Origin of the sequence: Streptomyces sp. NPDC053431 (assembly GCF_044544925.1) — a bacterium.
Classification (GTDB): domain Bacteria; phylum Actinomycetota; class Actinomycetes; order Streptomycetales; family Streptomycetaceae; genus Streptomyces.
On sequence record NZ_JBITXX010000011.1, the window covers coordinates 54,066 to 110,288 of the forward strand.

Annotated in this window: 53 protein-coding genes (2 of these 53 running past the window's edge); 30 read left to right on the forward strand and 23 right to left on the reverse strand. The window is 73.8% G+C overall.

The annotated features are described in order from the left end of the window. On the forward strand, positions 1-32 hold the final stretch of the coding sequence (locus ACIGXE_RS24100; protein ID WP_399750671.1) for an HAD family hydrolase. 589 nt of this gene lie to the left of the window's left edge; only the last 32 of its 621 coding nucleotides appear in the window; its start codon lies beyond the left edge, outside the window; it ends in the stop codon at positions 30-32. Here ACIGXE_RS24100 and ACIGXE_RS24105 read toward each other — a convergent pair. Continuing rightward, a complete protein-coding gene (locus tag ACIGXE_RS24105) occupies positions 20-298 on the reverse strand; it encodes a hypothetical protein (RefSeq protein WP_399750673.1) in 279 nt (92 codons plus the stop codon). The genes ACIGXE_RS24100 and ACIGXE_RS24105 overlap by 13 nt on opposite strands. Before the next feature lie 169 nt (positions 299-467). On the opposite strand from ACIGXE_RS24105, the gene ACIGXE_RS24110 reads away from it, so the two are divergent. Continuing rightward, positions 468-851, forward strand: a complete 384-nt coding sequence (locus ACIGXE_RS24110; protein ID WP_031073201.1) for a cold-shock protein — start codon at positions 468-470, stop codon at positions 849-851. Between the two features lie 32 nt (positions 852-883). Here the strand turns inward: ACIGXE_RS24110 and ACIGXE_RS24115 are convergent, their stop codons facing one another. From ACIGXE_RS24115 to ACIGXE_RS24130, 4 genes are all read right to left on the reverse strand, one after another. Continuing rightward, entirely contained in the window at positions 884-1,732 is an 849-nt protein-coding gene (locus ACIGXE_RS24115) for a 1,4-dihydroxy-6-naphthoate synthase (RefSeq protein WP_399750675.1), read from the reverse strand. After that, entirely contained in the window at positions 1,729-2,472 is a 744-nt protein-coding gene (locus ACIGXE_RS24120; protein WP_399750677.1) for a futalosine hydrolase, read from the reverse strand. The genes ACIGXE_RS24115 and ACIGXE_RS24120 overlap by 4 nt, the downstream gene beginning before the upstream one ends. Before the next feature lie 23 nt (positions 2,473-2,495). Then, a complete protein-coding gene (locus tag ACIGXE_RS24125; RefSeq protein WP_399750679.1) occupies positions 2,496-2,975 on the reverse strand; it encodes a DUF2771 domain-containing protein in 480 nt (159 codons plus the stop codon). Positions 2,976-3,615: 640 nt separating this feature from the next. Beyond that, on the reverse strand, positions 3,616-4,995 hold the full coding sequence (locus ACIGXE_RS24130) for an MFS transporter (protein ID WP_399750681.1): 1,380 nt from the start codon (positions 4,993-4,995) through the stop codon (positions 3,616-3,618). 354 nt (positions 4,996-5,349) lie between these two features. On the opposite strand from ACIGXE_RS24130, the gene ACIGXE_RS24135 reads away from it, so the two are divergent. Beyond that, on the forward strand, positions 5,350-6,279 hold the full coding sequence (locus tag ACIGXE_RS24135) for a DUF3027 domain-containing protein (protein WP_399750683.1): 930 nt from the start codon (positions 5,350-5,352) through the stop codon (positions 6,277-6,279). A 1,276-nt stretch (positions 6,280-7,555) separates the two neighbouring features. Next, positions 7,556-10,813, forward strand: a complete 3,258-nt coding sequence (locus ACIGXE_RS24140; protein ID WP_399750685.1) for a sacsin N-terminal ATP-binding-like domain-containing protein — start codon at positions 7,556-7,558, stop codon at positions 10,811-10,813. A 144-nt stretch (positions 10,814-10,957) separates the two neighbouring features. Here the strand turns inward: ACIGXE_RS24140 and ACIGXE_RS24145 are convergent, their stop codons facing one another. After that, positions 10,958-13,369, reverse strand: coding sequence for an HAD-IC family P-type ATPase (locus tag ACIGXE_RS24145; protein WP_399750687.1), 2,412 nt, complete (start codon positions 13,367-13,369; stop codon positions 10,958-10,960). Positions 13,370-13,578: 209 nt separating this feature from the next. After that, on the reverse strand, positions 13,579-13,860 hold the full coding sequence (locus ACIGXE_RS24150) for a DUF2530 domain-containing protein (RefSeq protein WP_399750689.1): 282 nt from the start codon (positions 13,858-13,860) through the stop codon (positions 13,579-13,581). Positions 13,861-14,008: 148 nt separating this feature from the next. Here ACIGXE_RS24150 and ACIGXE_RS24155 point away from each other — a divergent pair, with 148 nt between their 5' ends. Next, positions 14,009-15,460: an NCS2 family permease gene (locus ACIGXE_RS24155; protein WP_399750691.1), complete on the forward strand. Its 1,452-nt coding sequence runs from the start codon at positions 14,009-14,011 to the stop codon at positions 15,458-15,460. On the opposite strand, the gene ACIGXE_RS24160 is transcribed toward ACIGXE_RS24155, so the two are convergent. Continuing rightward, positions 15,430-15,654 carry a ribbon-helix-helix protein, CopG family gene (locus tag ACIGXE_RS24160; RefSeq protein ID WP_399750693.1) on the reverse strand — a complete coding sequence of 75 codons (225 nt, stop codon included), beginning with the start codon at positions 15,652-15,654 and terminating at the stop codon, positions 15,430-15,432. The two genes, ACIGXE_RS24155 and ACIGXE_RS24160, sit on opposite strands and share 31 nt — an antisense overlap. A gap of 219 nt (positions 15,655-15,873) precedes the next feature. Here ACIGXE_RS24160 and ACIGXE_RS24165 point away from each other — a divergent pair, with 219 nt between their 5' ends. Together ACIGXE_RS24165 and ACIGXE_RS24170 are read left to right on the forward strand one after the other, a co-directional pair. Continuing rightward, on the forward strand, positions 15,874-16,317 hold the full coding sequence (locus ACIGXE_RS24165) for a MarR family transcriptional regulator (RefSeq protein ID WP_365337128.1): 444 nt from the start codon (positions 15,874-15,876) through the stop codon (positions 16,315-16,317). 27 nt (positions 16,318-16,344) lie between these two features. Further along, positions 16,345-17,709 carry an MFS transporter gene (locus ACIGXE_RS24170; RefSeq protein ID WP_399750695.1) on the forward strand — a complete coding sequence of 455 codons (1,365 nt, stop codon included), beginning with the start codon at positions 16,345-16,347 and terminating at the stop codon, positions 17,707-17,709. 117 nt (positions 17,710-17,826) lie between these two features. Here ACIGXE_RS24170 and ACIGXE_RS24175 read toward each other — a convergent pair whose 3' ends face one another. Further along, positions 17,827-18,339, reverse strand: coding sequence for a GNAT family N-acetyltransferase (locus tag ACIGXE_RS24175; protein WP_399750697.1), 513 nt, complete (start codon positions 18,337-18,339; stop codon positions 17,827-17,829). A gap of 33 nt (positions 18,340-18,372) precedes the next feature. On the opposite strand from ACIGXE_RS24175, the gene thpR reads away from it, so the two are divergent. Both thpR and ACIGXE_RS24185 read left to right on the forward strand, forming a co-directional pair. Next, positions 18,373-18,945 carry an RNA 2',3'-cyclic phosphodiesterase gene (thpR, locus tag ACIGXE_RS24180; RefSeq protein ID WP_399750699.1) on the forward strand — a complete coding sequence of 191 codons (573 nt, stop codon included), beginning with the start codon at positions 18,373-18,375 and terminating at the stop codon, positions 18,943-18,945. A gap of 195 nt (positions 18,946-19,140) precedes the next feature. Next, positions 19,141-20,130, forward strand: a complete 990-nt coding sequence (locus ACIGXE_RS24185; protein ID WP_399750701.1) for an aldo/keto reductase — start codon at positions 19,141-19,143, stop codon at positions 20,128-20,130. A gap of 34 nt (positions 20,131-20,164) precedes the next feature. Here the strand turns inward: ACIGXE_RS24185 and ACIGXE_RS24190 are convergent, their stop codons facing one another. Together ACIGXE_RS24190 and ACIGXE_RS24195 are read right to left on the reverse strand one after the other, a co-directional pair. Then, entirely contained in the window at positions 20,165-20,752 is a 588-nt protein-coding gene (locus ACIGXE_RS24190) for a Uma2 family endonuclease (protein WP_399750703.1), read from the reverse strand. A gap of 109 nt (positions 20,753-20,861) precedes the next feature. Then, positions 20,862-21,413: a MarR family winged helix-turn-helix transcriptional regulator gene (locus ACIGXE_RS24195; protein WP_399750705.1), complete on the reverse strand. Its 552-nt coding sequence runs from the start codon at positions 21,411-21,413 to the stop codon at positions 20,862-20,864. A 31-nt stretch (positions 21,414-21,444) separates the two neighbouring features. Here ACIGXE_RS24195 and ACIGXE_RS24200 point away from each other — a divergent pair, with 31 nt between their 5' ends. Both ACIGXE_RS24200 and ACIGXE_RS24205 read left to right on the forward strand, forming a co-directional pair. Continuing rightward, complete coding sequence (locus tag ACIGXE_RS24200) at positions 21,445-21,858, forward strand: carboxymuconolactone decarboxylase family protein (RefSeq protein WP_399750707.1); 414 nt, start codon at positions 21,445-21,447, stop codon at positions 21,856-21,858. A 17-nt stretch (positions 21,859-21,875) separates the two neighbouring features. After that, on the forward strand, positions 21,876-22,292 hold the full coding sequence (locus ACIGXE_RS24205) for a Rid family hydrolase (protein WP_399750709.1): 417 nt from the start codon (positions 21,876-21,878) through the stop codon (positions 22,290-22,292). Here ACIGXE_RS24205 and ACIGXE_RS24210 read toward each other — a convergent pair. After that, positions 22,258-22,995, reverse strand: a complete 738-nt coding sequence (locus ACIGXE_RS24210) for a GDSL-type esterase/lipase family protein (protein WP_399750711.1) — start codon at positions 22,993-22,995, stop codon at positions 22,258-22,260. The genes ACIGXE_RS24205 and ACIGXE_RS24210 overlap by 35 nt on opposite strands. A gap of 137 nt (positions 22,996-23,132) precedes the next feature. Here ACIGXE_RS24210 and ACIGXE_RS24215 point away from each other — a divergent pair, with 137 nt between their 5' ends. After that, a complete protein-coding gene (locus ACIGXE_RS24215; RefSeq protein ID WP_399750713.1) occupies positions 23,133-24,119 on the forward strand; it encodes a WD40 repeat domain-containing protein in 987 nt (328 codons plus the stop codon). A 74-nt stretch (positions 24,120-24,193) separates the two neighbouring features. Here ACIGXE_RS24215 and serC read toward each other — a convergent pair whose 3' ends face one another. Then, complete coding sequence (serC, locus tag ACIGXE_RS24220; RefSeq protein WP_399750715.1) at positions 24,194-25,312, reverse strand: phosphoserine transaminase; 1,119 nt, start codon at positions 25,310-25,312, stop codon at positions 24,194-24,196. Between the two features lie 51 nt (positions 25,313-25,363). On the opposite strand from serC, the gene ACIGXE_RS24225 reads away from it, so the two are divergent. Continuing rightward, entirely contained in the window at positions 25,364-28,111 is a 2,748-nt protein-coding gene (locus ACIGXE_RS24225) for an FAD-binding and (Fe-S)-binding domain-containing protein (RefSeq protein ID WP_399750717.1), read from the forward strand. A gap of 26 nt (positions 28,112-28,137) precedes the next feature. Next, positions 28,138-28,707, forward strand: a complete 570-nt coding sequence (locus ACIGXE_RS24230) for a GNAT family N-acetyltransferase (RefSeq protein WP_399750719.1) — start codon at positions 28,138-28,140, stop codon at positions 28,705-28,707. On the opposite strand, the gene ACIGXE_RS24235 is transcribed toward ACIGXE_RS24230, so the two are convergent. The 3 genes from ACIGXE_RS24235 to ACIGXE_RS24245 are packed head-to-tail and all read right to left on the reverse strand — an operon-like array spanning position 28,643 to position 30,852. Further along, on the reverse strand, positions 28,643-28,936 hold the full coding sequence (locus tag ACIGXE_RS24235; protein ID WP_399750721.1) for a hypothetical protein: 294 nt from the start codon (positions 28,934-28,936) through the stop codon (positions 28,643-28,645). The two genes, ACIGXE_RS24230 and ACIGXE_RS24235, sit on opposite strands and share 65 nt — an antisense overlap. Further along, positions 28,936-29,874, reverse strand: coding sequence for a hypothetical protein (locus tag ACIGXE_RS24240; RefSeq protein WP_399750723.1), 939 nt, complete (start codon positions 29,872-29,874; stop codon positions 28,936-28,938). The genes ACIGXE_RS24235 and ACIGXE_RS24240 overlap by 1 nt, the downstream gene beginning before the upstream one ends. Positions 29,875-29,925: 51 nt before the next feature. Further along, positions 29,926-30,852, reverse strand: coding sequence for a LysR family transcriptional regulator (locus ACIGXE_RS24245; RefSeq protein ID WP_399750725.1), 927 nt, complete (start codon positions 30,850-30,852; stop codon positions 29,926-29,928). A 183-nt stretch (positions 30,853-31,035) separates the two neighbouring features. On the opposite strand from ACIGXE_RS24245, the gene ACIGXE_RS24250 reads away from it, so the two are divergent. Beyond that, positions 31,036-31,932, forward strand: a complete 897-nt coding sequence (locus tag ACIGXE_RS24250; protein WP_399751069.1) for an EamA family transporter — start codon at positions 31,036-31,038, stop codon at positions 31,930-31,932. A 223-nt stretch (positions 31,933-32,155) separates the two neighbouring features. Further along, a complete protein-coding gene (locus ACIGXE_RS24255) occupies positions 32,156-32,335 on the forward strand; it encodes a DUF1272 domain-containing protein (protein ID WP_399750727.1) in 180 nt (59 codons plus the stop codon). A gap of 54 nt (positions 32,336-32,389) precedes the next feature. Here ACIGXE_RS24255 and ACIGXE_RS24260 read toward each other — a convergent pair whose 3' ends face one another. Beyond that, complete coding sequence (locus tag ACIGXE_RS24260; protein ID WP_399750729.1) at positions 32,390-33,565, reverse strand: hypothetical protein; 1,176 nt, start codon at positions 33,563-33,565, stop codon at positions 32,390-32,392. A 268-nt stretch (positions 33,566-33,833) separates the two neighbouring features. On the opposite strand from ACIGXE_RS24260, the gene ACIGXE_RS24265 reads away from it, so the two are divergent. From ACIGXE_RS24265 to ACIGXE_RS24310, 10 genes are all read left to right on the forward strand, one after another. Then, positions 33,834-34,640, forward strand: coding sequence for a TIGR03084 family metal-binding protein (locus tag ACIGXE_RS24265; protein WP_399750731.1), 807 nt, complete (start codon positions 33,834-33,836; stop codon positions 34,638-34,640). Continuing rightward, positions 34,637-36,496, forward strand: a complete 1,860-nt coding sequence (locus ACIGXE_RS24270) for an acyclic terpene utilization AtuA family protein (RefSeq protein ID WP_399750733.1) — start codon at positions 34,637-34,639, stop codon at positions 36,494-36,496. The genes ACIGXE_RS24265 and ACIGXE_RS24270 overlap by 4 nt, the downstream gene beginning before the upstream one ends. Continuing rightward, on the forward strand, positions 36,493-38,097 hold the full coding sequence (locus ACIGXE_RS24275; protein WP_399750734.1) for an acyl-CoA carboxylase subunit beta: 1,605 nt from the start codon (positions 36,493-36,495) through the stop codon (positions 38,095-38,097). The genes ACIGXE_RS24270 and ACIGXE_RS24275 overlap by 4 nt, the downstream gene beginning before the upstream one ends. 20 nt (positions 38,098-38,117) lie before the next feature. Then, positions 38,118-40,031: a biotin carboxylase N-terminal domain-containing protein gene (locus tag ACIGXE_RS24280; protein ID WP_399751071.1), complete on the forward strand. Its 1,914-nt coding sequence runs from the start codon at positions 38,118-38,120 to the stop codon at positions 40,029-40,031. Next, on the forward strand, positions 40,028-41,161 hold the full coding sequence (locus tag ACIGXE_RS24285; RefSeq protein WP_399750736.1) for an acyl-CoA dehydrogenase family protein: 1,134 nt from the start codon (positions 40,028-40,030) through the stop codon (positions 41,159-41,161). Before ACIGXE_RS24280 ends, ACIGXE_RS24285 begins: the two co-directional genes overlap by 4 nt. A gap of 242 nt (positions 41,162-41,403) precedes the next feature. Next, positions 41,404-42,990 (forward strand): 4-coumarate--CoA ligase family protein, encoded by a 1,587-nt coding sequence (locus ACIGXE_RS24290; RefSeq protein ID WP_399750738.1) that lies wholly within the window; start codon positions 41,404-41,406, stop codon positions 42,988-42,990. Next, positions 42,987-43,709 carry an enoyl-CoA hydratase family protein gene (locus ACIGXE_RS24295; RefSeq protein ID WP_399750740.1) on the forward strand — a complete coding sequence of 241 codons (723 nt, stop codon included), beginning with the start codon at positions 42,987-42,989 and terminating at the stop codon, positions 43,707-43,709. The genes ACIGXE_RS24290 and ACIGXE_RS24295 overlap by 4 nt, the downstream gene beginning before the upstream one ends. Next, positions 43,697-44,275 (forward strand): TetR/AcrR family transcriptional regulator, encoded by a 579-nt coding sequence (locus ACIGXE_RS24300; protein ID WP_399750742.1) that lies wholly within the window; start codon positions 43,697-43,699, stop codon positions 44,273-44,275. Before ACIGXE_RS24295 ends, ACIGXE_RS24300 begins: the two co-directional genes overlap by 13 nt. Before the next feature lie 68 nt (positions 44,276-44,343). Further along, positions 44,344-44,418 (forward strand): putative leader peptide, encoded by a 75-nt coding sequence (locus ACIGXE_RS24305; RefSeq protein WP_393005668.1) that lies wholly within the window; start codon positions 44,344-44,346, stop codon positions 44,416-44,418. 44 nt (positions 44,419-44,462) lie between these two features. Next, on the forward strand, positions 44,463-45,503 hold the full coding sequence (locus ACIGXE_RS24310) for an isopenicillin N synthase family dioxygenase (RefSeq protein ID WP_399750744.1): 1,041 nt from the start codon (positions 44,463-44,465) through the stop codon (positions 45,501-45,503). Here ACIGXE_RS24310 and ACIGXE_RS24315 read toward each other — a convergent pair. Beyond that, positions 45,473-46,582 (reverse strand): citrate synthase 2, encoded by a 1,110-nt coding sequence (locus tag ACIGXE_RS24315; protein WP_399750746.1) that lies wholly within the window; start codon positions 46,580-46,582, stop codon positions 45,473-45,475. The two genes, ACIGXE_RS24310 and ACIGXE_RS24315, sit on opposite strands and share 31 nt — an antisense overlap. Before the next feature lie 238 nt (positions 46,583-46,820). On the opposite strand from ACIGXE_RS24315, the gene pdxH reads away from it, so the two are divergent. The 4 genes from pdxH to griH all read left to right on the forward strand — a co-directional run bounded on the left by pdxH (position 46,821) and on the right by griH (position 51,204). Continuing rightward, positions 46,821-47,447, forward strand: coding sequence for a pyridoxamine 5'-phosphate oxidase (gene pdxH / locus ACIGXE_RS24320; protein WP_399751074.1), 627 nt, complete (start codon positions 46,821-46,823; stop codon positions 47,445-47,447). Between the two features lie 381 nt (positions 47,448-47,828). Next, a complete protein-coding gene (locus tag ACIGXE_RS24325; protein WP_399750748.1) occupies positions 47,829-49,091 on the forward strand; it encodes an aspartate kinase in 1,263 nt (420 codons plus the stop codon). A gap of 142 nt (positions 49,092-49,233) precedes the next feature. After that, positions 49,234-50,064, forward strand: coding sequence for a 2-amino-3,7-dideoxy-D-threo-hept-6-ulosonate synthase (locus ACIGXE_RS24330; protein ID WP_399750750.1), 831 nt, complete (start codon positions 49,234-49,236; stop codon positions 50,062-50,064). 33 nt (positions 50,065-50,097) lie between these two features. Then, positions 50,098-51,204 carry a 3-amino-4-hydroxybenzoic acid synthase gene (gene griH, locus ACIGXE_RS24335; protein WP_399750752.1) on the forward strand — a complete coding sequence of 369 codons (1,107 nt, stop codon included), beginning with the start codon at positions 50,098-50,100 and terminating at the stop codon, positions 51,202-51,204. 61 nt (positions 51,205-51,265) lie between these two features. Here the strand turns inward: griH and ACIGXE_RS24340 are convergent, their stop codons facing one another. From ACIGXE_RS24340 to ACIGXE_RS24360, 5 genes are all read right to left on the reverse strand, one after another. Beyond that, a complete protein-coding gene (locus ACIGXE_RS24340) occupies positions 51,266-52,561 on the reverse strand; it encodes an MFS transporter (RefSeq protein WP_399750754.1) in 1,296 nt (431 codons plus the stop codon). A gap of 81 nt (positions 52,562-52,642) precedes the next feature. Continuing rightward, on the reverse strand, positions 52,643-53,563 hold the full coding sequence (gene griF / locus ACIGXE_RS24345; protein ID WP_399750755.1) for a grixazone synthase: 921 nt from the start codon (positions 53,561-53,563) through the stop codon (positions 52,643-52,645). Positions 53,564-53,592: 29 nt separating this feature from the next. Further along, complete coding sequence (locus ACIGXE_RS24350) at positions 53,593-53,976, reverse strand: tyrosinase family oxidase copper chaperone (RefSeq protein ID WP_399750757.1); 384 nt, start codon at positions 53,974-53,976, stop codon at positions 53,593-53,595. A gap of 33 nt (positions 53,977-54,009) precedes the next feature. Further along, on the reverse strand, positions 54,010-55,386 hold the full coding sequence (locus ACIGXE_RS24355) for an aldehyde dehydrogenase family protein (protein WP_399750759.1): 1,377 nt from the start codon (positions 55,384-55,386) through the stop codon (positions 54,010-54,012). Beyond that, positions 55,386-56,223, reverse strand: partial view of a phenazine biosynthesis protein gene (locus ACIGXE_RS24360; RefSeq protein WP_399750761.1) — the 3' portion only. Its footprint extends 221 nt past the window's final position; 838 of the gene's 1,059 nt are visible here — the last part of the coding sequence; its start codon lies off the right edge, out of view — the gene reads right to left on this strand; the stop codon is at positions 55,386-55,388. The genes ACIGXE_RS24355 and ACIGXE_RS24360 overlap by 1 nt, the downstream gene beginning before the upstream one ends.

Sequence of the window (56,223 nt, forward strand, 5' to 3'; positions counted from 1 at the left end):
TCCGGGCCTGGTGGGAGGGCTACCGGGGCTGAGCCGCCGCGGCCTGCACGGCGCGGGCCCGGCGCCGCTGGACGGCGATCGAGCGGAGCACACCGGCGCCGGCGATCAGGAAGCCGACGCCCATCAGCATCGACACGAGGTACGCGACCGTCGGGAACGGATCGCTCCCGAGGAACAGCGGAGCCACGGTGACCAGCGTCGCGACCGCGCCGACGATGAAGACGATCGCACCGGCGCGGACGAGGCCGTCACCCGGAGCGCTGTCGTCCGACGGGGCCGAAGGGGTTTCACTACGCATCCGGCCAGGGTAGTTCCCAGGCCGGGACGACGGACCGGCGACGTCTTGTCACCGGGCCTCAGCCCATTAGCCTTGGTGCCGGCGGGTCGGTCAGTGACCCGCTGTATCTCTTTCGCAGACACAGAGCCGGGATCCCGGCGCCCCATCGAGTACGAGGACGAGGACGGACGTGCCTACCGGCAAGGTCAAATGGTTCAACAGCGAGAAGGGCTTCGGCTTTCTCTCCCGCGACGACGGCGGCGACGTCTTCGTGCACTCGTCGGTACTCCCCGCCGGAGTCGACGCCCTGAAGCCGGGGCAGCGCGTGGAGTTCGGCGTGGTCGCCGGCCAGCGCGGCGACCAGGCGCTCTCCGTGACGGTTCTCGACCCGACCCCGTCCGTCGCCGCGGCGCAGCGCCGTAAGCCCGACGAACTGGCGTCCATCGTGCAGGACCTCACCACGCTCCTGGAGAACATCACGCCGATGCTGGAGCGCGGCCGCTACCCCGACAAGGTCCACGGTAAGAAGATCGCGGGCCTGCTGCGGGCGGTCGCCGACCAGCTGGACGTCTGAGCCCTCCCCGCCGGGGAGGAGGACGGGCCCCGCTAGGGGAACGTGAGCGCGTCCGGGCCGAGGGGCGGTACGAGTCCCTCGGCCGCGGCGCGCGTGAGCAGCCCGCGCACCGCCGCGTAGCCGGTCTCGCCGAGGTCGGCGGTGAACTCGTTGACGTAGAGCCCGATGTGCTGATCGGCCACCTTCGGGTCCATCTCCTGCGCGTGCTCGAGTACGTACGGGCGCGAGACGACCGGGTCGTCCCAGGCCATGCGGACCGAGGTGCGCGCCGACTCGGCGAGCAGACGCAGGGTGTCCTCGCCCAGCGAGCGCTTCGCGACGATCGCACCGAGCGGGATCGGCAGTCCGGTGGTGTGCTCCCAGTGCTCGCCCATGTCGGCGAGCGCGTGCAGGCCGTAGTTCTTGTAGGTGAAGCGGGCCTCGTGGATGACGAGCCCGGCGTCCACCTTGCCGTCGCGCACGGCCGGCATGATCTCGTGGAACGGCAGGACGACCACCTCGCCGACCCCGCCGGGGACGGTGTCCGCGGCCCACAGCCGGAACAGCAGATAGGCGGTCGAACGCTCGCTCGGCACGGCGACCGTCCTGCCGGTGAGGTCGAGGTCCGGGTCGCGGGTCAGCACCAGCGGGCCGCAGCCGCGGCCCAGGGCGCCGCCGCAGGGCAGCAGGGCGTACTCGTCGAGGATCCACGGCAGCACGGCGTACGAGACCTTCAGGACGTCGTACGGGGCGTCGCCGGCCTCCGCCCACCCGTTGGTGAGATCGATGTCGGCGAAGGTCACGTCGAGGCGCGGGGCGCCCGGGACGCGGCCGTGCGCCCACGCGTCGAAGACGAAGGTGTCGTTCGGGCAGGGCGAGTAGGCGATCTTCAGCTTGGTCACGACGGAGACTCCTCCGGGTCCACGAGGACGGTCGGGAAGACGGTGCCGGCGAGCAGCCGGAAGGCGTTCCGCAGGGCGTCCAGGGCCGGGCCGATCCGCCAGGCGGCGCGGTCGCGGGGGCCGACGGCGTTGGACACGGCGCGGATCTCGACGACGGGCACGCCGTACGCGGCGGCGGCCTCCGCCACGCCGAATCCCTCCATCGCCTCGGCGACGGCGTCCGGGTGACGCTCCGCCAGCTCGGCGGCCCGCCCGGCGGTGCCGGTCACGGTCGAGAGGGTGAGCACGGCGCCGACCACGTGCGGCTGCCCGCCGCGGGCGAGCGCGTCGGCGACGCGGTCGGTGAGGGCCTTGGGCACGGGATGCGCGGAGCGGCCGAAGCCGAGCTCCTCGACGGCGAGGTAGCCGTCGGCCGTCTCCGCGCCCAGGTCGGCCCCGACGAGGCGGTCGGCGACGACCACGTGCCCGAGGGGGCCGTGGGGCGCGAACCCGCCGGCGATCCCGGCCGAGACGACGAGGTCGTACGGCTGCGCGGGGGCGCGCAGGGCCGCGGCGGCCAGGGCGGTCGCGGTGGCCGTGGCGGCGGCCGCCGGGCCCACGCCGGCCGCGAGGACGTCGACGACGGCGGACGGGCCCGCGTGCCGGCGCAGCGTGAAGCCGCCGGGCAGCGGGACGCGGGCGTCACCGCCCGGGCCGAGGCCGGCGGCGACGGAGTCGGCCTCCGCCGCCACGGCCGTCACGACCAGGACGCGAGGGATCGGGGTCAGGACTTCTTCTTGAGCTCGATCTGCCAGATGCCGGTCACCGTCTTGCCGGTGTTCTCGACGATCGTCACCTGGGTCTGGTTGGTCGTCTCGCCCGTCTGGCTGGAGAAGAAGGCGCTGCCCGGGATGGAGCGGTACGTCTTCTTGTACGGCTCCGGCTCGGCCGCCTGGCCGCCCAGGAAGATCGTCCAGCCGTTGTCGGCGATCTCGGGGTCGACGCCGAAGCGGATCTTCTCGTCCGTGTCGACGGTGATGCTCTTCTCGGCCTTCTTGTTGAGGCAGGCCGGGATCTGCGACTCCTTGATGGGGTCGCCGTCGTTGTAGCAGGCCGCTTCGGCGCTCACCGACTTCGACCCGACCGTCACGGTCGCGATCGGGGTCGGCTTGTCGCAGGCGGAGAGGACGAGGAGCCCCGCGGAGACGGCCCCGAGGGCCACGGCGGCCCGGCGGCGCTTACGGGTGAGGAACGCAACGGTCATGGGCCGAAGGCTATCGGGCCGTCGCGCCCGCGACACGCGGGGGTACGGCGTGCCGCCCGAGAGACCCCGCACGGGGTGCCGCGCCGCCCGGCCCGGCCTACGGAGCGGGCGCCAGGCGTGCCCGTGAAGTCCCGCCCGCTCGTGACGCGCTACCCCGCCCGCTCGTGACGCGCTGCCCCGCCCGGCTCGCGACGCGCTGCCCTCCGGGCGGGGGACGCGGGCCTTGCTCTGCGGGCGGGGGACGCGAGCCCTGCTCGCCGGGCGGGAGACGCGAGCCCTGCCCCCCCGGGCGGGCGACGGAGCGCCTGCCCTCCGGGCGGGGGGACGCGAGCTTTGCCCCTCGGGCGGGCGACGGAGCCCCTGCCCTCCGGGCGGGGGACGCGAGCCCGGCCTTCCAGGCAGGGGACGCGAGCCTTGCTCGCCGGGCGGACGACGCGAGCCTTGCCCGGGCGGGCGACGGAGCCCCTGCCCTCCGGGCGGGGACGCAAGCCCGGCCTTCCGGGCGGACGACGCGAGCCTTGCCCGCCGGGCGGACGACGCGAGCCCCTGCCCTCCTGGCGGGCGACGGAGCCCCTGCCCTCCGGGCGGACGACGCGAGCCCCTGCCCTCCTGGCGGGCGACGCGACTTTCCGGACGCGGCCTAGGCCACCCGCGTCTTGTCGGCGCTGCTGCGGCCGCCCGGCCTGCGGGCGGCCGTGAGCAGTCCGCGTACGGCGAGGAGCCAGCCGATCCCCAGGATGGCGGCCGCCACCGTCATCCCCACGGTGCCGTTCAGCGGGAGCGCGATGCCGATCGCGCCGCCCACCACCCAGGACATCTGCAGCGCCGTCTCCGAACGGGCGAACGCCGAGGTCCGCACCACCTCCGGCACGTCGCGCTGGATCAGCGCGTCCAGGGACAGCTTGGACAGGGCCTGCGTCAGGCCCGCCACGGCGCCGAGCACCGCCACCATCAGGCCGCCGAAGAAGATCGCCGCGAGCACCGCCGTGGCGAGCACGACCGACAGCATCGTGGCGATGATCACCTCCGGCCCGTGGCCCCGGTCCCGCAGCAGCGAGCCCACCGCCGTCCCGCACGCGTTGCCGACGCCCGCCGCCACCGCCACCATGCCGAGCGACACCGCCGCGCTCTGCCCGGGCAGCGGGTGCACGCGCAGCAGGAACGCCAGGAAGAAGATCAGGAAACCGGACAGCATCCGCTGGGAGGCGTTCGCCTGGAGGCCGTGCAGGACCGCCGGGCCGACCGTCCGCAGGCTCGGCTTCTTCTCGCCGTGCGTCAGCAGGTGCGCCCGCCGCTCACCCTTCGCCGAGTCCACCTTGTGCGGCATCCGCAGCGCCCAGTACGTGCCCAGCAAAAACAGAGCGCACGCCCCGTACAGCGGCCAGCCCGGCCCGACCTGCTGCAGCCCGGCCCCGATCGGCGCGGCGATGCCGGTGGCGAGCAGGCCGGCGAGCGTCACCCGGGAGTTGGCCTTCACCAGCGAGAAGTTCGGTGGCAGCAGGCGCGGTACGACGGCGCTGCGCACCACCCCGTACGCCTTCGACGCCACGAGGACGCCGAGCGCCGCCGGATACAGCTGGATGCCCCCCGTGGCGACCGCGCCGGACATCAGCACGGCGAGCACGGCACGGGTCAGCATCGCGCCCGCCATGGCGGCGCGGCGGCCGTGCGGGAGGCGGTCCAGGAGCGGGCCGATGACGGGCGCGAGGAGGGTGAACGGGAGCATCGTGATGGCCAGGTAGAGCGCGACCCGGCCGCGTGCCTCGTCGGTCGGCACGGAGAAGAACACGGTGGAGGCGAGCGCGACGGTGATCATGACGTCGCCGGCGCCGTTGACGGCGTGCAGCTCGATCAGTTTCCCGAGCCCCGACTCGCCCGCTCCGTGCGCGTGCGTGGCCTTCCTGATCCCCCGCGCCGTGCCGGTGAACGGCAGGTGCAGGGCACGTCCGACCGACCGGCCCGCTCGGCTGAGCGGCCCGGCATGATCGTGGGATCGTGCGGAAGACCGTGCGGCTGCCACTCCGTCATAGTGCCCCACACACAGGTCGTACGAACCGATGGCGGGGCCCGGCGGACCCCATCCGTCGTCCGCGATGCGGGCCACTTGGGGCGGGCAGGTGGGCTGAGCGCTGCGAACGGGGTAGCGTGCGTAGCGCGCCACCGGCGGATGTTCTCGGCCGCGCGCCTCTTCGGCATCCCGCAGAATGGATGACGATAGGTGTGCCCGAGACACGCGAGAAGACGAGAGACATGTCGGGCGTGGACGTCGATGCGGCCCTCTGGTCCGCTCCGCCCACTGCCCCGGACTTCGCTTTCGCTCCCGCTCCTCTCGGCCGGCGCACCCGTGAGACGGCGTAGGAGAGAAGCGAGACCTGTGAGTGCTGCGACGACGCGAAGCCGTACCCCGCGTACCCCGCGAGCCACGCGTACCCCGGACCGTCTGTGCGCCGAGGCGGTAGACCTCGCGAGGGAGGCCGCCGAGGAGGCGGCCGCCCCCGGCGTGGTCGGGGAGCACGTGGAGGTCGTCGCCGAGGGCGACCGGGTCGTCACGCACTTCTTCGAGTCCAAGGAGCCGGGCTACCGCGGCTGGCGCTGGGCCGTGACTGTCACCCGGGCCTCCCGCGCGAAGAACGTGACGCTTGACGAAACCGTCCTGCTGCCCGGCCCGGACGCCCTCCTCGCCCCCGAGTGGGTGCCGTGGAGCGAGCGGCTGCGGCCCGGTGACATGGGGCCGGGCGACCTGCTGCCGACGGAGCAGGACGACCTGCGCCTGGAGCCCGGCTATTCGGGCGAGGACGCGCCGCCGCCGAACTCCGCCGTCTCCGAGGAGATGGCGGACCACCTCGACGAGGAGGACGCCGAGCTCACCTCGCGCGCCCCGTCGCGGGGCGCGATCGCCGCGGTCGCCGAGGAGCTCGGCATGCGCAGGGCCCGGGTGCTGTCCCGGTACGGCCTGCACGTGGCGGCGGACCGCTGGGAAGAGGCCTTCGGGGCGAAGACCCCGATGGCGCAGGCCGCGCCCGCGACCTGCCAGTCGTGCGCCTTCCTGGTGCCGGTGGCCGGCTCCCTGAAGCAGGCCTTCGGTGTGTGCGCGAACGAGTTCTCCCCGGCGGACGGCCGCGTGGTCTCGCTCTCCTACGGTTGCGGCGGCCACTCGGAGGCCGCGGTCATGCCGAAGCCGCCGCGGCCGGCGCCGCCGGTGCTGGACTCGATGGCGGCGGACGTGTTCCCTCTGCGTCCGGCGAAGGACTCCGGCTCCACGACGGAACCGGACACCACCTCGGAAGACCTGGGCCACTCCTGACCCCACCCCCCGTCCCGGCCCCCCGGCCGGGCCGCGGGGCGGGCCCAACCCCGCCACCCACCGCGCCGTCCCCGGCGCCCTGCGCCAACCCCTCGCGGTCCCCGCAGCGCCGTGCGCCCACCCTCGCGGCCCCGCGCCGCCCTGCGCCCGCGTTGTGGGCCGCGCCCTCGCCCGCCGTGGGCTGCGCCCGCCCGCCCGGTTGTGGGCTGCGTCCTCGCCCCAGCTGTGGGCTGCGTCCGCCCGCCCCGCTGTGGGCCGCGCCCGCCGTCCTCGTTGTGGGCTGCGTCCGCCCGCCTCGTTGTGGGCCGCGCCCGCCGTCCCCGTTGTGGGCCGCGCCTGCCCGCCGCGTTGTGGGCCGCGCCCCGCCCGCCCCGCTGTGGGCCGCGCCCGTCGTCCCCGCTGTGGGCCGCGCCCGCCCGCTGCGTTGTGGGCTGCGCCCGGCCGTCTTCGTTGTGGGCAGTCGTTCCGCTGGGGCGGAACGGGTGGGCACAACGGAACATTGCGCCTTGCCGCGCCTAGGCTTCCGCGCTTTGACGCCCGCCTGGAGGGCGCGGCGTCGTGAGGGGTGGGCGTAGGTACAGGGAGCGGGGCGCGCCGCCAGGCGCGGTCCCGTGTGCCCACCCGTCCCGCCCTGGGGGTCCCCCCGGACGAAGTCTGGGGGAGGGACGATTGCCCACACGGAGGTGGGCGAGCGCGCCGCACGGGGCGTAGGCGAGCACCCCGCACGTGGCGTGGGCGGGCGCCCCGCGTCGAGGGGTGAGTCGGAGTGCCCACCCGGCGGTGGGCGGATGTCACGCGGGGGCGGCGGGCGAGGGCCCCGGCGGGGGTGGGCGAGCGCCCCGTACGGGGCGTGGACGAGTGCTCCGTGTCGCGGGTGAGTCAGAGTGCCCACCCGGCGGTGGGTGGATGCCCCGTGTCGCGGGTGAGTGCCAACCCGGCGGTGGGCGGATGCCACACGGAGGTCGCGAGCGCCCCGGCACCGGGGCGTGGGCGGGCGCCTCGCGCCGAGGTGGGGAGTGCCCGCCCGGCGGTGGGCGGATGCCCTGCACGGGGGCGGCGGGCGAGTGCCCCCGTGGCGGGGGTGGGCGAGCGCCCCCTGCGGGGTGCGCGGGTGTCCTGTGTGGGGTGAGGGGCCGGGGCGTGGGGCCGGGGCGTGGGCGCCTCGGCGTGGGGGTGCCTCCGCGCGCCCCCCGGCGGGGAACGCGCCCCGGCGGTGGTCGTACCCCGGGGCGCGATACCTTCGGGCGGCACCGGCCACACTTCCCCGTCCCGCAGAGTGGAGTCAGACGTGAGCGTCAGCGTCAGGACGTCGACCGACGGAACCGACCCCTTCGGTACCGCACGGCTCCGCAGAGGCGTGCTCGACGCGTGGGCCGCGGGCCCCGCCCGCTTCCGCGAGGACGCCAACGCCGAGGAGGACCTCGTCCTCGGCGGCTACCGGGACCGCCTGGTCGTCGAGCTGGCGCAGAACGCCGCCGACGCCGCCCGCCGCGCCGGCGTCCCCGGCCGGCTCCGGCTCACCCTGCACCCGGCCGACGCCGACGGCCCCGCCGCCCTCGCCGCCGCCAACACCGGCGCCCCCCTGGACGCCACCGGCGTCGAGTCGCTCTCGACCCTCCGCGCCTCCGCCAAGCGCACCGACCGCGATACCGCGCACGACACCGGCGCCGTCGGCCGCTTCGGCGTCGGTTTCGCCGCCGTGCTCGCCGTGACCGACGAGCCGGCCGTCCTCGGCCGCCACGGCGGCGTCCGCTGGTCCCTCGCGGAGGCCCGCGAGCTGACCGCCGACGTCGCCCGGCACAGCCCCGGCCTCGGCGACGAACTGCGCCGCCGCGACGGCCACGTGCCGCTGCTGCGCCTCCCGCTGCCCGCCGAGGGCACCGCGCCCGAGGGCTACGACACCGTCGTCGTCCTTCCGCTGCGCGACTCCGCCGCCGTCGACCTGGCCGAGCGGCTGCTCGCCTCCGTGGACGACGCCCTGCTGCTCACGCTGCCCGGCCTCACCGAGGTCGTCGTCGAGACGGAGCAGGGCGTCCGCACCCTCACCCGTACCGACGAGGGCGGATACGTCCACATCGCCGACCGCGCCGACTCCCTCTCCACCACCCGCCGCTGGCGGACCGTCAGCCACGGCGGCCCCCTGGACCCGGCCCTGCTCAAGGACCGGCCCGTCGAGGAGCGCCTCCGCCCGCACTGGTCGGTCACCTGGGCCGTCCCCGTGGACGCCGAGGGCGCGCCGCAGTACCCGCACACCACCCCCGTCGTGCACGCCCCCACCCCCACCGACGAGCCCCTCGGCATCCCCGCCCTGCTCATCGCGTCCTTCCCGCTGGACACCGCCCGCCGCCACCCGGCGCCCGGCCCGCTCACGGACTTCCTGGTCGACCGGGCCGGCGAGGCCTACGCGGAACTGCTCGCCGACTGGCTGCCGGTGACCACCGGCACCCTCGACCTGGTGCCCGGCCCGCTCGGCAAGGGCGTCCTCGACGGCGCGCTGCGCGCCGCCGTGCTGGAGCGGCTGCCGCGGGTCGCGTTCCTCGCGCCCGCCGCCGTCTCCGAGGACCTGCCCGCGCTGCGGCCGATCGAGGCGGAGGTCGTGGAGGGCGCGGGAGCCGAGACGGTCACGGTCCTCGCCGAGGTCTTCCCGACCCTGCTGCCGGCCGGCCTGGAGCGCCGTCCGGAGCTGCGCACGCTCGGCGTGGGCCGGCTGCCGCTGACGGAGGCGATCGACCGGCTCGCGGGCGTGGACCGGACCCCGGCCTGGTGGTGGCGGCTCTACGACTCGCTCGCCGGCGTCGACCCGGACCGGCTCACCGGCCTGCCGGTGCCGCTGATGGGCGCGGACACCTCCGCGGCCGGGCCCCTCGCCGGGCCGCTCGCCGGGCCGCTCGCCGAGCCCCTGGCGGCCGCCGAGGACGAGGCCGGCGGGGTGCCCCCGGCGGCCCGTGTGCGCACCACGATCGGCCCCCGCCAGGTCCTCCTCCCGCAGGAGCACACCCCCGTCGACCTGGCCCGCCTCGGCCTCAAGGTCGCGCACCCGGACGCCGCCCACCCGATCCTGGAGAAGCTCGGCGCCGTGCCGGCGACCCCGCGCGCGGTGCTCACCACGCCCCAGGTCCGCGCGGCCGTCGCCGCCTCCCTCGACGCGGGCGAGATCTGGGACGAGGACGCCGACACCCTGGACGCGGACGAGCTCGCCGAGGCGGTCCTCGCGCTCGTCCGGGAAGCGGACCTGGCTCCCGGCGACGAGCCGTGGCTGGGCGCGCTCGCCCTGCCCGACGAGGACGGCGAGCTGGCCCCGGCGGGCGAACTGGTCGTGCCCGGCTCCGACTTCGCGGCCGTCATGCGCGAGGGCGAACTCGCCCTCGTGGACCCCGAACTCGCCGAGCGCTGGGGCGAGCAGCCGCTCGCCGCCTGCGGCGTCCTGGCCGGCTTCCAGCTGGTCCGCGCCGCCGACCTGGTCCTCGACCCGGACGAACTGGAGCCGCGCGAGGGCGACTTCGCCGAGCCGGACGACGCGGGGCTGCTCGACGCCGTCGACGTGTGGTGCGAGGACGTCCTGGACCGGCTGCCGGACACGCCGGTGCCGCCGGTGGCGACCGAGATCGTCGCCGTACGGGACCTGGACCTGGTCGACGACGACGCCTGGCCGCAGGCGCTCGCCCTGCTCGCCCGGCCGCCGCTGCGGGACGCGCTCACGCAGCCCGTGCGGGTGCTGCTGCCGGACGGCACGACCGAGACCGTCCGCTCGTACACCGCCTGGTGGCTGCGCGACCACCCGGTGCTCGACGGGCGCCGGCCCGCCGGACTGCGCGCCGCGGGCACCGACCCGCTGCTGATCGGCCTCTACGACTCCGCCGACGCGACCGGTTTCGAGGACGAGCAGGTGCTGCGGGCGCTGGGCGTCCGCACCTCGGTGCCTGCGCTCCTGGACGAGCCGGGCGGCGCCGCCGAGCTCCTGGGCCGGCTCGCCGACCCGTCCCGCGAGGTGTCCGGCGCCCAGCTGCACGCCCTCTACACGGCCCTGGCCGACCTGGACCCGGAGCAGGTCACCCTCCCCGACGAGCTGCGCGCGGTGGTCGACGGCGCCCTGGTGGTCGTGGACGCGGCCGACGCCCTCGTCGCGGACGCCCCCGACCTGCTGCCGCTCGCGGCCGGGCTGCCCCTGCTGCCGGTCGCCCCGGCCCGGGCGGCGGACCTGGCGGAGCTGTTCCAGGTGCGGCGGCTGAGCGAGGCGGTGGAGGCCGAGGTGACGACGGTCGGCGAGGAGCACGAGGTCCCGTCCGCCGTGCACGCCCTCCTCGGCCCGGGCACCCCGGCCACCTACATCGAGCACGAGGAGCTGCGGGCCGCCGGCGTCGAGCTGGACTGGCGCCGCACGCCCGACGGGGTGATCCACGCCGCCACCCTGGAGGGCGTCGCCGCCGGCCTGGCCTGGGCGGCGGGCCAGTGGCCCCGCCGCTTCGAGGTGGCGGCGCTTCTGGAGGACCCGTCGAGGACGGCGGAACTGGCGCGGGACCGCTGGTTCGACTGAGCGCGCGGCCCGGCGTGAGCGGCGGGACGCCCCCAGGGGCCGGACCTTCCGAACACGCCGGGCTCGCGCCCGGTCCGAAGGACTCCCGCTGCGCCGGGCTCGCGCCCGGCGCGAAGGACCCCGCTACCGGCGTGAAGGACCCCGCTACGCCGGGAAGCGCCGGCCCACCCAGCGCCACGCGAGCTCCAGCACCGCCGCGCCCGCCGCCGCGATGGCGACCGCCGTCCACGGCATCGTGACGCCGACCAGCTTCAGGGCGAAGAAGTGCTGGAGCCACGGCACGACGAGGACGAGCAGGAAGGCCCCGCCCATGGCGGCGACCAGGGTGACGCGCCACCAGGTGTAGGGCCGGGCGATGATCGCGAGGACCCACATGGAGACCAGGAAGAGGGTGAGGGTCGCCGCGCTGGTCTCGGCGTCGAGGGCGCCCGGGCCCGTGTAGTGGTGGCGGGCGAGCAGGTAGGTGGCGAAGGTCGCCGTGCCGGCGATGACGCCCGCCGGGATCGCGTACCGCATCACCCGCCGTACGAAGTGGGGCCTGGCGCGCTCCTTGTTGGGGGCCAGGGCCAGGAAGAAGGCCGGGACGCCGATGGTCAGGGTCGACAGGAGCGTCAGGTGGCGGGGGAGGAAGGGGTACTCGACCTGGCAGACCACCACCAGGATCGCGAGGAGCACCGAGTAGACCGTCTTGGTGAGGAAGAGGGTGGCCACGCGGGTGATGTTGCCGATGACCCGGCGGCCCTCGGCGACCACCGACGGGAGCGTGGCGAAGGAGTTGTCGAGGAGGACGATCTGGGCGACCGCCCGGGTGGCCTCCGAGCCCGAGCCCATGGACACGCCGATGTCGGCGTCCTTCAGGGCGAGGACGTCGTTGACGCCGTCGCCGGTCATGGCGACCGTGTGGCCCCGGGACTGGAGCGCGGCGACCATCTCGCGCTTCTGCCGCGGGGTGACTCGCCCGAAGACCGCGTTCTCGTCCAGGACCTCCGCCATCCGCTCCAGCTCGTCGGGGAGCTTGCGCGCGTCGACGGTGTGCTCGGCGCCCGGCAGGCCGAGCTTGCCGGCGACCGCGCCGACGGAGACCGCGTTGTCGCCGGAGATGACCTTGGCGGCGACGTTCTGGTCGCCGAAGTAGGACAGGGTGTCGGCGGCGTCGGGCCGTAGCCGCTGTTCCAGGACGACGAGGGCCGTGGCCTTCGCGCCCGCCGACACGTCGGGGGCGTCGAGCTCGCCCGCGGCCCGCGCGAGGAGCAGCACCCGCAGGCCCTGTTGGTTGAGGCGGTCGATCTCGGCGAGGGCCGGGTCCTCGGCGGGCAGGAGGACGTCGGGCGCGCCGAGCAGCCAGGTGGAGCTCTCGCCGTCGCCCTCGCTGAAGGCGGCCCCGCTGTACTTGCGCGCGGAGGAGAACGGCAGTGACTCGGTGCAGCGCCAGTCCTCGGCGTCGGGGTAGGCGTCGATGACGGCCTGGAGGGAGGCGTTCGGGCGCGGGTCGGACTCGCCGAGGGCGCCCAGGACCTTGCGTACGTAGCTCTCGTCGGCGCCGTCGAGGAGCCGCAGGTCGGTGACGTCCATGCCGCCCTCGGTGAGCGTGCCCGTCTTGTCGAGGCAGACGACGTCGACGCGTGCGAGGCCCTCGATCGCGGGGAGCTCCTGCACGAGGCACTGCTTGCGGCCGAGCCGGATCACGCCGATCGCGAAGGCGACGGAGGTGAGGAGGACGAGGCCCTCGGGGATCATCGGGACGATGCCGCCGACGGTGCGGGCGACGGACTCCTTGAAGTCGTGGTCCTTGACGACGAGCTGGCTGACGACGAGCCCCAGGGCGGTGGGGATCATCATCCACGTCACGTACTTGAGGATCGTGGAGATGCCGCTGCGCAGCTCGGAGTGGACGAGCGTGAAGCGGGAGGCCTCCTCGGCGAGCTGGGCGGCGTAGGCCTCGCGGCCGACCTTGGTGGCGGTGAAGGCGCCGCCGCCGGCGACCACGAAGGACCCGGACATCATCCGGTCGCCGGGCCGCTTCACGACGGGGTCGGCCTCGCCGGTGAGCAGCGACTCGTCGATCTCCAGGCTGTCCGCCTCGGCGACCTCGCCGTCGACGACGACCTTGTCGCCGGGGCCGAGCTCGATGAGGTCGCCGAGGACGATCTCGGAGGTGGAGATCTCGGCGGAGACGCCGTCGCGCCGGACGCTCGGTCTGGCCTCGCCGATGACGGCCAGTCCGTCGAGGGTCTTCTTGGCGCGGAGCTCCTGGACGATGCCGATGCCGGTGTTCGCGATGATCACGAAGCCGAAGAGGCTGTCCTGGATCGGCGCGACGAAGAGCATGATCACCCAGAGCACGCCGATGATCGCGTTGAAGCGGGTGAAGACGTTGCCGCGGACGATGTCGGCGGTGGAGCGGGAGCTGCGTACGGGGACGTCGTTGACCTCGCCGCGGGCCACCCGTTCGGCGACCTCGGCCGCGGTCAGGCCGGCGACGCGGTGCACGACGGGGCGTTCGGCCTCGGCGGGGGTTCCGCTTCCGTCCGTGTCGATCTTCGCCCGCTGCGTCATGTTTTCGACGGTACGACCGGAATCGACCGATCACCTGCCGAGAGGTCCGTGCCGGGCGGCGGGCCCTGCGCGGCCGGGGGCCGCGCCTCGGGCCCTGCGTGGCCCGGGTGCTGCGTCTCGGGCCCTGCGTGGCCCGGGTGCTGCGTCTCGGGCCTGCGCGGCCGGGGGCGCTCCTCGTGCCCTGCGCGGCCGGGTGCTGCGTCTCGGGCCTACGCGGCCGGGGGCTGCGCCTGCCGCTCCGCCGCGTGGCGCTTGATCGCCGCGTCGCGCTTGCGGACGTACCAGATGCCGATGAGCCCGAGGCCCGCGCCGGCCAGGCAGGTCCACACCCACCAGGTCAGGTCCCGGTCGTCGAACCAGCCGTAGAAGGGGACCTGGACGAGGAACAGGACGAACCAGAGGATCGTGCCGCCGGTGATGGTGGCGACGACGGGCCCCTCCAGGGGCTCGGGTGCCTCGTGCTTCGGTGATCCCGACGAAAGACCGGTCATGGCGCTCAGTCTAGGGGGCCGGAATGCGCATCTACGCGCGGAGATGGACGCTCGCTCGCTCATGTGTTCATACTGAAACGGTTTGCCTCTGGCGGGCTCCCCTCGTATGAACCGCCAAAAAGGACTTCTTCCGAAGAGGAACCCACCCATGAGCACCACGGCCGCCGCCAAGGCCACCTCCCCGGAACCGGAAGCCCCGCAGGGCCCTGTCTCCGGCCTCGACCGCTTCTTCAAGATCTCCGAGCGCGGCTCCACCGTCGCCCGCGAGGTCCGTGGCGGTTTCGCCACCTTCTTCGCGATGGCCTACATCATCGTGCTGAACCCGATCATCCTCGGCAGCGCCAAGGACATGTACGGGCACCAGCTCGACAGCGGCCAGCTCGTCACCGCGACCGTCCTGACGGCGGCCTTCACGACGCTCCTCATGGGCGTCATCGGCAACGTGCCGATCGCGCTCGCCGCCGGCCTCGGCGTCAACACGGTCGTCGCCCTGCAGCTCGCGCCGAAGATGTCCTGGCCGGACGCCATGGGCATGGTGGTGCTGGCCGGTCTGGTGGTCATGCTGCTCGTCGCGACCGGTCTGCGCGAGCGCGTGATGAACGCCGTGCCGGTCGGCCTGCGCAAGGGCATCGCGATCGGCATCGGCCTCTTCATCATGCTCATCGGCCTCGTCGACTCCGGCTTCGTCTCCCGCATCCCCGACGCCGCCCACACCACCGTTCCGCTGCAGCTGGGCGGCGACGGGCACCTCACCGGCTGGCCGGTGCTCGTCTTCGTCCTGGGCACCCTGCTGACCCTGGCGCTGATCATCCGCAAGGTGCCGGGCGCCATCCTCATCTCGATCGTCGCCATGACGGTCGTCGCGATGGTGATCAACGCGGTCGCCACGGTGCCGTCCTGGGGTCTGACCACCCCGGAGTGGCCGGGCAACCCGGTCGCCTCGCCCGACTTCGGGCTGGTCGGCGAGGTCAGCCTGTTCGGCGGCTTCGACAAGGTCGGCCTGCTGACCGGCGTCCTCTTCGTCTTCACCGTGCTGCTGTCCTGCTTCTTCGACGCGATGGGCACGATCCTCGGCGTCGGCGACGAGGCCGGGCTCATGGACAGGGACGGCAACCTGCCGGGCATCAACAAGGTCCTGCTGGTCGACGGCCTCGCCGTCGCCTCCGGCGGCGCCACGTCCTCCTCCGCCACCACCTGCTTCGTGGAGTCCACGGCCGGCGTCGGCGAGGGTGCCCGTACGGGTCTGGCCTCGGTGGTGACCGGCGCCCTGTTCTCGGTCGCGCTGTTCCTCACGCCGCTCGCCACGATGGTGCCCTCGCAGGCGGCGACCCCCGCCCTGCTGGCGGTGGGCTTCCTGATCCTGGCCGGGTCGATCAAGGAGATCGACTGGAGCGACCACACGATCGCCGTGCCGGCCTTCCTGGCGATGGTGATGATGCCGTTCACGTACTCGATCACCAACGGCATCGGCATCGGCTTCATCGCCTTCAGCGTGCTGCGGCTCGCCGCCGGCCGGGGCCGCGAGGTCCCGGTCGCCATGTACGTCGTGTCGGCGGTCTTCGTCTTCTACTACGCGATGCCGGCGCTGGGCCTCACCTGATCGCCGGGGGCGTCCGGCGCCCCGTAGAACTTCTCCGTCTCCTCGACGGCGGTCTTGAACCGTTCGTCGAAATCCTCGCGAATGAGCGTCCGGGCGACATAGTCCTGGACGCTCATTCCGCGTCTGGCGGCGTGTCCGCGGAGCCGTTCGAGCAGCTCTCCGTCGATGCGCAGGCTGAGCACGGTCGAATCCATGCCCGTCAGGTTCGCGCCATGGAAGTCCTCCGCGCGTCACTTTCCGGATCGGTCTCACTCATTTGGGTGACAGATTGCGACATGGCGTTTTCGTCCCGCGACCGTCCCGTGACCACCGCGCGACCGCTCGGCGACCACCCCACGCGTCCTCCCGCGCCTCACCTCCGCTCCCGCGCCCCGATTGGTCTTTAGGGAGAGTAATGAGTTACGCTAATGAACATGCCTGACCTGTCCCACGGCACCGCCGACGACGCCGCGGCCGTGAACGCGCTCCGCAGCGCCGTGATGCGGCTGAGCCGACGCCTGAAGCACCAGCGCGTCGACGAGTCGCTGAGCCCGACCGAGATGTCGGTGCTCGGCACCCTGTCGCTGTGCGGCTCGGCCACCCCCGGTGAGCTGGCCCGCAAGGAGCACGTCCAGCCGCCGTCGATGACCCGCATCGTCGCGCTGCTCGAAGCCAAGGGGCTGGTCCGGCTCGAGCCACATCCCGACGACCGTCGGCAGAAGGTGGTCAGGCAGACCGAGCAGGCCGAATCCATGCTCGAAGAGTCCCGCCGCAAGCGGAACGCCTGGCTCGCCACCCTCGCCGAAGGTCTGGACGAGGACGAGTGGGCCAAGCTGCGCGCGGCCGCCCCGGTCCTGGAGAAGCTCGCACACCTCTAGCACCGATGGCCGAGGAGGCGACGCACTTTGAGTACGGGACCCGGAGCAGACTCCGCACCCGTCCATAAATCCGATACCTACACCCCCGCGCGGACGCGCGAACCCCGGAGCAAGGGGACCTTCTCCTCGCTCGGGATCCGGAACTACCGGCTGTTCTTCACCGGAGCGATCGTCTCCAACACCGGTACGTGGATGGCCCGGATCACCCAGGACTGGCTGGTCCTGAGCCTCACCGGCTCCGCCGCCGCCGTCGGCGTCACGACGGCGCTGCAGTTCCTGCCGATGCTGCTGTTCGGCCTCTACGGCGGCGTCATCGCCGACCGCTACCCGAAGCGGCACATCCTCCTCGCCAGCCAGGCCGCGCTCGGCCTGTGCGGGCTGACCCTGGCCGCACTGACCCTCACCGGGCAGGTGCAGGTCTGGCACGTCTACCTGATCGCCTTCCTCCTCGGCATGGTCACCGTCGTCGACAACCCGACCCGGCAGTCCTTCGTCTCCGAGATGGTCGGCCCCGGCCAGCTGCGCAACGCGGTCTCGCTGAACTCGGCGAACTTCCAGTCCGCCCGCCTGGTCGGCCCCGCCGTCGCGGGCCTGATGATCGCGTCGATCGGCAGCGGCTGGGCGTTCCTGCTGAACGGCCTGTCCTTCCTCGCCCCGATCGCCGGCCTGCTGCTGATGCGGACGAGCGAGCTCCACAAGGTGGAGCGCGCCCCGCGCGGCAAGGGCCAGCTGCGGGAGGGCCTGCGGTACGTGGCCGGGCGGCCGGACCTGATCTGGCCGATCGTCCTGGTCGGCTTCATCGGCACCTTCGGGTTCAACTTCCCGATCTGGCTGACCGCCTTCTCGGAGGGGGTCTTCCACGTCGGCGCCGGCACGTACGGCTTCCTGAACACCCTGATGGCGGCGGGCTCCCTGGTGGGCGCCCTGCTCGCGGCGCGCCGTGGCTCGACCCGGCTGCGGATGCTGGTGATCGCGGCGGGCGTGTTCGGCGTCCTGGAGGTCGCGGCGGCCCTCTCGCCGTCGTTCTGGCTGTTCGCGCTGCTGCTCGTACCCATCGGCATGATCGGCCTGACCGTCAACATCAGCGCCAATTCGGCCGTCCAGATGGCGACGGACCCGGTCATGCGGGGCCGCGTGATGAGCCTCTACATGATGGTCTTCGCCGGCGGCACCCCGATCGGCGCCCCGCTCCTCGGCTGGGTCACGGACACCTACGGCCCCCGCGTCGGCTTCGCCACCGGCGGCCTGGTCTCCCTCGCGGCGGCGGCCGTCATCGGCCTGATCCTGGCCAGGGTCGGCGGCCTCAGGCTCGCCGTGGGCTGGCACCACGGCCACCCGAGCCTCCGCTTCGTCCCCCAGCCCCACCGCGAACCCCTGGCCACCGCGGCGTAGCCCACCCACCCCCGCCCGGGCGGCCCCGACCAGAGCGGTCGGTGCCGCCCTGGCGCGTACCCACCGGCGGGCCGGCTCGTGCGCGCACCCGCGCCTTCCACCGGCCGGCCCCGTGGGTCAGACCCGGCGTTCCAGGACCTGGCCCGGCCAGTCGCCGACCGTGAAGGTCTCCGTGCGGGTGAAGCCCTGGCGTTCGTAGTAGGTGACCAGGCGGCCCTCGCCGCCCGCGTAGCAGTCGACGCGCAGCAGGGAGACGCCCAGGCGGCGGGTCTCCTCGGCGGCGTGGGCGAGGAGGGCCGCGCCGACGCCGTGGCCGTGCCGGCGGCCGTCGGTCGCGAGGTAGCGGACGTACTGCTCCGGCTCGTCCGCGGGCGCCACGTACGAGCCCGGGTGCGGGGTGAGGGTGAGCGTGCCCACGGGGACGCCGTCGATCTCCGCGATCCACGGGCTGCCCTCGGCCACGACCCGCTCCACCGCCTCCACGGTCTTCGGCCGGGCGCTGAACGGCTCGGTCCCCCACTGGGCGGTGATGCCCCGCTCGTTGAGCCAGACGACCGCGCTGTCGTATATCGCCAGCATCGCGGGAACGTCCGCGGGCCCGCCCTGCCTGATCTTGATCCCGGTGTCCATCCGGCCGAGGTTAGTCCCTGCCACACTCGACCCATGAGGCTTTTCGCTGCCGTCATGCCCCCGCCCGCGCAGCTCGACGAGCTGGGCCGCGAGGTCGACCGCCTCACGCACCTGTCCGGGGCGGACCGGCTGCGCTGGGCCGCGCGGCCCGGCTGGCACTTCACCCTCGCGTTCATGGGCGAGGTCGACGAGGACCTGCTGCCCGACCTCCGGGCCCGGCTCGGCCGGGCCGCGTACCGCACCCGCCCCTTCCCGCTGCGGCTGCACGGCGGCGGGCACTTCGGCCGGGCGGTGCTGTGGACGGGCGCGGCCGGCGACCTGGACGAGATGCGGCTGCTCGCCGAGCGCGCCGACGCCGCCGCCCGCCGCGCCGGGGTCCCGATGGACGAGCACCGCCGCTACCAGGCCCACCTCACCGTGGCCCGCTCCCGCGCCAACGACGTCGACCTGCGCCCCTTCGTCGAGGCGCTCGCCCCCTTCGAGGGCACCCGCTGGCAGGTCTCCGAGCTCGCCCTCGTCCGCAGCAACCTGCCCGGCGGCGGCACAAGCGGGGCCCAGCCGCGCTACGAGACGGTCGGCGCCTGGCCACTGGGCGGGCCAGGTTAACCTCGAAGGGTGGACCCGAAAACCCGTAACCGGATCATGGCCGGTGTGCTCGTCCTGATGTTCGCGATCATCGCGGTGGCGTCCGTGGTGAGCTGATCCCCGGCACGGGCCCCGGCCTGGGCCCCGGCGCCGAGGCCCCGCCGAAGCCGTGGCGGCCCTTGCTCGCGCCCACCCGAAGGCATTGGGTGGAGCCTCATGGAGTACACGCAGCTCGGACGCACGGGACTCAAGGTCGGCCGGCTCGTCCTCGGCACGATGAACTTCGGACCGCAGACGGACGAGGCCACCAGTCACGCGATCATGGACACCGCGCTCGACGCGGGCCTCAACTTCTTCGACACGGCGAACGTCTACGGCCAGAGCGCGGGCAAGGGGCGGACGGAGGAGATCATCGGCTCCTGGTTCGCCCAGGACCCGTCCCACCGCGACAGGGTGGTCCTCGCCACCAAGATGTACGGGAACATGACCGAGGGCGGGCCGGCCTGGCCCAACCACGACAAGCTGTCCGCCGTGAACATCCGCCGCGCCGTGGAGGGCAGCCTCAGGCGGCTCGGCACCGACCGGATCGACGTCTACCAGTTCCACCACGTCGACCGCCTGACGCCCTTCGAGGAGATCTGGCAGGCCGTCGACGTCCTGATCCAGCAGGGCAAGATCCTCTACGCCGGCTCCTCGAACTTCCCCGGCTACAAGATCGCCCAGGCCAACGAGGCCGCCGCCCGGCGCGGCATGGTCGGCCTCGTCAGCGAGCAGTGCCACTACAACCTCTTCGAGCGGCGCGCCGAGATGGAGGTGATCCCGGCGGCCCGGGAGTACGGCCTCGGTGTCATCCCCTGGTCCCCGCTGGCCGGCGGCCTGCTCGGCGGCGTCGTCCGCAGGACGGCCGAGGGCGGGCGGCGGGCCGGCGGCCGGACACCCGGCCGGCTCGCCGACCCGACGGTGCGGGCCCGCGTGGCGGCGTACGAGGACCTGCTCGACCGGCACGGTCTGGACCCCGGTGAGACGGCCCTCGCCTGGCTGCTCACCCGCCCGGGCGTCACCGGCCCGATCATCGGCCCGCGCACCCCGGAGCAGCTGACGAGCGCCCTGCGCGCGTTGGAGCTGAGGCTGGGCGAGGAGGTGCTCACCGCCCTCGACGAGATCTTCCCGGGGCCGGGACCGGCACCGGAGGCGTTCGCGTGGTGAGCAGGCCCTGACGGGACCGGCGGGTCCCGCCGCGTCAGTCGCGGGGGAACTCGTCGGTCTTGAGGACGAGGTCCAGGGGGGTCTTGGTCAGGTCGAGGTCGGTGCCGAAGGGGACCCGTACCTCCTCGGTGTATTCGCCGTCCTCCGGCTTGGTATGGGCGATGCAGCGGCCGGTGTAGGGGTCGACGATGAGGTAGACGGGCACGCCGGCGGTGGCGTACGCGGTCTTCTTGGGCCCGTAGTCGTTCATGCCGGTGCCCTGGGAGATCACTTCGGCGATGAACTCGACGTCTTCGTAGTTCCAGCGGCCCTTGTCGTTCTTCACGGCGTCGTCCCTGATCTTGGCGACGTCCGGGCAGAACGCGTTGCGATGGCCGGGGAAATCGATCCGTACGTCCGACTTCACCTTCACGCCCCGTCCGAACCGGTCCACCAGTGCCAGGACGATGCTCTGGATGATGTCCCAGTGCGTGTCCCTCTGCGGAACCGTGTAGAGGACTCCCCCGACGACTTCGCTCTTGTGTCCCTCAGGGGCGGTCTCAAGCCATTCGAACAGCTCGTCCAAGGGCACTTCGCGGTCGCTCATGGCCAGCTCGATCCTGTCGTGCTCTACGACGGTCATCGTGGCGCTCCTCCCCGCTGCCGCGTCCGTGCGGGCAGCCGCCGCGGACAACGATACGCATGGCCGCACCGACGCGCGGGTGGCGACAACTCGCCACCGGGCAGGGGTGTCACGCCCCGCCCAGCCAGCTCGTCGCGTCCAGCCGGAAGGTGGTCTCGGCGGGGACGACGGCGCGGAGGGCGGCCTCGAGGTCGCGGACGCGGTCGGGGCCGAGGCGGGTCGTCCACTCGGCGCGGAGGGTGTCGAAGACGGCGGCCGAGCGGGTGAGGGCGTCGACGCCGTGCGGGGTGAGGCGGACGAGTTTGCGGCGGGCGTCGGCGGGGTCGTCGGCGCGTTCGGCGTAGCCGAGGGCGAGGAGGCGGTCGACGGTCTTGCCCGCGGCCTGCTTGGAGACGCCGAGGCGACGCCCGATGTCGCTGGCGGTGGAGCCGGACGGGCCGATGGCCTGGAGGGCGAAACCGTGGGCCGGGCGCATGTCGGGGTGGCCCTGGCGGGCGAGTTCGGCGTGGAGGCGGTCGATGAGCGTGCGGAAGCCGGCGAACAGCAGCAGGGGCAGCTCGAAGCCGGGGGGATCGGTGGGGTCGCCGGCGTCGCCCGAGGCAATCCCCTTGCCCGAATCGACAACCTGGTTTACGTTTTCTCCAGCGACATGGTCAACCATGTTGTCCATTCTATCCGCAGGGGGATCCGTAGTGCAGCTCGACCTCTCCGCCCGAACCGCCGGCGCCGTGGCCCTCCTCAAGGAGTCGCCGCACACCCTCGACGGCTTCCTGAAGCTCAGCCAGATCTTCGAGTCCACCACCCTCGACCCGCACTCCCGCGAGACCGTCATCCTCACCGTCGCCGCCCGCAACCAGTGCCACCTCTGCGTCGACATGCACGAGGCGAAGCTCGCCGCCCTCGGCCCGGCCCCGTCCGGCGAACGCCTCGACGCCGTACGCCGCTTCACCCTCCAGGTGCTCGCCGCCTCGGGCGCCGTGAGCGACGCCGAACTGGACGCCTTCCTCTCCCACGGCTACACCCGCCAGAACGCCCTCGAAGTCGTCCTCGGCATCGGCACGTACACCCTCTCCACCTTCGCCAACCGGATGACCCGGGCCGCCTGACGGGTGATCATGGAAGCATGAACAGCACCAGGAACAACGTCGGTTCGGGATCGCCGCTGGAGCCGGAGATCGGCTTCTCCCGCGCCGTCCGCAAGGGCTCCCACGTCGCCGTCGCCGGCACCGCGCCCCTCGCGGACGGCGGCGGCACCGTCGGTGTCGGCGACGTCTACGCCCAGACCGTGCGCTGCCTCGACATCGCCGAGGCCGCCCTCACGGCGGCCGGTGCCTCGCTCGACGACGTCGTCCGCACCCGGGTGATGCTCACGGACGTCACCCGCTGGAAGGAGGCGGCCAAGGCCCACGGCGAACGCTTCGCCGCCGTACGCCCGGTGACCACCTTCGTCGAGGTCTCGCGCTTCATCGACCCCGACTGGCTGGTCGAGATCGAGGTCGACGCCGTCACGGACGAGCCGGGCGCCCGTCCGGCGGGCTGACCGGCCGACCGGCCGGCTCGGCCAGGCCCCGGTACGGCCCGCCGAGTCCCCACGCCTGGTGCATCGCGTCCGCGAAGGCCGCGGCGAGTCTGTGCTCGCCCGTCGGGCCCGGGTGGGTGCCGTCGTAGGTGTCGGCGTGGATGTCGTACGCCTCCGGGATCGTCGCCAGCAGCAGCGGCGAGGCCGCCGAGTCCAGGTCCGCGACCGTCTTCGCGAGCAGCTCGTTGAAGCGGGCGCACTCGGCGGCGAACGGGGCGTCGTACTCGGCCCGGACGTTCGGGATGACGGGCAGCAGCACCGCCCGGACGCGCGGGTTCGCGGCGCGCGCCGCGGCGACGAAGGCGCGCACGTTCTCCGCCGTCTGGTCGCTGTTGGTGTAGAAGCCCAGGTCGATCAGCCCGAGCGAGATCAGCAACACGTCCGCGCGGGTCGCCGCCACCGTCTCCCCGACGAGCGGCGCCATGTGCAGCCAGCCCTCGCCCCAGCCGGCCAGATGGCGGCGGGCGTCGGCCGGGAAGTCGGGTGCGGCGTACGCGTGGGAGGTGGCGGCGTCGTCGGCCGTCTCGTACAGCGCGGTGCGCGGGCCCACGATCTCGTAGCCGCCGGGCAGCACCGTCTCCAGGTGCCGCCACATGCGGTAGCGCCAGGTGAAGTCGCCGGCGCGTCCGATGGTCATGCTGTCGCCGACGAACAGAAAACGCATGGTCGACATCATCACCGACGCCGCGGCGGGGCGGCGACGTGATCCCTGACACCAGGCTCCGCGCGCTCCGCGGGCGCCTCGATCCCGCCGTGGGCTCCGACGGCCGCCCGACCGCCGCCCGTGGCAGGCTGGGGACCATGCGATCAGCTCTGTGGTGCGCCCTGGGAACGACAGCCCTCGTCCTCGTCACGGCCGCCCCCGCCGGCGCGGCCGACGCCGACCGGGACTTCACCATCGAGGATCCCCGGATCACCGAGTCCAGCGGCCTCGCCGCCAGCCGGGCGCACCCGGGGATCTACTGGACGCACAACGACCAGGACGCGCCCCTGATCTACGGCGTCGACTCCCGTACGGGCCGGACCGTCGCGACCCTCACCATGAAGGGGGTCGGCACGCCCCGCGACATGGAGGCCATCGCCGTCGGGCCGGACGGCGACATCTACGTGGGCGACATCGGGGACAACCTGAACGGCTCCTGGGACCACGTCTGGATCTACCGCTTCCCCGAGCCCGAGCGGCTCGGGGACCAGGCCGTCCGGGCCACCCAGTACGTCGTGAAGTACGCCGACGGGGCCCGCAACGCCGAGGCGCTGATGGTCCATCCGAAGACCGGCCGGGTGTACATCGCCAGCAAGAACGAGGACGGCGGCGGACTGTACGCGGGGCCGGAGCGCCTCGACGCCTCCCGGACGAACGTCTTCCGGCGCGTCGGCGACGTGCCCTGGGTGACCGACGGCGCCTTCTCGCCCGACGGCGACCGGCTCGTGCTGCGCGGCTACCTCATGGCCAGGGAGTACGCGTGGAAGGACGGCCGCCTCGGCGACGAGGGCAGCTCCGTGGGCGCGCCCTTCCAGGGGCAGGCGGAGTCCGTGACCTACACCCCCGACGGCTCGGCCTTCATGTTCGGCTCGGAGGGCCGGAACAGCCGGGTCGTCCGGGTGGAGCGCGAGGGCGCCACCCCGCCGCCCGGGCAGAGCACCGGCCCGGGGGCGCCGCGGACACCTGGGGCGCACTCCGCCGCCGACGCGGACGCGGGCCAGGGCGGTTTCGCCCTCGGCGTCGTCGTCCTCGGTCTGGCCACGATGGCCGTGGTCGGCCTCAAGCGCCTGTTCAGGCGCGGGTAGCGGGCCGGCCGGGAAGAGCCGGAGGGCCCGGCGCCGGACGACGTCCGGTGCCGGGCCCTTCCGTCGACCAGAGGTCAGAGCTTCTCGATCACGTAGTCGATGCAGGCCGTCAGGGCCCGCACGTCGGCCGGGTCGATCGCCGGGAACATCGCGATGCGCAGCTGGTTGCGGCCCAGCTTGCGGTACGGCTCGGTGTCCACGATGCCGTTGGCGCGCAGCGCCTTGGCGACGGCCGCGGCGTCGATGTCGTCCGAGAAGTCGATCGTGCCGATGACCTGCGAGCGCTTCGCCGGGTCGGTGACGAACGGGGTCGCGTACTTCGACTCCTCCGCCCAGCCGTACAGCGCCTGCGAGGACTCCTTCGTCCGGGCCACGGCCCAGTCCAGGCCGCCCTGGCCGTTGATCCACTTCAGCTGCTCGTTGAGCAGGAAGAGGGTCGCGAGGGCCGGGGTGTTGTACGTCTGGTTCTTCAGCGAGTTGTCGATCGCGGTCGGCAGGGAGAAGAACTCCGGGATGTGCCGGCCCGACTCGTGGATCTTCTTCGCGCGCTCCAGCGCGGCCGGCGAGAACGCCGCCAGCCACAGGCCGCCGTCGGCGGCGAAGGACTTCTGCGGGGCGAAGTAGTAGACGTCCGTCTCGGTGATGTCGACCGGCAGGCCGCCGGCGCCCGAGGTCGCGTCCACCAGGACCAGCGCGCCCTCGTCGGCGCCCGCGACCCGCTTCAGCGGGGCGGCGACACCGGTGGAGGTCTCGTTGTGGGTGTAGGCGTAGACGTCGACGCCCGCCTCGGCCACCGGCTCCGGGTGGGTGCCCGGGTCGGAGGAGATCACGGTCGGCTCGGCCAGCCAGGGGGCCAGCTTCGCGGCCTTCGCGAACTTGGAGGAGAACTCGCCGAAGGTGAGGTGCTGCGACTTGTTCTCGATCAGACCGTGGGTCGCGATGTCCCAGAAGGCGGTCGACCCGCCGTTGCCCAGGATCACCTCGTAGCCCTCGGGCAGCGAGAAGAGGTCACTGATGCCGGCACGCACCTCGCCGACCAGGTTCTTGACCTTGGCCTGACGGTGGGAGGTACCGAGGAGGGAGGTGCCGGTGGCGGCCAGGGCGTCCAGCGCCTCCGTACGCACCTTGGAGGGGCCCGCGCCGAAACGGCCATCGGCGGGCTTGATGTCAGCGGGAATCTGGATATCGGCCACGAGGCGGAGCGTATCGGGTCGGAGAAGGCGGCGAAGAGTGATGTCCGCCCGATGAGACGAGGACTGAGACATTCTGTAGTCGTGGGATCACACGAGAACGCGACCGGCGAACTGGCGCACGCCCTGCGGGCCGCCGTGGCGGGGGATGTCGACTTCTCCACCACCGCCCGCGCCCTGACCTCGATGGACGCCTCCAACTACCGGCGGGTGCCGCTCGGCGTGGTCGCCCCGCGCGACGCCGACGACGTGGCCGCCGCGCTGGCGGTCTGCCGTACGCACGGGGTGCCGGTCGTGGCCCGCGGCGGCGGCACGTCCATCGCGGGGCAGGCCACGGGCACCGGCGTCGTGCTCGACTTCACACGCCACATGCGGGAGCTGGTGGCGCTCGACCCGGAGGCGCGCACGGCGGTCGTCCGGCCGGGGCTCGTCCTCGACCGGCTGCGGGAGGCGGCCCGCCCGTACGGGCTGACCTTCGGCCCCGACCCGTCCACGCACAGCCGCTGCACCCTCGGCGGCATGATCGGCAACAACGCCTGCGGCTCCCACTCGGTGGCCTGGGGGACGACCGCCGACAACGTACGGGCCCTGGACGTGCTCACCTACGGCGGCGAGCGGCTGCGCGCCGGCCAGGGGTGGGCGGGGGCGCCGGCCGGGCTGCGGGAGCTCGTCGAGGGGCACCTGGCGCTGATCCGTACGGGATACCCGGAGGGGCTGCCGCGGCGGATCTCCGGGTACGCGCTCGACGCGCTGCTGCCGGAGCGGGGTGCGGACGTGGCGCGCTTCCTGTGCGGGACCGAGGGGACCCTGGGGGTGGTGACGGAGGCGGTCGTGGACCTGGTCCCGCTTCCCGCCGAACCGGTCCTGGTGGTGCTCGGGTACGCCGACGAGAGCGCCGCCGCGGACGCCGCCGCCGGTCTCCTCCGCCACCGGCCGCTGACGGTCGAGGGCATGGCCGCCGATCTCGTACCGGGCGCGGAAGGGCTGCCCCGGGGCGGGGCGTGGCTGTTCGTGGAGGTGGACGGCGCCGCCGCGGCCGCGGAGCTGGTGCGGGCGGCGGACGCGCTCGCGTCCCTCCTGGTCGCCGAGCCGGCCGGACAGCGCGCGCTGTGGCGGATCCGGGAGGACGCGGCCGGGACGGCGACCCGGACGCCCGGCGGCGGGGAGGCCTGGCCGGGCTGGGAGGACTGCGCGGTGCCGCCGGCCCGGCTCGGGGCCTATCTCCGCGACTTCCGCGCCCTGTTGGCGGAGTACGGGCTGCGAGGGACCCCGTACGGGCACTTCGGCGACGGCTGCGTCCACGTCCGCATCGACTTCGACCTGTGGACGCGGGAGGGCGTGGGGCGCTTCCGGGAGTTCTCCGAGGCGGTCGCCGGCCTCGTGGTCTCCCACGGCGGCTCGCTGTCCGGCGAACACGGCGACGGGCAGGCCCGGGCCGAACTGCTGCCGAGGATGTACGGGGGCGAGCTCGTCGCCCTGTTCGGCGCGGTCAAGGACCGGTGGGACCCGGCGGGCGGCCTGAACCCGGGCATGCTGGTCCGGCCCGAGCCGCTGGACGCGGGGCTGCGCTTCGCCGGCCTGCCGGTGGTGGGGCTCGGCCGTGCGGTCGCCCGGTGCGTCGGGGTCGCGAAGTGCCGGGTGGACGGCCCGGGTTCGGGGCCGGGCGTGATGTGCCCCTCGTACCGGGCGACGGGGGAGGAGAAGCACTCCACGCGCGGCCGGGCCCGGCTGCTCCACGAGATGGCGCTCGGCGAGGTGATCACCGACGGGCTGCGGTCGGAGGAGGTCCGCGAGGCGCTCGACCTGTGCCTCTCCTGCAAGGGCTGCCGCAGCGACTGTCCGGTGGGCGTCGACATGGCCGCGTACAAGGCGGAGTTCCTCGCCGGCCACTACGCCAGGCGCCCCTTCGCGCGCCCCCGCTCCCACTGGACGATGGGCGGACTGCCGCACTGGCTCGACCTGTTCGGGCGCGGCCTCGACGTGGCCGTGCGGCTGCCCTTCGCGGCCCGGCTGGCGGGCGTCACGCCGCAGCGGGCGCTGCCGAGGGTGGCGGAGCGGTCCTTCACGTCCTGGTTCGGCGAACGGGCCTCGGACCGCCCGCCCGCCCTCACCCTCTGGCCCGACACCTTCACCGACCACCTCGCCCCCCAGGTGGGCCGGGCGGCCGTGCGCGTCCTGGAGGCCGCCGGGCTCGGCGTGACGCTGCCGCCCGGCCGGGTCTGCTGCGGCCTCACCTACGTCTCGACCGGCCGGCTCGGCACGGCGCGGAAGGTGATGCGGCGGGCCCTCGACGTCATGGACCGGACCACCGGGCCCGTCGTGGTCCTCGAACCCTCCTGCGCCGCCGCCCTCCGCACCGACCTGCCCGAACTCCTCCCCGACGACCCCCGCGCGGCCCGTCTCGCCGCCTCCGTACGCACCTTCGCCGAGGCCCTGGAGGAGCTGGCCCCCGACTGGGAGCCGCCCCGCCTCGCCCGCCCGGCCACCGGCCAGACCCACTGCCACCAGCACGCCGTCCTGGGCGACACCGCGGACCGGCGTCTGCGCCGGCGCGCGGGCCTGGCGGGAGACCTGGCGGGCGGCTGCTGCGGCCTCGCGGGCAACTTCGGCTTCGAGCCGGGCCACTACGAGGTGTCGGTGGCCTGCGCCGAGGACCGGCTCCTCCCGGCCCTCCGCACCGCGCCCGCGGACGCGGTCGTACTGGCCGACGGCTTCTCGTGCCGCACCCAGATCGCCCACCTGACACCGGAACGGCACCCGCGGCACGTGGCGGAGGTGCTGGCCGAGGCGCTGGACGGGTAGCGGGGACGACGGGGAAGGATCCGGGTATGAATCCTGCCCTCGTGCGACAGCGGCTGTCCCTGAGGGAGTTGGGCGCCGACGACGTCACGGCCGTGCACGCCGTCTACGGCTCCGCCCGGGCCACCGAGCACCTCAGCTTCCCGCCCCGCACCCGGGACGAGGTGCGCGCGATCGTCGAACGGTCGATGGCGTCCGCCCGCGCCGTCCCCCGCCAGGAGTACGCGCTCGCGGTCGTCGAGCGCGCGACCGGCGACCTCGTCGGGGTCGGCAGACTCGCGCTCGACCCGCACCAGCAGCAGGCGGCCACCATGGGCATCGCCCTGCGCCCCGAGTCCTGGGGCGTCGGCTACGGCCGGGAGGCCGTCGGCCTGCTCCTCGACGTCGCCTTCGACGACCTCGCCCTCCACCGGGTGTGGGCGGCCCGCGCCCCGCTCAACACCGCCTCCGCCCGCACCCTGCTCGCCGCCGGCCTGACGGAGGAGGGCCGGATCCGCGGCCACGTCCACGTCCGCGGCGCGTGGCGCGACTCGGTCACGTACGGGATCCTCCGGGAGGAGTGGGAGGCCCTTCGTCCTCCGCCTCCGCCTCCCTCCTGACCTGGTCGCCCGCACGGACGACGGTGGCGCCGTGGTCGAGCCACCAGCGGAGCGTCGCGGGGTCGGTGCACTCCTCGATGTGCCGGGCGACGGCCTCGGGCAGCGCGATGCCCCGCACCTCGAACACACGCAGGACCGCGTCGCTGAAGCCGTGCGCCTTGCCTTCGAGGTACGTCTCCTCGACGAGGGTTCCCCGGCCCGGGAAGTAGGTGCCTGGAGATCGTGGCATCAGAAGAGTTCCTCGACGCGCGCCACGGTGATCGCGCGTTCCAGCCACCTGCCGAGCATCTCGGTGTCGAGGCACTCCGAGATGCGGCGGCCGTCGTCCTCCGACACCTCGATGCCCCGGGCCGCCAGCACCCGCAGGATCGACATGGCCGTGCCCTCGGCCAGGCCTTCGGCCTTGCCTTCCGCCAGGCCTTCGGCCTTGCCTTCCGCCAGGCCCTCGGCCTTGCCGTCCGCCTTGCCTTCGAGGTACGTCTCCTCGACGAGGGTGCCTCGCCCGGGGAAGTAGGTGCCCACCGCCATGAGTTTCCTCCAGGTGTCCCTGGCCGGGGTCTCGCCCAGGCCGATCTCCAGCATTTCCGAGTAGTACTTGAAGGAGGCGGGGTCAGCCGTGCCCAGCGCCTTCGCCAGGGCCTCCAGTATGGCCGGGGCTTCCTGATGTGTGCCATGAGTCATGGCACTGAAGGCGGTCATCGCGAGGTTCCGCGCCGCCTCGGCAGGGTCCGTGATGACGGGGACGTTGTCCGGGCCGAGGACGAGCGGGTGAAGGCTGAGCGCCGTCCACGGGCCGTAGCCGCTGCGGAAGGGGCCGCTCGCCCACCGTGCCGTGGAGCGGTCCTGGCAGACCACCAGGAGCAGCGCCGGGAGGCCGTACTTGGCCCTGAGGTAGCCGAGGTAGTAGGTCCAGCTGGACGCCTTGTCCCGGTCCCGGCGGCCCTGTGCCTCGACAGCGAGAAGGAAGCCGTCGCCTTCGGGGGGCTCGACCCGCAGGACCGTGTCCACACGGCGCTCCAAGGGGCGGATCTCGGTGGTGTCGGGGGTGAGGACCTCGACCGTCGCCTTGACCGGCAGGGGTACGCCGAGGATCTGGAAGACCGGGGGAAGTAAATCCGGGCGGTCCTGGAAGATCCGGTGCGAGGTCTCGTGGGTGGAGGTGACCATGCGGCGAAGGTAGGGGCGTTCGGCGGGCGTGCGCTTGCCTTTGGCATATGACTACTCGTGTGGGTGATCCGCGGCCTCCCGGGCGATCTCCCTCGCCATCGTCACCAGGGCCTCCGTCGCCGGATGGCGGTCGCCGTCGCGCCAGGCCAGGAGGACCGGGACCGGCGGGGCGTCGGGGAGGGAGCGGTAGGTGACGCCCGGGTGGGGGTGGAGGGTGGCCGTCGAGGCGGCCGAGACGCCGATGCCCCGGCCCGCGGCGATCGCGGTGAGCCAGTCGTCGGTGTTCGCCACCGTCAGGGTCGAGCGGGGGCGCGCGTCGGCGGGCCACAGGTCGAGGGTCGTGGTGCCGGAGACGGGGTTGAGGATCGCCGTCTCCGCGGTGAGGTCCGCCAGGGTGAGCGCGGGGCGGCCGGTGAGCGGGCTGTCGGAGGGGACGGCGGCCACCCGCGGCTCCGTGAGGAGTTCCTCCGTCGCCAGGCCCGGGATGTCCAGGCTCTCCACCGGTCCCCGCAGCAGCGCCGCGTCCACCTCGCCGCGCAGCAGACCGGCCGTGCGGTCGTCGATCCTGAGCAGTTCGAGCCGGGTCTCCGGGTGCTCCCGCTGCCAGCGGCGCAGCAGCGGGGTCGTGTACGGGCCGAAGGCCGCCCACGCGTGGCCGAGGCGGAGTGGGCGGTGGCGGAGCCGTCCCGGGTCGACGGCCGCGTCGAAGGCGGCGACCGCCGCCACGGCCCGGTCGTGGAAGGCGCGGCCCTCGGGCGTGAGGGCCAGGTGGTGGGTGGAGCGGTCGACGAGCCGGGCGCCGACGTGCTTCTCCAAAGCGGCGAGCGTGCGGGAGACCGCCGGCTGGGTGAGGTGGAGCCGGGCGGCCGCCCGGGTCAGGTTGCCCTCGTCGGCGATGGCGAGGAAGCAGCGGAGGTGGCGCAGCTCGATGCTCGTGCGGCTCATGCGTGCGGAGCATAACCGCAGCCCAATCGGCATTTCACGCGGCGCGCGGGGGTGCCTAGCGTGAAGGGTGGAGTCCTGGGGGGTGGTGCATTACTCTGGACTGTATGGTTCATAGTAGTGGACCTTGATCGTTCGCGGGGCCCGCAGCGGCCCGCACGGTTCCGCACGTTCGTTAGGAGCACGCCGGTGGACAGCCCGGTTCAGGACGCACCCGCCGTGGCCCCCGCCACCGTCCCCGCCACCCCGCGCCCGGTCCGGCCCAACCGGCTCGGGCCCGTCGCCCTCGTCGTCGCCGGCGGCCTCTCCGTCCAGTTCGGGTCCGCCGTCGCCGTGCTCCTCATGCCCCGGGCCGGCGCCCTCGGCGTCGTCACCCTGCGGCTCGTCCTCGCCGCCGCCGTCCTGCTGATCGCCTGCCGGCCCAAGGTCCGCGGCTACGGCCGCGCCGACTGGGGCACCGTGCTCGCCTTCGGCGCCGCCATGTCCGGCATGAACATCCTCTTCTACCTGTCGGTCGACCGGATCCCGCTCGGCGCCGCCGTCACCCTCGAAGTGCTCGGCCCGCTCGCCCTCTCCGTCATCGCCTCCCGCCGCCTGATGAACCTCCTCTGGGCGGGCCTCGCCCTCGGCGGCGTCGTCCTCCTCAGCGGCGGCGGCTTCGACCGGCTCGACCCGGCCGGCGCGGGCTTCGCGCTCGCCGCGGGCGCCATGTGGGCCACGTACATCGTCTTCAGCGCCCGGACCGGCCGGCGCTTCCCGCAGGCCGACGGCCTGGCCCTCGCGATGGCCTTCGGTGCCGTCCTCAGCCTGCCGTTCGGCATCGCGGAGGCGGGCGGCCGACTGCTCGTCCCCTCGACCGTCGGGCTCGGTCTCGCGGTGGCGCTGATGTCCTCCGTCCTGCCCTACACCCTCGAACTGCTCGCCCTGCGCCGCCTTCCCGCGCCCACCTTCGCCATCCTCATGAGCCTGGAACCGGCCATCGCCGCCACCGCCGGCTTCCTCGTCCTCCACCAGGCCCTCGGCCTGACGGACGCCCTCGCCATCGGACTCGTCATCGCGGCGAGCATGGGCGCGGTGCGGACCCAGATGCCCAGGAAGGTCCCGGAGCTCGCCTGAACCGGCGCGGTCTGACCTGGCCCGCTGGCCCCTTTGGCCCGCTGGCCCCTTTGGCCCGTTGGCCCGTTGGCCCGTTGGCCCGCTGGCCCGTTGGCCTGGCCCCTGGCCTCGCCGGCCCACCTGACCTGGCCGGCCTGGCGCCCCGGCCTGGCCTGACCCGATCCCGTCGATCTTTGGCCCGCGGCCGGTTTCCCGGCCGCGGGCGCTCGCGCAGGATGGGGCCATGGCCCTTGAGATGCGCGAACGCTGCGAACGCTGCGAGACGACCGCCCTGCCCGTCGACGCCCCCGCCCGGATCTGTACGTACGAGTGCACCTACTGCGTGCCGTGCGCCGACGCGATGAACGACGTCTGCCCCAACTGCGGCGGAGAACTGGTCGCCAGGCCTCGCCGCGCCGCCTGAGGCCCCGGCCCTCCGGGCTCCCCGTTTCCTCCGGGCTCGCCGTTTCCTCCGGGCTCAGTGCTCCCGGTGGGTCCGGGTCCGCCGCCGGGTCCCGACGAGGAGAGCGCCCGCCGCCGTCAGGGCCGCCGCCGTGCCGGCCACGGCCGACAACGGACCGGAGCCGGTGTCCGCGAGGTTGCCGCCGGTGCCGCCGATGCCGCCGTGTGCGGAGTGCGAGGGCCGCGGGGTGGCGGTCGTCGTGGACGGCGAGGGCGTCGGGCGGGGAGTCGGCGTGGTCGTGGGCTTCGGCCGGCCGTCCTTGAGGATCGTGATGACGATCGCGTCCGTGTCGTTCTCCTTCACCGGGTCGAGCGCCGAGCCGGAGTACAGGCTCGTCTGCACCCTGTGGGTCGTGCCCGCCAGGGCCTCGGCGAAGTTCCAGGTGAAGGGAAAGGTGACGCTCTCGCCCCGGGCGAGGTCGGTGTACTCCTCGCAGATCGCCGTGCCCGGGTCCCACCAGCAGCGCGCGTCGTAGCGCTTCGGGAAGCGGTCGTAGCCGTTGTAGACGGCGACGACGACCTCCCCGGCCGTCGCGGGCCCGTTGTTCGTCACCACGAGCTCGGCCGTGACGTCCTCGCCGGGGCGTACGGACCGCGCCGACGGCCGCCAGTGGACCGCGAGGTCCGCGGGGGCGGCGACCTTGACGGTGGCCGACGCGGTGTTGTCGGCGGGCCTGCTGTCGGTGGCGTCGACCGGGGTTGCCGTGGCGGTGAGGGTCAGCCTGCTGCCGGCGGCCACGTCCTTGTCGAGCCGGAGGGTCACCGGCACGCTCGAGGAGCCGTGGTCGGTCGACAGACGGCAGGTGAACGACCGCCCGCCCGCGCCCGGTTCACAGGGGATCGCACGGTCACCCTCCGCGTACGTGATCCCGGTGGGCAACGGGACGACCACGTCCACCCGCTTCACCGGAGCTGAACCCGCCCTGACGTCCGCGCCGACGTGCACGTCGAAGGAGCCGCCCGGGGCCACCGACGTCGGGGCCGTGAGGAGCGAGGCCGCCACGTCGACCAGCTCGCTGCCGGGGGCCGCCGGAGCGGCCGGAGCGGCCGGAGCGGTGGGGGCCGCCGGGGCGGTGGGTGCTGTGTCGGCCGCCGGGGCGGTCGGTGCCTCCGGCGCGGCCTGGGCCGCCGCGACCGGAAGGGCCAGCAGCAGGGCGGCTGTGGATCCGGCCGCCGTCGTCCTGAAGCCCATGGAGTGCCCACCTCGCCCGTCCGTGTCGGATAGCCGGCGGAGAGTTGGACGGCCCGACCGGACGAAGGGTTGTACGGCCCGACCGGGCGAAGGGTGCACGGCCCGACCCGGCGAAGGGTTGCACGGCCCGACCGGGCGAGGAGGTGTACGGCAGGCGGCGCGTGGGCCCTCGGGAAAATCTAAAGCAAGCACGCTTGATTGTTTCTTTCGCGGCTGCCATGCTCCTCACGCACGTCCGTGACCCGCCCGTCCCCGAGGGGAGCGCTCCGTGTCCGACCCCGCCGCCGTGCTCGACGACCTGCGTGCCGAGAGCGAGGAGGTCGACGCTCTGGTCAGGGACTTGAGAGCCGACCAGTGGGCGGCGCCGACCCCGGCGCCCCGCTGGACGATCGCCCACCAGATCGCCCACCTCGCGTGGACCGACGCGGCCGCGCTGCTCGCCGCCACCGACCCCGAGGCCTTCGCCGCCGAGACGGAGAAGGCCCTCGCCGCGCCCGACCGCTTCGTCGACGACGGCGCCGAGGAGGGCGCGGCCCTGCCGCCCGCCGAGCTCCTCGCCCGCTGGCGCGAGGGCCGCGAGCGGCTCCACCGGGTGCTGCGCGAGGCCCCGCCCGGTACCCGGTTCCCCTGGTACGGGCCCGCCATGAGCGCCGTCTCGCTCGCGACCGCCCGGCTCATGGAGACCTGGGCGCACGGCCAGGACGTCGCCGACGCCCTCGGGGTCGTACGACCGCCCACGGCGCGACTGCGGCACGTGGCGTGGATCGGGCTGCGGGCCCGGGACTACGCGTACCTCGTGCGCGGCCTCACCCCGCCCGCCGAGCCGTTCCGGCTCGAACTCACCGCTCCCGAAGGCGTGTCGGACGCCGGGGCGGTGTGGACCTTCGGTCCCGAGGGCGCGCCGCAGGTGATCGGCGGGCCCGCGCTCGACTTCTGTCTCCTCGTCACCCAGCGGGTGCACCGCGCCGACACCGCCCTCGTCGCGCACGGCGCCGACGCCGAGGAGTGGCTGGGCATCGCCCAGGCCTTCGCGGGCCCGGCGGGGCAGGGCCGCGAGCCGAAGGAGGCCCCGTGAGGGCCCTGCGGATCGGCAACGCCTCCGGCTTCTACGGCGACCGCTTCGACGCGGTCCGCGAGATGCTCACCGGTGGTGAACTCGACGTCCTCACCGGGGACTACCTCGCCGAGCTGACCATGCTCATCCTCGGCCGCGACCTCCTCAAGGACCCCGCCACCGGCTACGCGAAGACCTTCCTGCGCCAGATGGAGGACGGCCTCGGCCTCGCCCACGAGCGCGGGGTGCGGATCGTCGCCAACGCGGGAGGACTCAACCCGGCCGGGCTCGCCGACGCCCTGCGCGCCCTCGCCGAGCGGCTCGGCGTCCCCGCCCGGATCGCCCACGTCGAGGGCGACCGCCTGCCGGCCGGCCCCGGGGTGCTCGCCGCCAACGCCTACCTCGGCGGGGCGGGCATCGCCGCCTGCCTCGACGCCGGCGCCGACGTCGTCGTCACCGGCCGGGTCACCGACGCGGCCCTCGTCACCGGCCCCGCGCAGTGGTTCTTCGGCTGGCGGCCCGAGGACGCCGACTGGCACGACAAGCTGGCCGGCGCCGTCGTCGCCGGCCACGTCCTGGAGTGCGGCACCCAGGCCACCGGCGGCAACTACGCCTTCTTCACCGCCCACGCGCCGGCCCTGCTCCGCCGTCCCGGCTTCCCGCTCGCCGAACTCCACGCGGACGGCAGCGCGGTGATCACCAAGCACCCCGGCACGGGCGGCGTGGTCGACACCGGCACCGTCACCGCGCAGCTCCTCTACGAGACCTCCGGCGCCCGCTACGCCGGGCCCGACGTGACGGCCCGCCTCGACACCGTGCGGCTCACGCGGGAGGGACCGGACCGGGTGAGGATCGCCGGGGTGCGGGGCGAGGCGCCGCCGCCGACGCTCAAGGCGGGGCTCTGCCGGCTCGGCGGCTTCCGCAACGAGGTCGTGTTCGTGCTCACCGGCCTCGACATCGAGGCCAAGGCGGACCTGGTCCGCGAGCAGATCACCGACGCGCTGGCCACGGCGGCGCCCGCCGAGGTGCGCTGGGAGCTGGCCCGCACCGACCGAGCGGACGCCGCCACCGAGGAGACCGCGAGCGCCCTGCTCCGGCTCGTCGTCCGCGACCCCGACCCCGAGAGGGTCGGCCGCACCCTGACAGGGGCCGCGATCGAGTCGGCCCTCGCGAGCTACCCCGGCTTCCATGTCACCGCCCCGCCCGGGAAGGGCGCCCCCTACGGGGTCTTCGAGAGCGCGTACGTCCCCGTCGGCGAGGTCCCGCACACGGCCGTGCTCCCCGACGGGACCCGCGTCCCCGTCCCCGTACCGGAGGAGACCCGGGTCCTGGAACCCGTACCGGAGCCGGAACTCCCGGCGCCCCCGCCCGCGGGGCCCACGCGCCGGGCACCGCTGGGGCTCGTCGCCGGGGCCCGCAGCGGCGACAAGGGCGGCGACGCCAACGTCGGCGTCTGGGTCCGCACGGAGCGGGAGTGGCGCTGGCTGGTCCACACCCTCACCGTCGACCGCTTCCGGGACCTGCTGCCGGAGACGCGGGAGCTCCGGATCGAGCGGCACGTGCTGCCCGCCCTCAGGGCCCTCAACTTCACCGTCGTCGGGATCCTCGGCGACGGCGTCGCCTCCCAGGCCCGCTTCGACCCGCAGGCCAAGGCCCTGGGGGAGTGGCTGCGCTCGCGCCACGTGGACGTACCGGAGGAGTTCCTGGGGGGCCGGCCGGAGGAGCTCCCGGGGGACCGGCCGGAGGAGACCGTCACGGACCGGCCGGACGGGGTTCTCGTGGACCGACCGGAGAAGCCCCTGGGGGACCGGCCGGACGAGGTCCTCGTGGACCGACCGGACGAGGTTCTCGTCGACCGACTGGAGGAACCGAAGTGACCGTCCTGGCCTCCGCCCTCGACACCGGCGGACCCGACTACGCGGCCCACCGCGCCGCCATGCTGGAGAAGCTCGCCGCGCTCGACGCCGAGCACGCCAAGGCGCTGGCCGGCGGCGGCGAGAAGTACACGGCCCGCCACCGCGCCCGCGGCAAGCTCCTCGCCCGTGAGCGGATCGAGCTGCTCGTCGACCCCGACACCCCGTTCCTGGAGCTGTCGCCGCTCGCCGCCTGGGGCAGCGACTATCCCGTCGGCGCCTCGCTGGTCACCGGCATCGGCGTGGTCGAGGGCGTCGAGTGCCTGATCACCGCCAACGACCCCACCGTCCGCGGCGGCGCCTCCAACCCGTGGACGCTGCGGAAGGCGCTGCGGGCCAACGAGATCGCGTTCGCCAACCGCCTCCCCGTCATCTCGCTCGTGGAGTCCGGCGGCGCCGACCTCCCCTCCCAGAAGGAGATCTTCATCCCGGGCGGGGCGCTCTTCCGTGACCTCACGCGCCTGTCCGCCGCCGGCATCCCGACCGTCGCCGTCGTCTTCGGCAACTCGACGGCCGGTGGCGCGTACGTCCCGGGCATGTCCGACCACACCGTGATGATCAAGGAGCGGTCGAAGGTCTTCCTGGGCGGGCCGCCGCTGGTGAAGATGGCGACGGGCGAGGAGAGCGACGACGAGTCGCTCGGCGGCGCCGAGATGCACGCGCGCACCAGCGGTCTCGCCGACCACTACGCCGTCGACGAGACCGACGCCCTGCGCCAGGCCCGCCGGATCGTCGCCCGCCTCCACCACCGCAAGCACCACGCGGACCCCGATCCCGTCGCCGTCGAGCCGCCGAAGTACGCCGAGGAGGAGCTCCTCGGGATCGTGCCCGGGGATCTGAAGACGCCGTTCGACCCGCGCGAGGTGATCGCCCGGATCGTCGACGGCTCGGACTTCGACGAGTTCAAGCCGCTGTACGGGCCGAGCCTGGTGACCGGCTGGGCCGCGCTGCACGGCTATCCCGTCGGCATCCTCGCCAACGCCCAGGGCGTGCTCTTCTCCGCCGAGTCGCAGAAGGCCGCCCAGTTCATCCAGCTCGCCAACCAGCGCGACATCCCGCTGCTCTTCCTGCACAACACCACCGGCTACATGGTCGGCAAGGAGTACGAGCAGGGCGGCATCATCAAGCACGGCGCGATGATGATCAACGCGGTGTCCAACTCGAAGGTCCCGCACCTGTCCGTCCTCATGGGCGCCTCGTACGGCGCCGGGCACTACGGCATGTGCGGCCGGGCCTACGACCCGCGCTTCCTCTTCGCCTGGCCGAGCGCCAAGTCGGCCGTCATGGGCCCCCAGCAGCTCGCCGGCGTGCTGTCCATCGTGGCGCGGGCCTCGGCGGCGGCAAAGGGACAGCCGTACGACGAGGAGCAGGACGCGGGGCTGCGGGCGCTGGTCGAGGCGCAGATCGAGAGCGAGTCCCTGCCGATGTTCCTCTCCGGGCGGCTGTACGACGACGGGGTCATCGACCCGCGCGACACGCGTACGGTCCTCGGGCTCTGCCTGTCCGCGATCCACACGGCACCGGTCGAGGGCGCGCGCGGCGGCTTCGGCGTCTTCCGAATGTGAGGCCCTCTGCCATGACCGAACTGATCGGGTCCGTCCTGGTGGCGAACCGGGGCGAGATCGCCTGCCGGATCTTCCGTACCTGCCGTGACCTGGGCATCGCGACGGTCGCCGTGTACTCCGACGCGGACGCCGACGCCCTGCACGTACGGGAGGCGGACGCGGCGGTGCGGCTGCCGGGGGCGACGCCCGCGGAGACGTATCTGCGCGGCGACCTGGTGGTGCGGGCGGCGCTCGCGGCCGGCGCGGACGCCGTGCACCCCGGCTACGGCTTCCTGTCCGAGAACGAGGAGTTCGCGCGGGCGGTGCAGGCGGCCGGCCTGGTGTGGATCGGACCGCCGCCGGCCGCGATCGCGGCGATGGCGTCGAAGACCCGCGCCAAGGAACTCCTCGGCGTGGCACCCCTCGCCGCCGCCGACGTCGCCGAGGACGACCTGCCCGTCCTGGTGAAGGCGGCGGCGGGCGGCGGCGGCCGCGGCATGCGCGTCGTGCGGGAACTCGTGGCGCTGGAAGGCGAGTTGGCCGCCGCGTCCGCCGAGGCGCTGAGCGCCTTCGGTGACGGCGAGGTGTTCGTCGAGCCGTACGTCGAGAACGGCCGCCACGTCGAGGTGCAGATCCTCGCCGACACGCACGGCACCGTCTGGACGCTCGGCACCCGCGACTGCTCCCTCCAGCGCCGCCACCAGAAGGTGATCGAGGAGGCCCCGGCGCCCGGCCTGCCCGCCGGCCTCGTCGACGAGCTGTACGAGCGCTCGGCCGCGGCCGCGAAGGCCGTCGGCTACGTCGGCGCCGGCACGGTCGAGTTCCTGGTCGCCGGCGGCCGGGCGCACTTCCTGGAGATGAACACCCGCCTCCAGGTCGAGCACCCGGTCACCGAGGAGGTCCACGGCGTCGACCTGGTCGCCCTCCAGATCGCCGTCGCCGAGGGCGGCCCGCTGCCCGCCGAGCCGCCGGCGCCGCGCGGCCACGCGATCGAGGCCCGGCTGTACGCGGAGGACCCTGCGGGCGGCTGGACCCCGCAGACGGGCCTGCTGCACACGCTCGACCTCCCGACCGGGCCGGGGCTGCGCGTCGACACCGGCTACGTCTCCGGGGACACCGTGGGCGTCCACTACGACGCCATGCTCGCCAAGGTCGTCGCCCACGCGCCCACCCGCGCCGAGGCCGCCCGTGCGCTCGCCCGCGCGCTGGAGCGGGCCCGCCTCCACGGCCCCGGCACCAACCGCGACCTCCTCGTCGCCTCCCTCCGGCACCCCGACTTCGCCGACCCCGGCCGGCTCGGCACCGGCTTCTACGAGCGGCACCTGGCCGTACTGACCGAGCCGCCCGAGGGCGAGGCGCAGGCGGCCGTGGCGGCGGCGCTCGCGGAGGCGGCCCGGGGGACGAGCCGCTTCGGGGGCGGCTGGCGCAACGTGCGCTCGCAGGACGAGGTGAAGGTCTACGGCGCCCACGAGGTCCGGTACCGCCCCACCCGCCAGGGCGGCTACGAGGTCACGAGCCCGCCCGGCATCCGCGCGGTGGCGGTCACGCCGGATCGCGTGCGCCTCGAAGTCGACGGGGTCGTAAGGGACTTCGAGGTGGCCCGGTACGGCGACACGGTCCACGCGGGCCGGCACCGCCTCGCCGTGGCGCCCCGCTTCCCCGACCCCCGGGAACAGACCGTCCCCGGATCCCTGCTCGCCCCCATGCCCGGCACCGTGGTCCGCGTCGCGGACGGTCTCGGGGCCGGCACCCCGGTCGAGGCCGGGCAGCCCCTCCTGTGGCTGGAGGCCATGAAGATGGAACACCGGGTCGTCGCGCCCGCCTCCGGCACGCTCACCGCGCTCCACGCCGTCCCCGGCCGCCAGGTCGAGGTCGGCGCCCTGCTCGCCGTCGTACAACCCGCTGTCGAACAGCCCGCCGTACCGACCGAAGCCCAGGAGGAAGACCCCGCATGAGCAGCCTCGTCGAGTCACCGGAACACACCGCCCTGCGTGCCGCCGTCTCCGCCCTGGGCCACCGGCACGGCCCCGGCTTCGACCGGGCCGCCCTGTGGGCCGAGGCCGGCAAGCTCGGCTACCTGGGCGTGAACCTGCCCGAGGAGTACGGCGGCGGGGGCTGCGGCATGGCCGAGCTGTCGATCGTCCTGGAGGAGGCGGGCGCGGCCGGCGCGCCGCTCCTGATGATGGTGGTGTCGCCCGCGATCTGCGGCACGGTCATCGCCCGCTTCGGCACCGAGGAGCAGCGGCGGGCCTGGCTGCCGGGCCTGGCCGACGGCAGCCGCACCATGGCCTTCGGCATCACCGAGCCCGACGCCGGCTCCAACTCGCACCGCATCACCACCACCGCCACCCGCACCGAGGACGGCTGGGTCCTCAACGGGCGCAAGGTCTTCGTCTCGGGCGTCGACATCGCCGACGCGACCCTGATCGTGGGCCGCGCCTCCGACGCCCGCACGGGCAACCTCAAGGCGTGCCTGTTCATCGTGCCGCGCGACACGCCGGGCTTCGGGCGCCGTCAGATCGAGATGGAACTCGACGCCGACGAGAAGCAGTTCGAGCTGACCCTCGACGACGTGCACCTGCCCGCCGACGCGCTCGTCGGCGACGAGGACGCCGGCCTCCTCCAGCTCTTCGCCGGCCTCAACCCCGAGCGCATCATGACCGCCGCCTTCGCGATCGGCATGGGCCGCTACGCGCTGGACCAGGCCGTGAGGTACGCGAAGGAACGCCAGGTCTGGAAGGCCCCCATCGGCGCCCACCAGGCCATCGCCCACCCCCTGGCCCAGGCCCACATCGAGCTCGAACTGGCCCGCCTGATGATGCGGAAGGCCGCCGCCCTCTACGACGCGGGCGACGACCTGGCCGCCGGCGAGGCCGCCAACATGGCCAAGTACGCCGCCGCCGAGGCCTGCGTACGGGCCGTCGACCAGGCCGTCCACACCCTGGGCGGCAACGGCCTCACCCGCGAGTTCGGCCTCGCCCGTCTGATCACGGCGGCCCGCGTGGCCCGGATCGCCCCGGTCAGCCGGGAGATGATCCTGAACTACGTGTCGCACCAGACCCTGGGCCTGCCCAAGTCGTACTGAGGCCCCGGCCGGTCGTGCCCGGGTGATACCCGGGTACGACGCACGGCCGGCTCCCGGGTACGCGCGCCCGGCCGGCGCCAGGGGCGACACGAAGGGCGCCCCGACCGCACCCCCCCCGCCCCCGCCAAACCATGCATGCACGCTTGATTGTTTCCTTCGGTGCTGCCAAGGTCTCCCCAAGCCGTACGGTTCGAGCCATCCTGTCGCCACGGTCGTCACCGTCCGACCTCGAAGGGCCACGCATGGTGTTTCACAGCGAGTTCGCGGATGTCCCGGTCGTCTCCCTCCCCGTTCACGACGCCGTCCTCGGCCGTGCCGCCGAGTTCGGCGAGCTGCCCGCGCTGATCGACGGCGCCGGCGGGGACGGGGCGCTCACGCTCACGTACGGGCAGATCGACGCCTTTCACCGGCGGGTCGCCGCGGGGCTCGCCGAGGCGGGCGTCCGGCGGGGTGACGTGCTCGCCCTGCACAGCCCCAACACCGTGCTGTTCCCGGTCGCGTTCTACGCCGCCACGCGCGCCGGGGCGGCCGTCACCACCGTGCATCCGCTGGCCACGCCGGAGGAGTTCGCCAGGCAGCTGCGCGACTCGGCCGCGCGCTGGATCGTCACCGTGTCGCCGTTGCTCGCCACCGCCCGCGCCGCCGCCGAACTCGCGGGCGGCGTCGAGGAGATCTTCGTCTGCGACACGGCGCCGGACGGCGACGGGACCCGCTCGCTCCAGGCCTTCCTCGGCTCCACCGCGCCCGAGCCCGAGCTCGCCGTCGATCCCGCGAAGGACGTCGCCGCCCTGCCGTACTCCTCCGGCACCACCGGAATCCCCAAGGGCGTGATGCTCACCCACGCCTCCGTCGCCACCAACCTCGCCCAGCTCGAGGCCCTCATGCCGCTGGGCCCCGGTGACCGGATCCTCGCGGTCCTGCCCTTCTTCCACGCGTACGGCCTGACCGCCCTGATGAACGCGCCGCTGCGGTGCGGCGCCACCGTCGTCGTGCTGCCCCGCTTCGAGCTCGACGGCTTCCTCGCCGCCGTCGAGCGGCACCGCGTCAACACCGTGTTCGTGGCGCCGCCGATCGTCCTCGCGCTCGCCAAGCATCCGGCCGTCGCGCGGTACGACCTGTCGTCGCTGCGGTACGTCGTCAGCTCCGCCGCACCGCTCGACGCGGCGCTCGCCGAGGCCTGTTCGGCGCGGCTCGGGCTGCCGCGGATCCTCCAGGCGTACGGGATGACGGAGCTGTCCCCGACCACCCACATCGTGCCGCTCGCCGCCGAGAACCCTCCGCCCGGCACGGTCGGCAAGCTGCTGCCCGCCACCGAGATGCGGCTCGTCTCGCTCGGCGACCCGGCGAAGGACGCCGCGCCCGGCGAGGCGGGCGAGATCCTCATCCGCGGTCCGCAGGTCATGAAGGGGTACCTGGGCCGGCCGGAGGCGACCGCCGCCATGGTCGACGCCGACGGCTGGCTGCACACCGGGGACGTCGGGCGGGTCGACGAGGAAGGCTGGCTGTTCGTCGTCGACCGGGTGAAGGAGCTCATCAAGTACAAGGGCTTCCAGGTCGCCCCGGCCGAACTGGAGGCGCTGCTCCTCACCCACGAGGGCGTCGCCGACGCGGCCGTCATCGGCGTGACGGACCCGGACGGCACGGAGATACCCAAGGCCTTCGTGGTCCGCCGGCCGGCCGCGCCCGGGCTGAGCGGCGAGGACGTCATGGCGTACGTGGCCGAACGCGTCGCCCCGTACAAGAAGATCCGGCAGGTGGAGTTCATCGACACCGTGCCCCGAGCGGCGTCGGGCAAGATCCTGCGCCGGGAACTGAGGGACCGCACATGAGTCTTGTCGGCACCGCACACGACCGGGGAGTCACCACGCTCACCCTGGACTCCCCGGCCAACCGCAACGCGCTCTCGGCTCCGCTGGTGACCGAGCTCGCGGACGCGCTCAGCGCGTGCGGCAAGGACCCGGGGGTCCGGGCGGTGGTCCTCGCCCACACCGGCGCCACCTTCAGCGCGGGCGCCGATCTCAAGGCGCCGCCCGGCCCGTACGCGTTCGTGGACCTGCTCCGGCAGATCGTCGAGCTGCCGAAGCCGGTGGTCGCCGTCGTCGACGGGCACGCCCGGGCCGGCGGCCTGGGACTCCTCGGCGCCTGCGACGTCGTCCTGGCCTCGGAGGCCTCGGACTTCGCGCTCACGGAGGTACGGATCGGGGTCGCGCCCGCGGTCATCTCGCTGACGCTGCTGCCGAAGCTGGAGCCCCGGGCGGCGGCCCGCTACTACCTGACCGGCGAGCGGTTCGGCACGGCGGAGGCCCGCGCCATGGGCCTCGTGACGGCCGGCAAGGGGGATCTGGACGCGGTCCTGGAAGGGCTGCGCGGGGCCTCCCCGCAGGGGCTGCGCGCGGCGAAGCGGCTGGTCACGGCTAGAGTCCTGGAGACCTTCGAACGCGATGCGGAGGAGCTGGTCCAGCTGTCCGCCTCGCTGTTCGCCTCGGCCGAGGCGCGCGAAGGGATGACGGCCTTCCTCGAACGACGGGACCCGACGTGGCGGCTCTGACCGGCCCGAAGCAGGACAGGAGCCGCGCCACCCGGCAGCGGCTCCTGGAGGCGGCGGTGGCCTGCCTGGCCGAACACGGCTGGGCGGGCTCCACCGTCTCGGCGGTCGCCGAACGGGCCGGGGTGTCCCGGGGCGCCGCCCAGCACCACTTCCCGACCCGCGAGGACCTCTTCACGGCCGCCGTCGAGTACGTCGCCGAGGAACGCTCCCAGGCCCTGCGCACCCTCCCGACGCAGGACCGCCGCGCGGTCGTCGCCGCGCTCGTGGACCTCTACACCGGCCCTCTCTTCCGGGCCGCCCTCCACCTGTGGGTCGCCGCCTCCAACGAGGACCAGCTCCGGGCCCGCGTCACCGAGCTGGAGGCCCGGGTGGGCCGCGAGTCCCACCGCATCGCCGTCGAACTCCTCGGCGCGGACGAGTCCCGCCCGGGCGTCCGCGAGTCCGTCCAGGGCCTGCTCGACATGGCCCGCGGCCTCGGCCTGGCGACCCTCCTCACGGACGACCGCGCCCGCCGGGAACGCGTCGTGGCCCAGTGGGCGGCGCTCCTGGACGAGGCCCTGGGCTGACCGCCGGGGGCGGTCGTCCCACCGGGCGGGCCGGGTGAGCACACCCCGGCCCGCAGTACGCTTGTCGCATGCTTTCGCTCGTACGTCGCCGCCACGTGGATCTTCTCCGCGTCGCGAGCATGGGTTGTCCGGGTTCTCGCTGACCCCTCGCCCCACCCCTCTCGTACACCCCCCGCGGACGCACACCATGAGTTATCCCTCGCAGCTCCCCATCGTCGACCTCTCCGCCGCCGACCGAGGCCCCCAGGCCCGGCGGCTGCTGCACGCCCAGCTTCATTCCGCCGCCCATGACGTGGGCTTCTTCCAGCTCGTCGGGCACGGTGTGACCGCGGGGGAGAAGCTGGCGCTGACCTCGGCGATGCGGGCGTTCTTCGCGCTGCCGGAGGCGGAGCGGCTGGCCATCGACACCACGTACTCGCCGCACTTCCGCGGGTACACCCGGGTCGGCGACGAGCGGACCGGCGGGGCCCGGGACTGGCGGGACCAGCTGGACATCGGGGCCGAGCGGCCCGCGCACGTGCCGGGGGCGGGGGAGCCCGCGTACTGGTGGCTGCAGGGCCCGAACCAGTGGCCCGCGACGCTGCCCGAGCTCCGGCTCGCCGCGCTGAACTGGGTCGAGCGGCTGTCCGGCGTCGCCGAGCGGCTGCTGCACGAGCTGCTCGCCTCGATCGGCGCCCGGCCGGACTTCTACGACGCCGACTTCGGCGCGCACGCCCACCCGCACCTGAAGCTGGTCCGCTACCCGGGCAGCAGCGGCGAGGGCGACGACCAGGGCGTCGGGGCGCACAAGGACTACGGCTTCCTGACGCTGCTGCTCCAGGACGACGTGGGCGGGCTGCAGGTGGAGCGGGAGGACGGGATCTTCCACGACGTGCCGCCGCTGCCGGGGGCGTTCGTGGTGAACCTCGGGGAGCTGCTGGAGGTGGCGACCAACGGCTATCTGGTCGCCACCAACCACCGCGTGGTGTCACCGCCCGGGGCGACGGAACGATTCTCCGTCCCGTTCTTCTACAACCCGCGGCTCGACGCCCGGATCGCCCCGCTGGAGTTCCCCTACGCGGCCGCCGCCCCCGGCGTCACGGCCGACCCGGCGAACCCCCTGTTCGCCGAGTACGGCTTCAACGAGCTGAAGGGCAAGCTGCGCGCCCACCCCCTGGCGGCGGCCCGGCACCACGCGGACCTGCTGGTCAAGGACGGTCAGCCGGCGATGTCCGTGATGTCCGAGTAGCCCTCGATCTCGCGCGGGTCCCGCTGCCCGGGGCCCGTGTAGCGGGCCGAGGGACGGACCAGGCGGCCGGTGCGCTTCTGCTCCAGGATGTGCGCCGACCAGCCGGCCGTGCGGGCACAGGTGAACATCGAGGTGAACATGTGCGCCGGGACCTCGGCGAAGTCGAGGACGATCGCGGCCCAGAACTCGACGTTGGTCGCCAGGACGCGGTCGGGGCGCCGGTTGTGCAGCTCCTCCAGGGCCGCCTTCTCCAGGGCCTCCGCGACCTCGAAGCGCGGCGCGGCGAGCTCCTTGGCGGTGCGGCGCAGCACGCGGGCGCGCGGGTCCTCGGCGCGGTAGACGCGGTGGCCGAAGCCCATGAGGCGCTCGCCCTTGTCGAGGGCCTGCTTGACGTACGCGGTGGCGTCGCCGGTGCGCTCGATCTCCTCGATCATGCCGAGGACACGGGACGGCGCGCCGCCGTGCAGCGGGCCGGACATGGCGCCGACGGCGCCGGACAGGGCGGCGGCCACGTCGGCGCCGGTGGAGGCGATGACGCGGGCGGTGAAGGTGGAGGCGTTCATGCCGTGTTCGGCGGCCGAGGTCCAGTAGGCGTCGACGGCCTTGACGTGCTTCGGGTCCGGCTCGCCGCGCCAGCGGACCATGAAGCGCTCGACGATGGACTGCGCCTTGTCGATCTCGCTCTGCGGCACCATGGGCCGGCCCTGGCCGCGCGCCGACTGGGCGACGTACGAGAGGGCCATGACGGCGGCGCGGGCGAGGTCGTCGCGGGCCTGCTCGGCGGAGATGTCCAGGAGCGGTTTCAGGCCCCAGACCGGGGCGAGCATGGCGAGCGCGGACTGCACGTCGACGCGGATGTCCCCGGAGTGCACCGGGATCGGGAAGGGCTCGGCGGCCGGCAGACCCGGGTTGAAGGCGCCGTCGACCAGCAGGCCCCAGACGTTGCCGAAGGAGACGTGACCCACCAGGTCCTCGATGTCGACCCCGCGGTAACGGAGGGCGCCGCCCTCCTTGTCGGGTTCGGCGATCTCCGTCTCGAACGCGACGACTCCTTCGAGCCCGGGTACGAAGTCGGACATGAGGCGGCTCCTGATTCACGAGGAACGACTGATCGATGATCAATCATTCGGCCGTTGGCTTGGTGGAGGGCAACAGCGATCCAGGGGATGAGTCTGTACGGTTCCGATGATGCCGGGAAAGGTGACATCCGGCACACTCCGCCGAACCGGCGAGGAAGGGTTAGCCGCACGCGGTGCCGGGCAGACTCCCGCGCTACGGCAGGATGGCCCTGTGACCGACGCTCTCGATCCCGCCGACATGCGCGAGCAGTACCGGACCATGGAGCTCACCGTGGCCGACCTCGCACCCGAACCGATCGAACAGTTCGCGCGCTGGTTCAAGGAGACCGCCGCCAACCCGGCGATCCACGAGCCCAACGCGATGGTCGTCTCCACCGCCGCTCCCGACGGCCGCCCGTCCTCCCGCACGGTGCTGCTCAAGCACTACGACGAGGCCGGCTTCGTGTTCTACACGAACTACGGCTCCCGCAAGGGCCAGGAGCTGGCGGCCAACCCGTACGTGGCCCTGCTCTTCCCCTGGCACCCGCTGGCCCGCCAGGTCATCGTCACCGGCCGGGCGGCCCGCACCGGCCGCGACGAGACGGTCGCCTACTTCCGCACCCGCCCGCACGGTTCGCAGCTGGGCGCGTGGGCCAGCCACCAGTCCTCGGTGATCGAGTCGCGCGCCGAGCTGCTGGCCCGCTACGAGGAGCTGGCCGCCCGCTACCCGGAGCGCGAGCAGGTGCCGGTGCCGCCGGAGTGGGGCGGCTTCCGGGTCGTGCCCGAGACGGTGGAGTTCTGGCAGGGGCACGAGAACCGCCTGCACGACCGGCTGCGGTACGTACGGGACGGGGAGATCTGGCAGGTCGAGCGCCTGTCTCCGTGACGGCCCCGGAACGCAGGCGACCCGTGGGCCTTGGTCCCGTCCGCCTAGGTTCGGACAGGAGCCGGCCGGACTGACCGGCGGCCCACGGGTCGGGTGACTGCGTTGGTGTTCGGCAGAAGGCCTGCCGAGGTGCACAGAGTGCGACGGCAGGCCTTAGCCCGCAGTCACCTCACGAGTCCGAAAAGAAACCATTTTTTCGGATCACCTCCTTTCGCGTGTGCCCACACCCTAAGAACCGCTCCGCTCCTCGTTCAACCCCTTTTTTTCGCTGTCACGCTCCGATGCGACCCCGATGCGCTCCGGATAGCCCGCGCAATACGGGGCCCGATACGGCGCTCGGGTTGGCTCGGTGGCACGAGGTCACCGACGAGCGGGGGAGTCATGGGCAGCACTGTGGTGCAGAAGTTTGGCGGCAGCTCGCTCGCCACCACCGGACATCTGCGCCGGGTGGCCCGCCGGATCGCCCGTGTCGCCGCGTCCGGCCGACGCGTCGCCGTCGTCGTCTCGGCCCAGGGCAAGACCACCGACCACCTCATCAGCACCGCCGGCGAGATCAACCCCGACGCCGACGGCCGCGAGCTCGACCAGCTCCTCGCGACCGGCGAGGCGGCCTCCGCGGCCCTCACGGCCATGGCCCTGCAGCGGCTCGGCACCCCGGCGACCGCCCTCGCGGGCGCCCAGACCGGGATCCTCGCCGCCGGGCCGCCGGGCGCGGGCGTCATCGTCGCCATCGACACCGAGCGGGCCGAACGGCTCCTCGACGCCGGCCAGGTCGTCGTCATCGCCGGTTTCCAGGGCGTCGACGCGGCCGGCGACATCATCACGCTGGGCCGCGGCGGCTCCGACACCACCGCCGTCGCCGCCGCGGCCGAACTCGGCGCCAGCCACTGCGAGATCTACACCGACGTCCCCGGCGTGCTCACCGCCGACCCCCGCCTGGTCCCCGCGGCCCGGCTGATGCCCCGGCTCGACATGGACGTCATGGCGGAGATGGCCTTCGCCGGCGCGAAGGTCATGCACTCCCGCGCGGTCGAACTCGCCGCGCTCTGCGGCCTCGACATCCACGTCGGCCACTCCGCGGCCCCCGAGGTCGGCACCCGTATCCACGTGACGGACGGAGACACCATGCTCGAGACCCAGGCCGCCGTCATGGCGGTCGTCCACGACCAGGACGCGGCCCGCGTCACGGTCCGCACCCCCGGGACGGCGGAGAACCCGGCGCTGACCGTCTTCCGCGCGCTCGGCCAGCAGGCCGTGCCGGCGGACATGACCTCCGTGCACGAGGAGCGCGGCGGCGGCCACACCATCGGGCTGACCGTGCCGCACACCCGGGTCGCGGCGGTACGGGAGTTCCTGGCCGCGCACGCCGCCGACGGAGCCGACGCGCTCACCGTGGACGACACGGTCGCGAAGGTGTCGATCGTCGGCAAGGGCCTGCTCAGCCGCCCCCAGTACGCGGCCCGGATGCTGTCCGCGCTCACCGACCGCGGCATCAGCGCCGGCGCCTTCTCCGCCTCCCAGCTGCGCATCTCGGTGACCGTGCCGCGCGCCGAGACGGCCCGCGCCGTCCGGCTGCTGCACACCGAGTTCGAACTCGACGGCTCGCCGGACGACAGCCCGCTGACCCTCGCCACCCGCACGTGAGCCACCCGCACGTGAGCCACCCGCACGCGCGCCGGCCGCACATCGGCCCCGCACCCGTGCGCCACCCGTACGTGAGCCGCGTCCCCGGGCGCCACCCGTATCCGAGCCACCCGCACACCGCCCCCCTCTGGGAGAAGAACCGATGACCGAGCAGTTGTCCTTCGCCCGCCGTCTACGGCTGCGGAGGCTGTACCGCCACGCACCCGACCGGCTCCTCGTCGTGCCGCTCGACCACTCCGTCACCGACGGCCCCGTGACCGGCGGCAGCCGGGTCGGCGCGCTCGTCGGCGACCTGGCCCGCCACCACGTGGACGCCGTCGTGCTGCACAAGGGCGCGCTGCGGCGGATCGACCCCGAGTGGTTCGCGCACACCTCGCTGATCGTGCACCTCAGCGCCAGTACCGTGCACGCCCCCGACCCGAACGCCAAGTACCTGGTGGCCGGCGTCGAGGAGGCGCTGCGGCTGGGCGCCGACGCGGTCAGCGTGCACGTGAACCTGGGGGCCGACGAGGAGCGCGAGCAGGTCGCGGACCTGGCGGCGGTGGGCGACGCCTGCGACCGCTGGAACGTCCCGCTGCTCGCGATGATGTACCCGCGCGGCCCCAAGATCGCCGACCCGCGGGACCCCGCGCTGGTCGCCCACGCGATCCAGCTCGCCGCCGACCTCGGCGCCGACATCGTGAAGAGCCCGTACGTCGGCTCCGTCGAGGCGATGCGGGACGTCACCGCCACCGCCGCGGTCCCGGTCATCGTGACCGGCGGCCCCCGCAACGACGACGAGGCGGCCACCCTCGCCTACGTCGAGGAGGCCCTCAGCGGCGGCGCCGCCGGCATCGCCATGGGCCGCAACGTCTTCCAGGCCCCGAACCCGGGCGCCCTCACCGACAAGCTTTCCGACCTCGTGCACGGACGGCGCACCACCGCCTCCGCCCCGCCGCACCACCCGCACCGGGTCGTTCAGACCACTCGCTGAAGCGCAAGCAGACCGACAGATCAGGAGAGTTCCGTGAAGATCAGCTGGCTCGACATCCGTTCGCTCGGCGAGGCCCGTGAGGCGATCCTCCAGGAGGCGCTGCACCACCGTGTGGAGGCCGTCGTCGCCGACGACACCGAGCACCTCAAGGACCTGCCGCCGACCATCACCAAGGTCCTTTTCCCGCAGAACAAGCCGCTGCCGGAGGACTTCGGCGACGCGACCGTCGTCATCGTCGACCCGGCCAGGCACGGCGTGACCCCGGCCGAACTCGCCCTGAAGCACCCCGAGGTGGAGGTCGGCCGGTTCGTCGAGATCATCGACGCCCCCACCCTGGAGGACGCCTGCGAGTCGGCGCGCACCGAGAAGTGGAGCGTGCTGCTGTTCCGCGACCCCACGAAGATCCCGCTGGAGATCGTGATCGCGGCGGCCGCCCGCGCCACCGGCTCGCTCGTCACCGTCGCGCAGGACGTCGAGGAGGCCGAGATCATCTTCGGCGTCCTGGAGCACGGCTCGGACGGCGTCATGATGGCCCCGGCGAAGGTCGGCGACACCGCCGCCCTGAAGCGGGCCGCCGAGGCCGACGTGCCGAACGTCAACCTCACCGAGCTGCGCATCGTGGAGACCACCCACATCGGCATGGGCGAGCGCGCCTGCGTGGACACCTGCACCCACTTCCGCGAGGACGAGGGCATCCTGGTGGGCTCGCACTCCAAGGGCATGATCCTGTGCGTCAGCGAGACCCACCCGCTGCCGTACATGCCGACCCGCCCGTTCCGGGTGAACGCGGGCGCGATCCACTCGTACACGCTGGGCAAGGACGAGCGCACCAACTACCTCAGCGAGCTCAAGGCCGGCAGCAAGGTCACCGCGGTCGACGTGAAGGGCAACACGCGGCTGGTCACGGTCGGCCGGGTGAAGATCGAGTCCCGTCCGCTGATCTCCATCGACGCCGAGGCCCCCAACGGGCAGCGGGTCAACCTGATCCTCCAGGACGACTGGCACGTCCGGGTCCTCGGCCCCAACGGCGTCGTGCTCAACAGCACGGAGCTGAAGCCGGGCGACGTCGTGCTCGGCTACCTGCCGAGCGAGGACCGGCACGTCGGCTACCCGATCGACGAGTTCTGCCTGGAGAAGTAGGTCCCCGCGGTGCGACGCCCCGGCCGTGCCACCCCTCACGGGTGGCACGGCCGGGGCCGTCTCACACGGTGGCCGCGCCGGCCCGGACGTCCGCCGGGGGCTCGGCCGGCCCGCGCCGCACCGCCCGGCTGAGGAACACCGCGACCGCGCCGGTCAGGCCGGCCGCGGCGAAGACGAAGAAGCCCCACCGGCCGTGGCCGTGGGAGAAGAGATAGCCGCCCAGCCAGGGGCTGAGGACGGCGCCGAGCCGCCCGACCCCGGCCACCCAGCCGAGCCCCGGGGCTCGCAGCTCCGCCGGATAGAGGCCGCCGGCCACCGCGTACACCATCGTCGAGGCGCTGTAGAGCCAGATCCCGGTCACCGTGACGACGACGTACGTCACCGGCACCGGCATCCGCACCGAGAGCAGCAGCAGGGAGCCGGCCGTGAGCACGAACCAGGTCCCGGCCACCGGTACAGCGCCGAACCGGGAGGCGACCCAGCCGGCCAGCAGCATGCCGGCGATGCCGCCCGCGTTGACCGCCATCAGGAAGCCGACCGAGGAGCCGAGCCCGTAGCCCGAGACCCGCATCAGCTGCGGCAGCCAGGTGCTCAGGCCGTACACGAGCAGCAGCCCGCACCCGGAGGCCAGCCACAGGAGCAGCGTGGCCGCCCGGTGCTCGCGGCCGACGAGCGCGGCCACGGCCCGCACCCGCTCCCCGGAGCGACCCCGGGCGGCCAGGCCCCGGGCGGCCACGCCCTCGCCGGACGCGCTCCGGCCGGACCGGGTCCGGTTGGCGAGGACGGTCGGGGACTCGGGCAGGAAGCGGAGCAGCAGCGGTACGGCGACGAGCGCGGGCACGACGCCCGCGGCGAAGGCCCAGCGCCAGCCGTACGAGGGCGCGAGGGAGAGGCCGACGCCCGTCGCGGCCATGCCGCCCGCGTGGTACGCCGACATGAGGACGCCGGTGGCCAGCGGCACCCGGCGCTCGGGCGTGAACTCGGCGACGACGGCGAGGCAGACGGGGATGAGCCCGCCCAGGCCGAGGCCGGTGAGGAAGCGTCCGGCGCCGAACACGCCGATCGAGCCGGCCGCCGCGCAGACGCCGGAGCCGGCGGAGAAGGCCAGGACGCAGCCGACGAGCACCGGGCGGCGGCCCACGCCGTCGGTGAGGCTGCCGCAGCCGAGGGCGCCGATCAGCATGCCGAAGGTGGTCCAGCTGCCGATGGTGCCGGCGGTCGCCGCGTCGAGACCGAACGCGGCGTCGTCGAGCATGTACGGCAGGCCCGCGCCGTACACCATGACGTCGAAGCCGTCGAAGAAGACCGCCGCCCAGCACAGGGCGAGGACGGCCACGGGGGAGTGTCTTCGGAGCACGATTACCTCCACGGGGTGGGGAGACACGAAGGCGCCGGACCCCGGCCTCCGAGGAGACCGCGGTCCGGCGCCCGCCGGGTGTCACTTGTCGTAGCGGTACCACTTGGTGTGGTCGATCAGGTCCTTGGGCCGCATGGTGTGCCAGGGTCCCAGCAGGGTGTTGATGTCGGGGACGTCCTGGGTGGGCTCCAGCGGCAGGTAGGGCGGGACCTCGGGGTTCCGGGCCTGCCACAGCGCCCAACAGCGGTCGATCATGCAGTGGTTGAGGAAGAACACCGGGTCGTTGGGCGAGCCGATGTACATCATGTGGCCGCCGACCCACACGTGACCGGCCGCGTGCAGCTTGCCGGCGCTCTCCTCCCAGGCGAACTTGGTGTAGCCCTCCAGGTGGTTGCGGAAGCTCGCGTACGGCGGCTCGCTGCCCGCGGTGTGGTTGAACGGCGCCGAGTCGTACACCTTCAGGTTCAGGGTGTCGTCCAGCTGCTTCGGGGTGGGCAGCTTGTCGGTCAGGGTGCCCATGTCGCGGACCAGGAAGTCGCGGTCGTCATGGGTGTAGTTGCCGTTGAGGGCCGGGTTCTCGTCGCCGACCGGGATCACGCTGACGTTGAGGACCCAGCCGTTGTCCCGGGCGAAGGGACCGGTCATGACCCGGCGGTCGCCGGGGCGCCCGTTGCCGCCCATGAACGTCTCGTCCCACAGCGGGGAGTCCACGCCGTGGTCGGTCGTCCAGTCCCAGTACGGCAGGGTGACCCGCGGGTCGACCTTCTGCAGCTCGCGTTCGAAGCGCAGCAGGTACTGGCGGTGCCAGGGCAGGAAGCCGGGGTTGATGTGGCCCAGCCGCTTGCCCGTGATCTTGTCCAGGTAGTCCTGGGAGTTGACGCGTATGTGCAGGTCGACGAAGCGGTCGTAGATCCCTCTCCGCTTGATCTCCTTGACCGCGTGGATGAATCGGCGCTTCTCCTCGGCCGTCATGTCGAGGTGGTTCTTGCGTACGTGCACCATGGCGGAGCTCCGTTTCGGGGACGGTCGGGTCAGGCGGGCGTCGTGGCGTCCATGACGTGGGCGCCGTGGACGGTCGGGAGCAGCTGGGCGCCGCGGAGCTCCTCGACGGCGCGCCGGGCGGCGACCAGCGGGGTCGGCGCCATCGCGTAGTGGCACAGCGAGCTGAGGTAGGCGTCGTCGGCGAACTTCATGAGGTGCAGCGGGCGCCCGTCGATGTGCACGCCGCCGTCGGCCGCGACCCGGATGGTGCGGCCCTGGTACGTCTCGGTGTACTCGCCGTTCGCGGAGCCCGCGGCCTGGGCGGGGGCCTCGTCGGCTCCGGCGGCGCCGGTGGCGAACGGGACCGCTGCGGCGGAGGCGGCGAGGGCCGCGCCGGCGGTCAGTTTGACCATGTCGCGTCGCTTGATGGACACGGTGGTTCCCTTCGTTGTGAGTGAGTGACCACGTCAGGCCGCGGCCACGACGCCCTTGGGCTCCAGCAGGAACTGCGTGTAGTTGTCGTCGTGCGGAATGCCCGGCACCGCCGTCCACGGCAGCACCGCGCCGCGGGTGACCTTCCGGACGCTCGGCTCGCGCACGGCCGCGTCGACCAGCTCCTCGTCCTCGGTGAGCAGGTTGAGGGCGAGGGACGCGCGCAGCGGCGCGACCCCGTCGGCGGGCGTCCACGGCGCCACGACCACGAAGGGGAACGGCAGCTCGGTGCCGACCGCCGGGTGGTCCACCCGGTCGACCGACAGCACCAGCGGCCGCAACAGGTGCGACCCGTCGGCGAGTTCGACGACCGTGGCGGCGCCCGCCGGGTCGTGGCCCGCGCTGTGGTCGGTCACCCCGGGGGCCGCCCGCAGCTCGTCCACCTGGCGCCGGATGCGTGCCGCCCGCTCCCGGTCGGCGACCAGCAGCGTGGCGCCGGCGGTGGTGACGGGCACGCTCGGCAGCGCGGCCAGCCGCCGGGCCAGCGCGTCGGCGACCTCGTGCACCGGGCGGGTGGTCAGGACCGCCGAGAGGTTGGTGCAGCGGGTGCCCCCGTCGAAGGAGGCCGAGAGCGCCAGGTGCGCGACGGTCGGCTCGTCGGCCTCGGCGTCCAGGAGCGCCTTCGTACGGCCGGGGCCGCGGACGGCGACCGTCTCGTCGCCCTGCCAGCGGCGTACGGCGCTGTCGCCGCCGTACACGATGCCGCGGTCGGCCTCCTTGAGGAGGAACTCGCCGGTCTCGTGCGAGGCCGGCAGGAACGCCAGCTTCTGCGCGGGCAGTCCGGCGGCGAGCAGCGCCCGGGTGAGCCGCAGCGGGGTGAACGGGTCCCGGCTGCCCGGCTTCACGGCCACGCTGTAGCCGTGGAAGAGGGCCTGCGCCCAGGTGACGTTGGGCGTCGGGTGGTTGCTGGCCATGACGGCGGCGAAGACCCGTCCGCGCGGCACCCAGCGGGTCACGAAACCGGCGCCGAAGCCCGTGCCGGGCAGTTCGGCGGCGGTCGTCTCGGACAGCTCGCGCAGCTCGTCGACGAGGTCGCGGACGGACTGGGCGACGGCGGCGGCCGTGAGCCCGGTCGCGTACGAGACGCGGTCGGCGTAGTCCTCCGGCGACTCGCCCTCCAGGGTGGCCTCCTCGAACAGCTCGGCCGCCCGGTCGAAGACCTCCTGGGGGACCGGGACGCCGTCGGCGTGGGCGCGCAGCTCGCGCAGCGCGGCGAGCGCCATGAGCCGCGGGGCGGAGCCGACGTCGGCGAGGTCGCCGCCGCGCACGTCGGGCAGCCGGCCGCGGTCGGAGCTGGTGACGGGTCGGCCGCAGACGAGCGGGTCGACACCGATCGGCCGGTCGTCCGCCATCAGTAGACCCCCTCGATGACGCGCACGTCGTCGACGGCGCGGTAGGTCTGCACGTCGGCGAGGCCGTCCACGGGGGAGCCGGGGCGCGGGGCGATCCGGATCGCGCTGTCCCGCTCCAGGACGTTGGGCAGGAACATCTCCTCGGCGACCAGGTGCAGCCGGACCCGGCCGCGTTCCCCGTACGCCACGGGCTTGCCCTCGTCGTCGACGAGTTCGAGGCGGGTGGTGGCGGGGTACGGCTCGAAGACGCACGGGTGGCTGTCGCCGGGGACGGCGGGGCGCTGCGGGGCGACGCCCATGAGGCTGTTGCCGTAGACGCCGACGACGGCCGCGTCGGGGAAGAACTCCTGGTCGAGCATCCGCAGGCTCTCGGCGCTGATGGAGGTGCCGGCCCAGATGACCGCCCGCACGTTCTTCCGCACCAGCTCGTAGAGCGCGGGGCGGGCGCAGATCGCCTCCAGGAGCGGCGGGGTGGAGCTGAGGACGGCCACCCGCTGGCTGGCCAGGATCGTCTCGGCCTGGTCGAGCAGGTGCTGGACGTAGCGCTCGGCCTCGTCCTCGCGGCCGTCGGCGAGCAGCCGCTTCACCCAGCGCGGGTCGAGGTCGACGGTGTGGAAGAGGGCACCGGACAGGGCGGCGTAGCGGGAGACGTCGTAGCCGATGACGTGCGGTCCGCTCGGGCCCAGGTGCAGCCAGTCGCCCTCGGCGGGCACCCCGCTCTCGACGAGCCGCTGCCGGGCCCAGACGAGGAGTTCGGCGCGGGCGGCGCTGTCGACGATCCGCTTCGGGGAGCCCGTGGTGCCGCCGGAGTCGTACACGCGGAAGACGCGGTCGGAG

Bases quoted from the DNA above. Each gene is read 5' to 3' on its own strand.
- ACIGXE_RS24105 (WP_399750673.1), bottom strand. From the start codon at position 298: ATGCGTAGTGAAACCCCTTCGGCCCCGTCGGACGACAGCGCTCCGGGT.
- ACIGXE_RS24125 (WP_399750679.1), bottom strand. From the start codon at position 2,975: ATGACCGTTGCGTTCCTCACCCGTAAGCGCCGCCGGGCCGCCGTGGCC.
- ACIGXE_RS24145 (WP_399750687.1), bottom strand. From the start codon at position 13,369: ATGACGCAGCGGGCGAAGATCGACACGGACGGAAGCGGAACCCCCGCC.
- ACIGXE_RS24150 (WP_399750689.1), bottom strand. From the start codon at position 13,860: ATGACCGGTCTTTCGTCGGGATCACCGAAGCACGAGGCACCCGAGCCC.
- ACIGXE_RS24155 (WP_399750691.1), top strand. From the start codon at position 14,009: ATGAGCACCACGGCCGCCGCCAAGGCCACCTCCCCGGAACCGGAAGCC.
- ACIGXE_RS24160 (WP_399750693.1), bottom strand. From the start codon at position 15,654: ATGGATTCGACCGTGCTCAGCCTGCGCATCGACGGAGAGCTGCTCGAA.
- ACIGXE_RS24165 (WP_365337128.1), top strand. From the start codon at position 15,874: ATGCCTGACCTGTCCCACGGCACCGCCGACGACGCCGCGGCCGTGAAC.
- ACIGXE_RS24175 (WP_399750697.1), bottom strand. From the start codon at position 18,339: ATGGACACCGGGATCAAGATCAGGCAGGGCGGGCCCGCGGACGTTCCC.
- thpR (WP_399750699.1), top strand. From the start codon at position 18,373: ATGAGGCTTTTCGCTGCCGTCATGCCCCCGCCCGCGCAGCTCGACGAG.
- ACIGXE_RS24185 (WP_399750701.1), top strand. From the start codon at position 19,141: ATGGAGTACACGCAGCTCGGACGCACGGGACTCAAGGTCGGCCGGCTC.
- ACIGXE_RS24190 (WP_399750703.1), bottom strand. From the start codon at position 20,752: ATGACCGTCGTAGAGCACGACAGGATCGAGCTGGCCATGAGCGACCGC.
- ACIGXE_RS24195 (WP_399750705.1), bottom strand. From the start codon at position 21,413: ATGGTTGACCATGTCGCTGGAGAAAACGTAAACCAGGTTGTCGATTCG.
- ACIGXE_RS24205 (WP_399750709.1), top strand. From the start codon at position 21,876: ATGAACAGCACCAGGAACAACGTCGGTTCGGGATCGCCGCTGGAGCCG.
- ACIGXE_RS24210 (WP_399750711.1), bottom strand. From the start codon at position 22,995: ATGCGTTTTCTGTTCGTCGGCGACAGCATGACCATCGGACGCGCCGGC.
- ACIGXE_RS24215 (WP_399750713.1), top strand. From the start codon at position 23,133: ATGCGATCAGCTCTGTGGTGCGCCCTGGGAACGACAGCCCTCGTCCTC.
- ACIGXE_RS24225 (WP_399750717.1), top strand. From the start codon at position 25,364: ATGAGACGAGGACTGAGACATTCTGTAGTCGTGGGATCACACGAGAAC.
- ACIGXE_RS24230 (WP_399750719.1), top strand. From the start codon at position 28,138: ATGAATCCTGCCCTCGTGCGACAGCGGCTGTCCCTGAGGGAGTTGGGC.
- ACIGXE_RS24235 (WP_399750721.1), bottom strand. From the start codon at position 28,936: ATGCCACGATCTCCAGGCACCTACTTCCCGGGCCGGGGAACCCTCGTC.
- ACIGXE_RS24240 (WP_399750723.1), bottom strand. From the start codon at position 29,874: ATGGTCACCTCCACCCACGAGACCTCGCACCGGATCTTCCAGGACCGC.
- ACIGXE_RS24245 (WP_399750725.1), bottom strand. From the start codon at position 30,852: ATGCCGATTGGGCTGCGGTTATGCTCCGCACGCATGAGCCGCACGAGC.
- ACIGXE_RS24255 (WP_399750727.1), top strand. From the start codon at position 32,156: ATGGCCCTTGAGATGCGCGAACGCTGCGAACGCTGCGAGACGACCGCC.
- ACIGXE_RS24260 (WP_399750729.1), bottom strand. From the start codon at position 33,565: ATGGGCTTCAGGACGACGGCGGCCGGATCCACAGCCGCCCTGCTGCTG.
- ACIGXE_RS24285 (WP_399750736.1), top strand. From the start codon at position 40,028: ATGAGCAGCCTCGTCGAGTCACCGGAACACACCGCCCTGCGTGCCGCC.
- ACIGXE_RS24290 (WP_399750738.1), top strand. From the start codon at position 41,404: ATGGTGTTTCACAGCGAGTTCGCGGATGTCCCGGTCGTCTCCCTCCCC.
- ACIGXE_RS24295 (WP_399750740.1), top strand. From the start codon at position 42,987: ATGAGTCTTGTCGGCACCGCACACGACCGGGGAGTCACCACGCTCACC.
- ACIGXE_RS24310 (WP_399750744.1), top strand. From the start codon at position 44,463: ATGAGTTATCCCTCGCAGCTCCCCATCGTCGACCTCTCCGCCGCCGAC.
- ACIGXE_RS24315 (WP_399750746.1), bottom strand. From the start codon at position 46,582: ATGTCCGACTTCGTACCCGGGCTCGAAGGAGTCGTCGCGTTCGAGACG.
- pdxH (WP_399751074.1), top strand. From the start codon at position 46,821: ATGCGCGAGCAGTACCGGACCATGGAGCTCACCGTGGCCGACCTCGCA.
- ACIGXE_RS24325 (WP_399750748.1), top strand. From the start codon at position 47,829: ATGGGCAGCACTGTGGTGCAGAAGTTTGGCGGCAGCTCGCTCGCCACC.
- ACIGXE_RS24330 (WP_399750750.1), top strand. From the start codon at position 49,234: ATGACCGAGCAGTTGTCCTTCGCCCGCCGTCTACGGCTGCGGAGGCTG.
- griF (WP_399750755.1), bottom strand. From the start codon at position 53,563: ATGGTGCACGTACGCAAGAACCACCTCGACATGACGGCCGAGGAGAAG.
- ACIGXE_RS24355 (WP_399750759.1), bottom strand. From the start codon at position 55,386: ATGGCGGACGACCGGCCGATCGGTGTCGACCCGCTCGTCTGCGGCCGA.